Raw genomic sequence first — 48,963 nt, forward strand, 5'->3', positions numbered from 1 at the left:
CGCGGCGAACCCCGCCGCCAGCTCCGCGGGCGTGTACAGGTGCCCGGGCTGGCTCGGGTAGGGCGCGTCCGCACAGCCCGGGACCACGTGCCCGCCGCGGCGCACCAGGTCCGCGGGCACCGCCGGGTCGGCGAAGGCGCACGCCACGAACAGCGCGTCGGCGACGTCCACGCCGGCCAGGTCCGGTGCCGCCGGCCCGTCCAGCCGCAGGCCCTGCACGGTGAGGCCGGCGAGCGTGCCCTTGGCGACGTGGCCGGCCAGCTCGTCGAGGGTCTCGACCTCCCCCTCGGAGGTGTCGGGCAGGGCGGTGACATCCGCCGGTGGTGGAGTCGGCATGTCGGCATTGTGCCTGGTTCAATGGCCGTCATGCAGAACCTTCTCCCCCCGCCTCCCGAGACGCGGCTCGTCGGCGACCCCGAGGCCGCCGCCGCGCTGGCCGCCGCCGACACCGACGCCGCGTACGCGGCGGTGGCGGGCCGATTCCCCACCTACAGCGACGCCTGGGCGGCGCTGGCCGCGCGCGCGGCCGAGGCCGGCCAGCCGGTCGCGGCGTACGCCTACGCCCGCACCGGCTACCACCGCGGCCTCGACCAGCTCCGCCGCAGCGGCTGGAAGGGCCACGGCCCGGTGCCGTGGGCGCACGAGGCCAACCGCGGCTTCCTGCGCTGCCTGCACCACCTCGCCCGGGCGGCCGGCGAGATCGGCGAGGCCGACGAGGCCGCCCGCTGCGCCGACTTCCTGCGCGACTGCGACCCGGCCGCCGGGGACGCCCTCGCCTCCGCCTGAGTGACGCCCCTCTCCCGCCCGCGAGGAATCGAAGTCGGCCGTTGCGGGTAGGAGGTCGGTCCCGGAGCCGTTACGCGCTGCGGGACCAGTGACCATTGGGGAGAGTCATGAAGCACGTACAGCGTTCGTCCGCCGCGCGGATCGGCGCGGCGGCGGTGCTGCTGGCTGGCGTGGGCACAGCCGCGCCCGCGCACGCCGCCCCGGCCGCCGGCATCGCGCTCGACGCGACCGTCTTCGAAGGATCGGGCTGCCCCGAGAGCAGCGACGCCGAGGCCGACCTCGACGGCCACCGCCTGCGCCTGCGCTACGAGCGGCTGGCGGCCCGGGCCGGTGACGGCGGGGGCGCCAGCCAGCGCGCCAACTGCGTCGCCAACCTGAAGCTGACGGTCGCCGAGGGCTGGCAGTACCGCGTCGACCGGCTGTGGCTGCGCGGCTACGCCGCCCTCGACGAGGACGTCGAGGGCCAGGCCACCGCCACCTACTACTTCGCCGGCTCGCCCGCCACGGGCGAGACCACGGCCGAGCTGACCGGGCCGTACGACGACGAGTTCTCCCGGTCCGGCGGCGGCGACGGCGCCTGGTCGGAGTGCGGCGCCGACCGCGCGCTGAACATCAACGCCTCGGTGTTCGTCGAGACCGAGGGCACCGGCGGCGCCGGTGAACTGTCGCTGGGCAACCGGCGCGGCCTGACGGCCGACCTGAAGCTGCGGCGCTGCTGACGCCGGAGGGCGTCACCACGGATCCCTTGCGGGCCGCGCGGTTCCACTCGGCGCGGCCCGCAAGGCTGTCCGGGGGTGGCCGGGAGGCCGTCCCGCGATCGGCCGAAAGGCTATCCAGAACAGCCACACTGGACTAACTTCCCCTGTGGACGGTCGCGCCACCCGGCCGTACCGCGCGGCGGCGCCGCGGGTGCCGCGCCGCGCGGGCCACACCACATCCACGGGGGGACACACCATGACGCCTGGCTCCAGATTCGGACTGGTCGCGGCGGTCGCGCTGCTGCCGGCGACGCTGGCGGCGCCCGCCGCCGCGGCGCCCGGGCCGCCCGACGCCGAGATCGCCGACGCCGTCTTCGTCGGGGCCGGCTGCGACCGGGCGGCGGGCCGGGTGGAGCTGAAGGACGACGCGCTGCTGATCAGCCCCGGCCGCGCCCTCCAGGTCACCGCGGGCATCCGGGAGAACGGCAACCACGTCCCGCGCGCCACCACCAACTGCCAGGTCAACGTCAGGTTCGCCAACGCCGCCGGCTGGCAGTTCGCCGTCACGACGGTCGAGGGCGCCGGGCGCAGCGCGCTGGCCCCGGGCGGCTCCGGCCGGTTCATCCTCACCTCGTACCTGGCGGGCACCCCCGACACGCTGGAGTCCTCGATCCGCCTGACCGGGCCGACCTGGGGCGACTGGGGGTACAGCGGCGGCAGCTCGCCGAACTGGAGCGACTGCGGAGCCACCCGGGCGCTCAACGTCAACACGCGCCTCCAGGTCGAGGCCGGGACGGTCGACCCGGACACGCGCAGCACGATCGGCGTCAACAGCGAGTCCGGCGTCCGCCTGGTCCTGAGCTGGCGCGCGTGCTGAGCGGTCGGCGCCACCACCACGACGACACGGGGAGAAGCATGAGACTGCCGAGGAACCTGCTGGCCGTGGCGCTCGGTGCCGCGCTGCTGCCGGTCGCTGCCGCCGCGCCCGCGCACGCGGCGGCCGACCCGGCGTTCGAGATCACGGAGGTGCAGGCCACGGGCACCGGCTGCCCGAAGGACTCGCCGGCCCGGGCCGAGGTCCGGGACGGGCGGGTCGTGGTCAGCCCCGGCAAGGGGATGTCGGCGCTCGCCGGCACCCGGGAGAACGGCGTCTACGTGGCCCGGGCGGTGCGCGCCTGCCAGGTCGGCATGAAGCTCGTGCACGCCGCGGGCTGGCAGGTGTCCGTCCCGCGGCTCGACGCCGACGGGCGGGCGATGCTGGCCGGCGGCGCCGCCGGCCAGTTCGTGGCCCGCGCCCGGCCGGCCGGCGATGTCGGCGGCCCCGAGGTGGAGGCGCGGATGGCCGGGCCGACGTGGGGCGGCTGGGGCATCGGCGGCACCGCCCCGGGCCGGTGGAGCGAGTGCGGGGCGGCCCACCAGCTACTCGTCGACGCGCAGGTCGTCGCCGCGGTGGAGACTGCTGATCGGGAGACCCAGAACGTCGTCCGGGTCAACGGCGACGCGGGCCTCCGGCTGGACCTCGCCTGGCGGCAGTGCCCATCGGCGCCCCGCGGCTGACCGGCTGGCGCAGAGCGGCCCGGAGCGGGGGGTGGCCACCCCGTTCCGGGCGTCACAGGCCCTCGGCCACGGCGGCGGCGATGCGCAGCCACGCCTCCCTCGACGCGCCGCTGAGCTGGCCGTACCGCACCGGCTCGCCGGAGTCGACCAGCTTCTCGTACGGGGCCAGCAGCACCGCCCGGGTACGCGCCGCGAAGTGCTCCTGGATCGCCGGCAGGTCGATGTCCTTGCGGGTGGGTGGCATCGACACCACGGTGACGGCCTGCCGGACGAGCCGCCGGCGGCCGGTCTGTTCGAGGTGGTCGAGCATCCGGGCGGCCGGCTCGGCGGAGTCGTTGCGCGCCGACATGGTCACCACGAGCTGGTCGGTCGCGTCGATCGCGGCCTGCCAGTTCTCGGCGCGGACGTTGTTGCCGGTGTCCACGAAGATCAGCTTGTAGAACCGGGAGACGACCTCGCGCAGCTCGGCGAACGCCTGCGCGGTCAGCATCTCCCCGGCGGTCGCCGACTCGTCGGAGGCCAGGACGTCGAACATGCCCTCGCCCTGGGCGCGCACGTACTGCGACAGGTCGCCGACCCGCCCCTGCGCGCCCGCGAACTGGTCCAGGTCGCGCAGCAGGTCGCGGACGGTGCGGCTGTGGAAGTCCTGCTGCGCGCGCATCCCTAGGGTGCCCTGGGTCTCGTTGTTGTCCCACGCCAGGACGTAGCCGCCGCGGTGCTGGCCGAACGTCATCGCCGACAGCAGCACCGCCACGGTCTTGCCGGCGCCGCCCTTGGGGTTGACGACCGTGACCTGGCGCAGCCCGCCGAAGTTGCGCCGGACCGTCTCGACGTACCGGCGGTGCTCCAGCTCCCGCTCGCCGGGGCCGAGCCGGACCAGCCCCAGCGTGGCCTTGCGGACCGCCGCCCGCGCGCCGCTGGTGGCCAGCGGGTCCGCCGGCCGGGCCGCCCGCCGCCGGGCGAAGTCGTCGGCGGTGGGGACGGGCCGGGCGTCGACCTCCGGCGGCAGGTCCGCCTCGCGCGCCCAGGCCGGGCCGGCCTGCTGCCGGGGTACCCGCGCCGCCGCCCCCTCGGCCGCGGCGGCCGTCGGCACCGCCGGTGGCCCGCCCGCCGCGGGTGACCCGGCGGTGCGGTGGGACGGCGGGACGGCCTGGCGGTCGGGGGATCCCTCCGCCGCGGCGAGCGCGGCGTAGGGGTCGGTCCCGGCCGGCGCGGGCGCGTCGGTAGCGGCGTCGGTCAGGTCCGCCAGGGCCGCGTACGGGTCGTGCGGCGGCGGGTCGGAACGGCGGTCCGGCGCGTCCCAGGCCTGCGGACCGGCGGGGCGGTGGCGGGCGCCGCGGGTCCCGGCGGGGATCAGCAGCGGCGGGTCCGCGGCCGGGTCGTCGTAACTGATCGGCAGCAGGTCCTCGGTGGGGGGCTCGATGGCGGCGCGGCGGGCGGCGGCCCGGTCCGGCGGCGCGGCGGCCGTGGGGACCTCGGCGGTGCCGCGGGTCCGGGTCCGCCGCGGCAGCAGCGGAATGTACGGCCGGCGGGGGTTCGCGGCCGCGCGCTGCTGCGGTACGGCCGCGCGGTCCGGCGCGGTCGGACGAGGTCGGGGAGCGGCCGGGTGGGGTCCGGGAGCGGCCGGGTGAGGCTCGGCGGCGGCCGGGTGAGGTTCCGGGGCGGCCGGGTGAGGTTCGGGGGCAACTGGTTGGGGGCCGTGGACGGCCGGGTGGGGTCCGTAGGTGGTCGGGGGCGGTCCGGGGGCGTCCGGCGCGGCGGCGTCCGGCGGGCGCGGCGGGCTGCCCGGCGGCGTGGACCAGGGGGACGCCGTGCTCCAGGCCGGCGCGGCGGCGCGCCCCGGCGGCGGTGCCGGCGCGGCGCGCTCGGGGGGCGGCGCGGGTGCGCTTGGCGCCTCGTCGTCGGCGCGCGTGACGTCGGGCGGCCAGAAATCCTGTGTGGAGTGTGCGGTCGTGGTGTTCTCAGGCGTGTACGGCTGCTGCGGCACCGCGGTCCTCCCCCCTCCCGGAAATCCTCCCCGTTCTCCCGGATCCACGGCCAAGGGTGGCACAGACCGTCAGTGCGCGTACACCGCCCAGGCGCCCGGCTCCGTCCACCATGCTCGCTTGCGGGCGAGGTTTCCGCTCACCCCGTCGTCGTTGAACGGCAGCGCGGCGGTCGGCGTGACCGACACCGCCCGGCCGCGCGCGCGGCGGACCTCGACCCGCGGCCGCCGCCGTCCGAACGGCCCCCGGGCCACCACCGGGATGGCGACGGCGACGTCCACCACGCCGTCGGCGGGGTCGGGGTCGCGCACCATCGGCACGCCGCCGACGGTCGCGTAGCCGGCGGCGTTGGCGATGACGGTCGCCACCACCGGGTCGGCGCCGTCGGTCAGCAGGACGTCGTCCACCTCGACCCGGCCGCGCCACGGCAGCGCCCGCCCGTGGTCGTCGGCGCCGCCCAGCAGCGCCCCGTCGAGGGTCACCGAGCCGCTGTCGGTACGCAGCAGGTCCAGGCGGCGGGACCGGCCCCCGAGGACCGCGGCGGCCACGTCGGCCGGCTCCCGGGGCAGCCCGAGCTGCGCGGCGAGGTCGGTGTCCGAGGGGCCGAGGGGGAGGATCGCCAGCGGCGGCAGGTCCGGCACCGTCCGGGTGGCGGGCAGGTCGGCGGGGCGGCGGCTCGGCGGCGGTGCGTACCGGCGGACCAGCCGGCGCACGACCGCGCGGAGCTGGCCGTCCGCGGCGGTGGCGACCACCAGGCGCGGCCCGTCGGCCGCCGGCCAGGCGAGGCCGTCGGGCCGGCCGGGGCCGTCGCCCGCGGCCAGCACGTCGTCGATCTCCGCGTTCGAGGCGGCGGTCACCGTGCGCACCCGCGCGCCCGCCGCGGTCAGCGCCTGGGCACACGCCAGCACCGGTGTCCGCGGGCGCTCCGGGCCGCAGCCGCCGCCCTCGCCGCAGCAACCGCCCGCACAGCCGCCACCAGGGCTTTCGTCACCGAGTGAGAGAATGACGACGTCGGGCACGGCCGGTGCTCCTCCTACCTTCGAGGGATGTGCCACCCGCGGGTGACGCGGTTGTTAGCCTGGCACACCGGGCTCGCCGATCGGTCGCCACCTGGGCACCCGGCCCGCACGGAAGTGAGATGAGATGCCAGCGATCGTACTCATCGGTGTGCAGTGGGGCGATGAGGGCAAAGGGAAGGTCACGGACCTTCTCGGCGGCGAGGTCGACTATGTCGTGCGGTACTCCGGGGGTAACAACGCCGGGCACACGGTGGTCACGCCCGACGGCCAGAAATACGCCCTTCACCTGATGCCCTCGGGCGCCCTGTCGCCGACGGCCACCATCGTCATCGGCAACGGCGTCGTCATCGACCCCAAGGTCCTGCTGACCGAACTCGACGGGCTCGCCGCCCGCGGCGTCGACGTCTCGGGCCGGTTGGTGATCTCCGCGGACGCGCACCTGATCATGCCGCACCACCGGGCGCTCGACCGGGTCGTGGAGCGCTACCTGGGGTCGTCCCGGATCGGCACCACCGGCCGCGGGATCGGTCCGGCGTACGGGGACAAGGTCGCGCGGATGGGCATCCGCGTGCAGGACCTGCTCGACGTCGGCATCCTGCGCAAGAAGCTCGACCTGGTGCTGCGGGAGAAGAACCAGACCCTGCAGAAGATCTACAACCGCAAGGCCATCGAGGTCGAGGCGGTGGTGGAGGAGTACCTGGGGTACGCGCAGCGGCTGCGGCCGTTCATCACCGACACCCGCGCGCTGCTGTGGGGGGCCCTGGACCGCGGCGAGACCGTGTTCCTGGAGGGCGCCCAGGCCACGATGCTCGACATGGACCACGGCACGTACCCCTTCGTGACCTCGTCCAACCCGACCGCGGCCGGCGCCTGCGTCGGCTCCGGCATCCCGCCGACGGCGATCTCGCGGGTCGTCGGGGTGTCCAAGGCGTACACCACGCGCGTCGGCGCCGGGCCGTTCCCGACCGAGCTGCACGACGAGCTGGGCGAGCGGATCCGCAAGGTCGGCGGGGAGTACGGCACGACGACCGGGCGGGAGCGCCGGACCGGCTGGTTCGACGCCGTGGTGGCGCGGTACGCGGTGCGGGTCAACGGCATCACCGACCTGTGCATCACCAAGCTCGACGTGCTGTCCGGGCTGGACACGGTGCCGCTGTGCGTGGCGTACGAGATCGACGGCAGGCGGGTCGAGGAGATGCCGACCACGCAGACCGACTACCACCACGCCGTGCCGGTGTACGAGGAGCTGCCGGGCTGGTTCGAGGACCTGTCGCACGCCCGCACCGAGGCCGACCTGCCGGAGAACGCCCGGGCGTACATCGCCCGCGTCGAGCAGCTCTGCGGCACGCGGGTGTCCCTGGTCGGCGTCGGCCCGGCCCGCGACCAGAACGTCCTGCGCCACCCGCTCCTCTAGCGCCGCGGCCGGCTGCCTAGGCTCCGGTCGCGTTGCTGTCCACAGGCGGACCGTTGTCCACAGGCCGCGGCGGCCGGCCTGGCGCACGCCGCGCGGCCCCCGGCACCGTGGCGGTATGCAGGGACTCGCGGAGGCCGAGCGCACGGCCACGGGACAGGACGGCGTGCTGAGCCGTTGGCAGGCGCTGCGCGGCGGGCTCGCCGCGCGGGAGGTGGACGCGCTGCGGCGGTCGCGCCGGTGGTGGCCGATGGGGTGCGGCACCTACTTCGTCGCCTCCCCCGGGCACCCCCGGCCCGGCCGGCGCGCCGCGATCCGCGCGGTGCAGCTCTCGCTCGGCCCGGACGCCGTACTCGTACACGACACGGCGGCCGAGTGGTTCGGGCTCGTCGCGCGGCACGACGGCGCCCCGGTCCACGTCGCGGCGCCCGGCCGCCGCGGCCGCGCCGCCGGACCGCGCGGCGCGGCGGTGGTCCACCAGTGGGCCGTACCGGCGGCGGCGCGGACCACGGTCGCCGGCCTCCGGGTCACCACGGCGCGCCGCACCGTGGCCGACCTGCTGCGCGTGGCGGCCCGCGACGACGCCGTCGCGGTCCTGGACGCCGCGCTGCACCGCAGCCTCGTCGGCGCGGACGACCTGGCCGCGCTGCCGGCGCTGCTGCGGGGCCGGCGGGGCGCGGTCGCGGCCCGCGCGCGGCTGGCACTGGCCGACGGGCGGGCGGCGTGCGGCCTGGAGACGCTGGTCCGCCTCCGGTGCGTGGACGGCGGCGTACCGCCCGAGGAGCTTCAGGTGCCCGTCCGCGACCGGGCCGGCCGGATCGTCACCCGGGGCGCCCTGGGCTGGCCCTCGCGCGGGCTGATCGTCGAGGCCGACGGCGTCCCGGGCCACCGGGACGCGGCGGCGCTGGACGCCGCCCGGCAGCGGCACAACCGGATCGCCGACGCGGGCTGGCGGATGCTGCGGTTCGCGTGGCGGGACACCGCCAGGCCCGGGCTGATCCCGCGGCGCGTGCGCGCGGCGCTGGACGGGTGAGCGGTGCCCGGCGGGGTGCTGGCGTCCGCGGTCGGTAGAGTTTTCGGCGTGCGGGTACTGGTGATCGGTGGTGGGGGGCGCGAGCACGCGCTCGCGTTGGGGCTGGCGGCCGACGCCGGCGTGGAGCGGCTGGTCGTCGCGCCGGGCAACCCCGGCATCGAGGCGGTCGCGGACGTGCGCGACGTCGTCGTCACCGACCCGGACGCGGTCGCCGCCCTGGCGGTGGAGACCGGTGCCGACCTGGTGGTCGTCGGGCCGGAGGCGCCGCTGGTCGCGGGCGTGGCCGACGCCGTCCGCGCCAAGGGCATCGCCTGCTTCGGGCCGTCGGCGGCCGCCGCGCGCCTGGAGGGCAGCAAGACCTTCGCCAAGGAGGTCATGGTCGCCGCGGGCGTCCCGACCGCCACGGCGTACACGTGCGTGGACGCCGTCGGCGTCAACGAGGCGCTGGACGCCACCGGGGCGCCGTACGTCGTGAAGGACGACGGCCTGGCGGCCGGCAAGGGCGTCGTGGTCACCGACGACCGGGCGGCGGCGCTGCGGCACGCCGGGGAGTGCGGCCGGGTCGTGATCGAGGAGTACCTCGACGGCCCCGAGGTCTCGCTGTTCGTCGTCACCGACGGCGACACGGCCGTCCCGCTGCTGCCCGCGCAGGACTTCAAGCGGATCGGCGACGGCGACACCGGCCCCAACACCGGCGGCATGGGCGCGTACGCCCCGCTGCCGTGGGCGCCGGCCGACCTGGTGGACCGCGTGCTGGCCGCCGTCGTCACCCCGACGCTGGCGGAGATGCGCCGACGGGGCACGCCGTTCGCGGGCCTGCTGTACGTGGGGCTCGCGCTGACCGCGGACGGTCCGAAGGTGATCGAGTTCAACGCGCGGTTCGGCGACCCCGAGACCCAGGTCGTCCTGGCGCAGCTCGCGACGCCGCTGGGCGGCCTGCTGCACGCCGCCGCCACCGGCACCCTCGCGGCCCACCCCCCGCTGCGCTGGCGCGAGGGCGCCGCCGTCACCGTCGTCCTGGCCAGCCACGGGTACCCGGGCACCGCCCGCACCGGCGACCCGCTGGCCGGCGCCGAGCAGCCGGGCGTCGTCCACGCAGGGACCCGCCGCGCCGCAGACGGGACACTGCTGTCGGCCGGTGGCCGCGTCGTCTGCGCCACCGGGACCGGCGCCGACCTCGCGGCCGCCCGCGACGCCGCGTACGCGCTGCTCGGGACGGTCCGCCTCGCCGACGGCCAGTACCGCACCGACATCGCCGCCGCGGCGGTCGCCGGCACGGTCCGCGTACCGACGCGGTAGCGCCGGCCACCCGCCCGGGGGCGGCGGGAAATTTTCTCCCGGACCGCGTATCGCCCGGGTCGCCCCGCGCTCCTGTCCGTGTCTGCCGCGGCGAGACGGCCGCGGCGCGAGGGGGATGGGAGTACGACTGTGGCACGCTTCAAGAAGATTCTTCTGGCCGGTGCCGGCGCCACCGCGATGCTGGCTGTGGGTACGGCGGCGGGCGCGGCGATCACCGGTGCGTCGGGGACGTTCACCGAACGTCAGACGTTCGCCCGCAACGACGCGCCGATCAACGTGACGTCGGCCGGTTTCGTCGATGTCGCCTCGGTGGTCGTGGGGATCCCGAGCGGTACCCGCCGGATGCTCGACGCCCGGTTCACCGCTGAGACGCTCTGCTCCGGTTCGGGCGGCTGGTGCTCGGCCCGGATCGTCGCCACCAACGCCTCGACCGGCAGCACCGTCGAGCTGGCGCCGGTGTCCGGCACCGACTACGCCTTCGACTCGCCCGGCGACAACTGGGAGGGTCACGCGCTGGAGCGCAGCTCGCACTACCTGCCGGCCGGCACCTACCGGGTCCGGGCGCAGGCGGCCATCGTGGCCGGTGCCACCTCGCTGCGGCTCGACGACACCCACCTCGCCGTGGAGGTCATCCGCCCGTGACGGGGGCGTGTGGGGGCGGCGGCCGCGCGGCCGCCGCCCCCACACGGGCGGTCCGGTCGGCCGGGCTGGTCAGCGCGGCCGGCGCCGTGCCGGAGGTGCCGTCCCACCATCCCGTCGCACCGTCGACCGCGCTGTTCGGCGACGTGTGCGTCATGGTCCTGGCAGCCGGGTGGACCGGCGTGGCGTTTCTGGCGGCCGGTGCGGACTACGGCGCTGTGACCGGGCCGTCGACAGGCCGCAGCCCCCTGCGCAGCGACTCGGCGATCTCGTCGCGTCGGCACAGCGCCGCCCGCCACCCCACGACCTGCGCGGTGAACGTCTCGCCGCCACTCCTGGCCTCCACCGTCCACGGCCGGCGGAACAGCACCCGCCCCGCGAGCGCCAGCACGAGCAGGACGAGCACCACGACGAGATCGATGAGGAGCAGCAGCAGCGGCAGCAGCACCCACCAGAACAGCGCGGCGGCGGCGATGACCCCGATGAAGACGACCACCAGGACGAGGAGCGCGTCCCCGAGGTCGAACGAGCCCGCCGTACTCCCGCGCGAACCGGACAGCGCCACGTCACCCAACTGGCCGGTGCCGTCGACCACGTGACCGGCATCCTGGCGCCGGTTGCGGCGCCTGAGGCGCCAGCCGCCGAAGCGCCGGGCCAGCGCCCGCCAGCGTGGTTCCCACACCACGCGCACCGTCCACTGCGTGTCGTTCGGCGTCGTCACCAGCACATTCCGCACGCCGCCAAACTACCTGCCGCGGCCGCCACTCTCGCGCGATGCGACCGCTTCGGCACTCGTCGCGGAGTCCTGATCCGCGGCTCCCGGGTGACTAGGTGAGCGTGTTGGGAAGATGCGGGCCGATGTAGCCGACATAGACGACGCCCGCGCCGTGTGACGCGTCGTGGAAATGCATCCGGGGCGCGACGGTCGTGGAGTTCCCCAGTTTGATGTGCGCCCCCATGAAGACCCTGCCGCCCGGGTCGACCGTACGCGGCACCGCGAACACGCGGGCCTGGTGGAATTTGGGGTTGCGGCGCACCGTGAGCGACTCGTCCCTGGCTACCTTGCCCGCGGACAGCGCGTACCAGTCGCCGTCCGGCGGCTTCTCGCACCAACTCTTGAAGTCCCCGGCGAATACGCCTTGCCCGGAGGCCCGGGCGTAGTCGGCCAGGGCAAGCAGCCCCTGCCACGCGACCTGGGCCCAGGCCGAGCTGTGCGGCTGTTCGTCGAGATCCAGGCAGATGCTCTGGTCTCCGGCGAAGGTGACATGGGGGTCGAGCTGGCCCACCCGGTCGAGGAGTTCGGCGAACGAGGTCGCCAGCGGCGGCGGGCGCTCCGCGGGTGTGTAGGCGCTGTCGAAGAGCCTGGCCTCGGTCAGGCGCTGCTGCAGGGCACGTACCTGCGCGTAGCGCTGCTCCAGGCCCTCCCGCTCGCCCTCCAGGTCGGCGGCCAGGCCCAGCATCTCGTCCTGCTGGCGGGCGACCGTCGCCCGCAGGGCCCGCTCGGTTTCATCCGCCGCGACGAGCAACTCGGTGAGGAGGGCGACCTCGGCGCGGAGCGCTGCGGTGGGGTCGTCGGGTCGGCGTGGCGGCGGGCGGACGTCGTGGATCGACAGGTGGAGGCCGCGGGCCGCGGCGGGCGGTACCGCGGCGGCGGCGAGCTGCCTCGGCAGCACGGCCAGGACCCGCGCCGCCCGTGCCGGCTCCGCCTCGATCCGCCGCCGGCTGAGGACCCGGTGCCGCACGGCGTCCTCCGGCACCGCGGGGTCCGCGCCGGACAGGTAGGTCCGCACGGATCCGGGACCGATCCGGTGGGTCGATCCGATGCCCTCGTTGAACGCGCCCGCGGCGACCGGATCCAGGAGGTAGATGCTGGCCAGGCCCGGCAGGTGGCGCACGAGCCGGTCGACGACGGCGCCCCACCGAGGGAACGCCGCGTCGGCGGGAGCCGCCGCGACAACGGCCGGCAGCCTCCGGTCCTCGGCGCACACGATGTCGAGCAGGTCGTCCACCGCGGCCGCGCCGACGGTGACCGGCCGGTGGCGCAGCTCCGCCTCGCCGTCGTACGCGTCGAGTGCCTCCAGGAGGAGGCGGACGAGCCGGGGCGGCGCGGCCGGCGGCGCGAGAACGCTGTCGGACACCACGGGCTCGACGTTCAGCGAGACCCACGTCCGGTCCGGCTGCCGGCCCCGGGTCACCGCGACGGTGCTCACCCAGGTGACGCCGTCGCCGCCCGCCTCGCGCAGGTGCCAGCCGCTGACTCCGTCCGTGGCGGCGTACCGGATGACCACGCCGCGGGCCAGCACCGCGCCGCCGTCGTCGAACCTGCCGACGTCGTACCGCTTGCTGCGCAGCCAGCTTCGCAGTTGCTCGCGGGCCCGCGCGGCGGTGGCGGGGAAGTCGAGCGGCGTCTCGAATGCCGTGCGGTACGGCAGAGCCTGGCGGCCTTGCGCGGGGACCGCCGGGCGCACACCCGTCTCGGCGCGCAATGACTGCCGCTCCTCCCGGGGTTCGTCCGGTCCGCACGGGTCCGACGCGGGTCGCGAGCGGCGGGTCGACGCGGGCGGACCGGTCGGCAGCGGCAGGGCGCCCGTGTGTCGGGCAAACGGTACGCGTCCCTGTGTCGGTGACCGGGGGAGGACACACGGCGGCGGAGCACGGCCGCTCCTTTTCGTCCCTGCGGGTTCACCGGTGTCCCCTGATCGGGGGACGCGGGGTCGGCGTTCACTCCGATGGCCATGATCGGAGTGGACGGCCGGGGCGGTGGTCGGTGAGGGTGGGCCCCATGTCCTCTCCCGGGTGGCAGCCGCCCCGGCTGTCCGGCCGCCGGCTCGCGGCGGCCGTCGCGGCGGCCGCGCTGGGCGGCGCCGCTCTGGTGGCGCTGACGTGGTTCGGGTCGGCCGAGGGACTGGACCGGGCCGAGAAGTGGGTGTCGGTGTGCGCCACCCCTGTCTCCGTGGCGGGGACGGTGGCCGGTGTGCTCCTGGCGGTGTCGCAGTGGCGGCGGTCGCGGACTCCGACCCACGAGGAGGCCGTGCGGCCGCCGGACGGGCCGCCGATGCCCGCGCCCGTGCCGCGGGCGGACGCGGGAATGTCGGTCAGCGCGCAGCATTTCGGCAGCGGGGACCTGAACGTGGCCGAGGAGATCCGGCTGGAGCGGCGCGGGCGGGACCCCCGGTGACGGCGGGCCGGGACGACCCGTTGCCGCGCGCGGTGGCGCTCCATGGCGGCTCGGGAGACATCAATGTGGCCGGCCGCCTGGACATTCGTCGCGCCCCCCGGGTGCCGGTGACCCTGCCGCACCGGGTGGGTAACGCGCCCGCGCCGGTGGCGGCCCGGCAGGAGCGCGCCGCGGACGGCCGGCTCTGGGACGCGGTGGCCGCCGGTGGCGCGGCCGTGGTGGCCGGGCTGGGCGGTGTCGGCAAGACCCAGGTGGCCGCCGCGCTGGCGCACCGGCTGTGGGCCGGCGGTGCCCTGGACCTGCTGGTGTGGGTGTCGGCGACCTCGGCGCGGGCGGTCCGGGCGGGGTACGCGCTGGCCGCGGCGGACGTGACCGGGGTCGAGGACGAGGACGACCGCGACGGCGCCGACCGGTTCCTGAACTGGTTGCAGGCCCCGGGGCAGGCCGGCCTGCGCTGGCTGGTCGTGCTCGACGACGTCGGCGACCCGGCCGACCTGGCCGGGTGGTGGCCGCCGGTGCGCGCGGGCGGGGCGACGGTGGTGACCAGCCGCCGCCGCGACCACGACCTGACGGACGGCCGGGCGCTGGTCGACGTGGAGGCGTTCACCCCGGCGCAGGCGGTGGACTTCCTCACCGCGCGCCTGCGCGGGGACGCCCGGCGCCTGGTCGACGCCGGGCCGATGGCTGCCGATCTCGGTTTCCTGCCGCTGGCGCTGGACCAGGCGGCCGGCTACATCGGCAACAGGGGCATCGACTGCCGGGCGTACCGGCGCCGGTTCGCGCAGCGCGCGCTGGACGAGCTGGCGCCCACCGGGGTCGACCCGGCGGGCCGGCTGGCCAACGGGCAGCACCCGGTCGCGGTCACCTGGCGGCTGTCCGTCGAGGCCGCCGACGACCTCGACCCGGTCGGGCTGGCCCTTCCCCTGCTGCGCGTCGCGGCGCTGCTGGACGGCAGCGGCATCCCCCGGGCGGTCCTGACCAGCGCGCCGCTGCTGCGCTACCTCGCCGCCCAGGCCGGCCGGGAGGTCGACGGGGACGACCCGGCCGCGGCCGGTCGGTGGGCCGAGGACGCCGCCGACGCGGTGGAGAACCTGCGGCTGCTCAGCCTGCTCACGGTCGACGCCACCGGCCCCGCCGGCCGACGCCCCGACGGGGAGCGCCCCGGCGGACCCGACATCGCCGGTGACGTGGTGCGGGTGCACGCGCTCGTGCAGCGGGCGACCCGGGAGGCGGCCCGCAGGGACCTGCCCGGGGCGCAGACCTGGCGGCAGCTCGTCCACGCCGCGGCCGACGCGGTGCTCGCCGCCGCCGACCGCGCGGGCCGCGACCCGCGCGCCCAGGAGATCCTGCGCGGGAACGCCCGCACGCTGATCGCCCACGGCGGCGGGGACCTGTGGGTGCCTGACGGGCACCGGCTGCTGTACGGGCTGGGCGGGAGCCTGCGCGAATCGGGCCGCGTGGCGGCGGCCGCCGACTACTTCCGCGAGCTGGCCGACACCGCGGCCCGGTACCTCGGGCCGGACCACCCCGACACCCACCTGGCCCGCGGGAAGTACGCGCGCTGCCTGGACGCCGCGGGGCGGCACGCCCCCGCCGCGGCCGAGTACGACCGGCTCGCCCCGCACCGCCGCGGGGCGCCGGGCGACGACGACCAGAAGCTGGTCGCGCAGGCCAACCGCGCCACCGCGATCGGCAGCGCCGGCGACCCCAAGGCCGCCCTGCGCATCTTCACCGGCCTGGTCCGGTCCCGCACCAGGCTGCACGGGCCGCACGACCCCCGCACCCTCGTCACCCGGGCCAACCAGGCGCGCTGGCGCGGCGAGACCGGGGACCAGGTCGGGGCGCTACGGGCCTACGACGAGCTGGTCCCGCTGTTCGAGCGGACGTTCGGGCCGAGCGAGCAGACCCTGTGGGTGTACGGCCAGCAGGCGACCTGGCGCGGCGAGCTGGACCCCGCGGCGGGCGTCGCCGACCTGGCCCGGCTGCTGCCCGCCCAGTCCGCCCTGCTCGGCGCGCACGATCCGTCCACCTTGTTGACGCGCCACAACCTCGCCGGCCTGAAGGGTCGGGCGGGGAAGGTGGACGAGGCGGTCGGCGACCTCGCCGACCTGGTCGCCGACTGCGAACGGCACCTCGCCGAGCCCGACCACCCGGTCACCCTGATGGCGCGGAGCAGCCTGGCGCAGTACCTGCTCCTCGACCGCGGCGACGGTCCCGGCGCGTACCGTGTCCTGCGGGACCTGGTCAACGGCCAGACCCGGGCGCTGGGCGCCGACGCCCCCGCCACCGCGCGGACCGCGAAGGTCCTGACCCGCATCGAGGACGAGTACCGGCGCCGCCTCACCGCCTGGGTGGGCGCCAGGACCGGCCCCGGCCCGCACCACACGACGGTGGCCCGGCTGGCGTCGGACATCCGCGCCGACGCCGACCTGACCCGCCGCGCCCTGACGCGCCTCGTGGACACCGGGAAGCTCCGCCTGGCGCGCGGCGGCCAGGCCGGCGCGGTCGACCCGTCCGCCCTCACCGACCACGCGCGCTTCCAGGTCGTCGCGGCCTGACCGGCCGGGCGTCAGGGTCCGACGTGGCCGGTCAGGTGGACCCGCTCCCCGCCGCCCAGGCTGAACCGCCAGCGCCCGCCGGCGGCCTCCGCGGCTCCGAAGTCGACGCCGCCCGGCAGCAGGATCGGGGACCGGAACGCCACGTCCACCGCGTACGTCGCGGGCAGGCGCCCGTCGAGCGCGGCCAGGCAGCGCGCCTTGCTCCACATCCCGTGCGCGATCGGCCGCCGGAACCCGAACAGCCGCGCGCCCAGGGCGGAGGTGTGGATGGGGTTGCGGTCCCCGGAGACCGCCGCGTACGACCTGCCGACGCCGGTCCCCAGCTTCCAGCGGGCCACGGTCGGCGCGACCTCCCCGCCGCCCGCGGCCGACCCGGCCCCGGGGTCGCCGTGCCGCGCCCCGCCGCCGTGCGCCGCCGGATCCGCACCGGCCCCGGCGGCACCGGCGGCCGGCCCGTCGCCGTCCCCGCCGCCCGCGTCGGCGGCCCGCTCCCGCCGCAGGTACGTCGACACGCCGCGCCACGCCAGGCCGTCGGCGTCGGTCACCTCGACCGCCAGGTCGAACTGCCGGCCGCGCGGGTGCGGGCGCAGCTCCTCGGCGACGGCGGTGACCGTCAGCGTCGCGGACGCCGCCAGCTCCCGCAGCACCTCGATCCGGTTGGCCACGTGCACCAGCCCGACCATCGGGAACGGGAAGTCGTCCCGGGACATCAGCGCCATGGCCAGCGGGAACGCGAGCACGTGCGGGTACGTGGCCGGCAGCGCGTCGCGCAGCGGGAAGCCGCAGACCCGCGCGTAGGCCGCGAGGTGCGCCACGTCGACGGTGACCCCGTCCACCGCCAGCGCCGCCGCCGGCAGCGTCCGCGGCGCCTGCCGCCCGCCGCGCTGCCCGAGGGCGCGCGGCACGGGCAGCGCCCGGCCGACGGCCCGGCGGTAGAGCGGGCCGACCTCGGGCATCCGGTCCAGTTCGACGCGCATCACGCCCCCAGCAGGCTCTGGCCGCACACGCGGACGACGTTGCCGGTCACCCCGGCCGATCCGGGCGAGGCCAGCCAGGCGACCGTCTCGGCCACGTCCACCGGCAAACCGCCCTGGGCCAGGCTGTTCATCCGGCGGCCGGCCTCGCGCAGCAGGGTCGGCATCCGCGCCGTCATCTCCGTCTCGATGAAGCCCGGGGCCACCGCGTTGACGGTGACGCCGTCGGCGGCGAGCGCGGGCGCCAGCGCCCGGACCCAGCCGATGACGCCGGCCTTGCTGGCGGCGTAGTTGGTCTGCCCGCGGTTGCCGGCGATGCCCGCCATGGAGGCGACCCCGACGATCCGCCCCCCGGCCGGGATCAGGTGGGCGGCCCGCAGGCCGGCGGTGACCCGCTCGGGGGCCGTGAGGTTGACCGCCAAGACCGCGTCCCAGGCCTCCTCGGACATCCTGGCCAGCGTCTTGTCGCGGGTGATGCCCGCGTTGTGCACGAGGACGTCCACCCGGCCGTGCCGGGCGCCGAGGTAGTCGGCGAGCCGGGCGGGCGCGTCGGGCGCGGTGAGGTCGAGTTGCAGGGCGGTGCCGGCGACCGCGTTGGCGACACCGGCGAGGGCGTCGCCCGCGCCGGGCACGTCGAGCGCGACGACGTGCGCGCCGTCGCGGGCGAGGACCTCGGCGACGGCGGCGCCGATGCCGCGCGCGGCGCCGGTGACGACGGCGATCCGCCCGGCGAGCGGCCGGTCCCAGTCGGCGGGCGGCGGCGCGTCGGCGGTCACGGTGACGACCTGCCCGGAGACGTACGCCGAGCGGCCGGACAGCAGGAAGCGCAGCGTGGCCGCGATGCCCTCGCCGACCCCGGGCGCGACCTGGACGAGCTGGGCGGTGGTGCCCCGCCCGAACTCCTTGCCCACGCTGCGCACGAAGCCCTCCAGCGCCTGCTGCGCCGCGGCCCCGGCCGGCGTGCCGGCCGCACCGGGCGGCGTGCCGAGCACGACCACCCGGCCGCCGGGGGCGAGGCTGCGCGCCGCGGGGTGGAAGAAGTCGTACAGCCGCCGCAGGTCCACCACGTCGGTCAGCCCGGTGGCGTCGTAGACGAGCGCGCCGAGGCCCTCGCGTGGCCCGTCCACCACGTCGATCTTGGCCTCGGCCAGCACGGCGGCGACGGCGTCGGCCAACCGGCCGTCCCCGCCGCGGAGCACCGGCCCGGGCAGCGGGGGCGTCCCCTCCCGGTACCGGCGCAGCCGGGGTGGCCGCGGCAGCCCGAGTCGGGTGACCAGAGCCCGGCCGGGGCCGGAGTTCGCGAAGCTCGCGTACCGATCGGTCATGCCTTCAGCGTACTGATGGGTAGGGTGGGGACCATAGGGAAACGGCAACCACAAGGGGGCACCGTGCCTACAGACGCCGCCGCGCGGGCGGATTCCGCCGGCCCGGACACCACCGCCGTACCGCACCGGGCGACCCCCGGCCCGGGCGCCGTCCGCCGCGTCGCCGTCGTCGGCGGCAACCGGATCCCGTTCGCGCGCTCCCAGGGCCGGTACGCCGCCGCCTCGAACGCCGACATGCTCACCGCCGCCCTCGACGGGCTCGTGGCCCGCTACGGGCTGGCGGGCCAGCGCCTCGGCGAGGTCGTGGCCGGCGCCGTCCTCAAGCACAGCCGCGACTACAACCTGACCCGCGAGTGCGTCCTGGGCGCCAAGCTCGACCCGGCGACCCCGGCGTACGACCTCCAGCGCGCCTGCGGCACCGGGCTGGAGGCGGTGGTCACCGTCGCCAACAAGATCGCGCTCGGGCAGATCGACGTCGGCGTGGCCGGCGGCGTCGACACCACCTCGGACGCCCCGCTGGCGCTGAACGAGGACATGCGCCGCACGCTGCTGGACATCAACGCCGCGCGGTCGCTGGGCGGGCGCCTGCGGGCGGCCAGCCGGCTGCGCCCGCACCAGGCGTTCCAGCCGGAGACCCCGCGCAACGCCGAGCCGCGCACCGGGTACTCGATGGGCGAGCACGCCGCCATGACCGCGCGCCGCTGGGGCGTCCCGCGGGCGGAGCAGGACGCGCTGGCGCTCGCCTCGCACCAGCGGCTGGCCGCGGCGTACGACGAGGGGTTCTTCGACGACCTGGTCACGCCCTACCTCGGGCTCACCCGGGACCAGAACCTGCGCGCGGACACCACGGCCGAGAAGTTGGCGTCGCTGCGGCCGGTCTTCGGCACCCAGGGGCCGCACGCCGACGAGGCGACGATGACGGCCGGCAACTCGTCCCCGCTCACCGACGGCGCCGCCGTGGTGCTGCTGGCCACCGAGGAGTGGGCGCGGGAGCGGCAGTTGCCGGTACTGGCCTGGTTCGACGGCGCGCAGACGGCGGCGGTCGACTTCGTGCACGGCGACGAGGGTCTGCTGATGGCGCCGGTGTACGCGGTGCCGAAGCTGCTGGCCCGGCACGGGCTGGGCCTGGCCGACATGGACTACGTCGAGATCCACGAGGCGTTCGCCTCGCAGGTGCTGGCGACCCTGGCGGCGTGGGAGTCGCCGGAGTTCTGCCGCGAGCGGCTGGGGCTGCCCGGCCCGCTGGGCAAGATCGAACGGTCCCGGCTCAACGTGCACGGCTCGTCGCTGGCGGCGGGCCACCCGTTCGCGGCCACCGGCGGCCGGATCGTGGCGACGCTGGCCAAGCTCCTGTCGGCCCACCGGCTGCCGGCGCGCGGGCTGATCTCGATCTGCGCGGCCGGCGGCCAGGGCGTCACCGCCCTGCTCTCCGCTCCCGCCTAGCGGCCGCCCGGCCGGCGCCCGCCGGGCGAACCGGGACGAACGCCCGTCGGCCCGGCCCGATCCGCGGACCGCGCCCGGCGCGTCGGTGGCGGCTGGCCGGCGGACGGTAGCCTGGGCGGGTGACTGTGCCGAACGTGCTCGCCTCCCGTTACGCCTCCGCCGAGCTGGTGGAGCTGTGGTCGCCCGCCGAGAAGGTGCGGATGGAGCGCCGGCTGTGGCTCGCCGTGCTGCGGGCCCAGCGCGACCTCGGCGTCGCCGTGCCCGACGGGGTCGTGGAGGCGTACGAGGCGGCCGTCGACCTCGTCGACCTGGACGCCATCGCCGCCCGCGAGCGGGTCACCCGGCACGACGTGAAGGCCCGGATCGAGGAGTTCTGCGACCGCGCCGGCCACCAGCACATCCACAAGGGCATGACGTCGCGGGACCTCACCGAGAACGTCGAGCAGCTCCAGATCCGCGCGTCGATGCTGCTGGTCCGCGAGCGGATCGCGGCCGCGCTGGCCCGGCTGGGCGCGCGCGCCACGCAGTACGGCGACCTGGTGCTGACCGGCCGCTCGCACAATGTCGCCGCGCAGGCCACCACGCTGGGCAAGCGGTTCGCGTCCGCGGCCGAGGAGCTGCTGATCGCGTACGAGCGGCTGTCGGACCTGATCGCCCGGTACCCCCTGCGCGGCGTCAAGGGGCCGGTCGGCACCGCCGCCGACCAGCTCGACCTGTTCGACGGCGACGCCGCGAAGGTGGCCGCGCTGGAGGCGCGGGTCGCCGCGCACCTCGGGTTCGGCCGGGTGCTGGACAGCGTCGGCCAGGTGTACCCGCGCTCGCTGGACTTCGACGTCCTGTCGGCGTTGGCGCAGACCGCCGCGGCGCCGTCCTCGCTGGCCACGACGATCCGGCTGATGGTGGGCCAGGAGCTGGCGACCGAGGGCTTCCGGCCGGGCCAGGTCGGCTCGTCGGCGATGCCGCACAAGATGAACACCCGCTCCTCGGAGCGGATCAACGGGCTGGCGGTCGTGGTCCGCGGCTACCTGGCGATGATCGGCGAGCTGGCCGGCGACCAGTGGAACGAGGGGGACGTCTCCTGCTCGGTCGTCCGCCGGGTCGCGCTGCCGGACGCCTTCTTCGCGCTGGACGGCCTGTTCCAGACGTTCCTCACGGTGCTGGACGAGTTCGGCGCCTACCCGGCCGTGGTCGGCCGCGAGCTGGACCGCTTCCTGCCCTTCCTGGCCACCACCAAGGTCCTGGTCGCCGCCGTGCGGGCGGGCGTGGGCCGGGAGGTCGCCCACGAGGCGATCAAGGAGCACGCCGTCGCGGTGGCGCTGGCGATGCGGGAGAAGGGCACCGCCGACAACGACCTGCTGGACAGGCTGGCCGGCGACGAGCGGCTGCGGCTGTCCCGGCGGGACATCGACGCGCTGGTCGGGGACCGGGCCTCGTTCGTCGGGGCGGCGCCGGCCCAGGTCGCGGCGGTCACCGCGCGCATCGCCGCGATCCTGGCCGCCCACCCGGCCGCCGCCGCGTACACCCCGGCCGACATTCTCTGACCCGCTGCGCGAGTACCGCGCAAACGTATTTCACAGCGACTCGCTGGAATCTATTCACATCTATTCGGGTGTCCTATCTTCGAGCTTGTCGGCACATTCCCCGCCGGCACCGGGAGGGAGCTACCCATGACCCGTCTCCGCCGCTGGAGCGCCGTCGGCCTGGCCGGCGCCCTGCTCGCCGCCGCCGCCGGGGTCGCCCACGCCGACCCCGCGCCGCCCACCGCGCAGGTGGTCGGCGGCACGCCGGCCAGGCAGGGCGACTACCCGTGGATGACCCGGATGAAGACGGGGTGGGGCGGCTGCGGCGGGACGCTGGTGTCGCCGGACGTCGTCATCACGGCGGCGCACTGCTACAAGTTCGGCGGCGAGGGCATCACGGCCTGGATCGGCAACGTGAACTTCGCCGAGGGCGAGCAGCGCAAGGGCGTGTCCAAAGTCAACGGCAAGGGCGAGGGGGCCGGCGACTGGTCGGTGGTGAAGCTGGACAAGCCGTACGCCGCCGCGTCGTACCCCGTCTTCCCGGCCGACGGCGCCCACGACGCCGGGCCGACGTTCCGGGCGATGGGCTGGGGGGCGACCAAGGAGAACGGACAGACCAGCAAGGTACTGCTCCAGGTGGACCTGCCGAAGGTGGACGACGCGCTGTGCGCCGCGAACGGCAACATCCAGGCCGAGGTGTGCGCCGGGGACTACGAGAAGGGCGGGATCGACACCTGCCAGGGCGACTCCGGCGGACCCCTGGTGAAGCGCGACGGCGACCGGTGGGTGTTCGTCGGGATCGTCAGCCGCGGCGTGGGCTGTGCCCGGCCGAAGAACCCCGGCTACTACACCCGGGTCAGCGCCTTCCGCGACGACATCCGCAAGGCCATCCAGCAGCTCGGCGGGCAACTGCCCGCGGGCCTCTGAGCCGTCGTCGGGGCGGCCGGGGCAGGCCGGCCGCCCCGACGACGCCCGCCGCGCCGCGGGCCGCGCCCCCTCCCGGTACCGCCGCACCCGAAGGAGCGTCATGACCCGCATCCGCACCGCCCGCCGCCGCCGGCTGGCCGCGGCGCTCGCCGCCGGCCTGCTGGCCGCGAGCCTCCCCGCCGCGGCGTCGGCGTCGCCCGCGGCCGTACTGCCCGCCGCGCCGGACGCTGCCGCACCGCCGGCCGCCGGGCCGCCGCCGGGCGTCGAGGACTACGCGGGCATCGTCAACCTCTGGGGCTGCTCGGGCTCGCTGGTGCGGTTCCGGCAGTCGCTGGACACCGACCGCGCCCTGGTCCTCACCAACGGCCACTGCTGGGAGAAGGGCTTCCCGACGGCCGACCAGGTCATCTACCGGGAGCCCAGCACCCGCACGGCACTCGTCCTGCAGCCCGACGGCAAGGACCTGGGGACCGGTTTCAAGGCCGACCAGATCGCGTACGGCACCATGCTGGACACCGACGCGCTGGTCTACCGGCTCGCCGCCACCTACGCCGACGTCCGGGCGCGGACCGGGATCGCGCCGCTGACGCTGGCGGACCGGCCGCCGACGCCGCCGGTGAAGGTCGTCGTCAACTCCGGGGCCAAGAAGAAGATCTACCGCTGCACGTACGACAAGCAGATCCACCGGCTCAGGGAGGGCTCCTGGGTCTGGAAGGACGCCCTCCGGTACCCGGACTGCAAGGTCGTCCCCGGTACGTCCGGCTCGCCGGTCATCGACGTGGCCACCGGCCTGGTGGTGGGCGTGAACAACACGACCCCGATGGGCGGCGGCGACTGCCAGTTCAACAACCCGTGCGAGGTGGACGAGGCGGGGAAGGTCACGGTGACCAGGGACGCCGGCTACGGCACCCAGACGTACCTGTTCACGGAGTGCCTGAACGACCGCCGGGAGATCGACCTGGCCGTGCCGACGTGCCGGCTGCCCGGGCCGAAGCGCTGACCGGCGCGGCGGTGTCCAACGTGTCAGCTCGCCGCGGCGAGGTGGTTGCCCGGCCGGACGCCGTTCGCGCGCAGGGAGACGACCACGGCGGTGCCGTACGCGCAGATCTCGATCCAGGACGAGGTCAGGTTGCGGTGGTCGAACCGCATGGCCACGATGGCGTTCGCGCCGCGGGACAGCGCGTTCTGGGCCATCCGCTCCACCGCCTCCTCGCGCCAGCGGGTGAGCATTTCGAACATGCGGGGATTGGTGCCGCCGTGCAGCGACTTGATTCCTTCGTTGAAGGGATTGTTGGAGCGCGCGGTGATTCCGATTACCTCGCCGAGTACGTCGCGGATCTCGTATCCGGGAAGATTGTCCGTGGTCACGACCAACATGAGCGAAGTTTAGTCCGGTGTGCCCTGTCGGGGGCGGCGATTGCGGAAAGCCCGGGGATCTGATGTGGCCTGCGCCACAGCAGAAAAGTCCGTGCCGCGCGGGCCTTTGGCGCGTCTTTCACCCGCGCGACGCATCCGGCCCCGAAAGCGTCGTACCCGCTTGCTAACGCCGCCGCCGTCATTTCCGGCGGGCGGGACATCAGCACACGACGCCGTGCGGGAAATGTCACCTGGCTCGCCGGCCAGGGCGCCTCCTAGGATCGGCGGAGACCACCCCCTCCGAAAGGTCCCCCCGTGGAGTTCGCGCTCGTGGCGCTGACGGCCTTCCTCCTGATCGTCCCGGTGGAGCTGCCCGACAAGACGTTCATCGCCACGCTGGTTCTGGGCACCCGGTATCCGCCGCTGCCGGTCTGGCTGGGCGTGGTCGCGGCGTTCGGGGTCCAGTGCCTCGTCGCGGTCACCGCGGGGCACCTGGTCAGCGCGCTGCCCCAGCGTCCGGTCTCGTTCGCGGCCGCCGGGCTGTTCGCCGTCGGCGCGGGCCTGCTCGCCTGGCGCGGCCGCCGGGCCGACGCCGAGGGCGCGGCCCAGGAGCGGGAGTACGGCGACCGGCTCGCCGGCCGCGACGCCCGCCGCGGGTGGAAAGCGGCGGCGGCCAGCTTCGTCGTCCTGTTCACGGCGGAGTGGGGCGACCTGTCGCAACTGCTCGCCGTCGCGCTGGTGGCCAGGGGCCAGCCGCCCGTCGCGGTGTTCCTCGGATCCTGGGCGGCATTGACGCTGGTCTCCGGCGCCGCGGTGCTGTCGGGCCGGTGGCTGCTCACCCGGGTGAAGCTGTCGGTGATCACCTACATCGGGGCGGCCGTGTGCGCCGTGCTGGCTGTCGTGACAGTCGTCACGGCGTGGTGAGCGGGCGTCACCCGGCCGGTGGATCTCTCGCTCATCCGGGTACGCTGACCCCCAGTTCCATCCCCGCGCAACCCGCGTTTACGCAGGTCCGGTAGCACAGCAGGTCGGGCCGTGGCGTAGGCCGCGGCGACCTAGGCAGGAGACCTCCAGTGGCTCGCGTCGTCGTTGACGTCATGCTCAAGCCCGAAATTCTCGACCCGCAGGGTCAGGCAGTCGCGGACGCACTGCCCCGGCTCGGCATCTCCGAGGTCGCCTCGGTGCGGATCGGCCGGCGCGTCGAGATCGAGTTCACCGGCGAGGCCGACCTGGAGCGGGCCCGCGAGATCGCCGACAAGCTGCTCGCCAACCCCGTGATCGAGGACTTCGCCGTCTCCGCGCCGCAGGAGGGTCCGGCCGCATGAGCGCACGCGTGGGCGTCGTCACCTTCCCCGGCTCGCTCGACGACGGGGACGCCGCGCGCGCGGTCCGGCTGGCCGGCGGCGACGCGGTGCGCCTCTGGCACGCCGACGCCGACCTGCACGGCGTCGACGCGGTGGTCCTGCCGGGCGGCTTCTCGTACGGCGACTACCTGCGCGCCGGGGCCATCGCCCGGTTCGCGCCGGTCATGACCTCGATCGTCGCGGCGGCCGGGGCCGGCCTGCCCGTCCTGGGCATCTGCAACGGATTCCAGGTCCTGTGCGAGGCGCACCTGCTGCCCGGCGCGCTGACCCGCAACCAGCACCTGCACTTCCGCAACCGCGACCAGGTCCTGCGGATCGAGTCCACGCGCACGGCCTTCACGCGCGCGTACGCCGACGCGCAGGAGATCCTCGTCCCGGTCAAGAACGGCGAGGGCTGCTACGTCGCCGACGCCCGGACCCTCGACGCGCTGGAGGCCGAGGGACGCGTCGTCGCCCGCTACGTCGGGGAGAATCCCAACGGCTCCCTGCGGGACATCGCCGGCATCACCAACGAGGCGGGCAACGTGGTGGGCCTCATGCCGCACCCCGAGCACGCCGTCGAGGCGCTGACCGGCCCGTCGCAGGACGGGCTCGGCTTCTTCACCTCGATTTTCAGCCACCTCGGCCGCCCCACCGCGGCCAGCGACACTGCCGCCGCGAACGCCCCCGGAGCCTCCGTATGACCGCAGCGCCCGAACCCGCCACCGCCCCGGCCGCGCCCGCCGCCACCGCGCCGGCCCCCGCCGCCCCCGCGGTCGACACCGTCCCGGCCGCCGCGGACACCGCCGACCGCCCCCAGCCGTACGCCGAGCTGGGGCTGCGCGACGACGAGTACGACAAGATCCGCGAGATCCTCGGCCGCCGCCCGACCGAGTCCGAACTGGCCATGTACTCGATCATGTGGAGCGAGCACTGCTCGTACAAGTCGAGCAAGGTGCACCTGCGCCAGTTCAGCGAGAAGGCCCCGACCGACACCCGGATGCTGGCCGGCATCGGGGAGAACGCGGGCGTCGTCCAGATCTCCGACGAGCTGGCCGTCACGTTCAAGGTCGAGTCGCACAACCACCCCAGCTTCGTCGAGCCGCACCAGGGCGCGGCCACCGGCGTCGGCGGCATCGTGCGCGACATCCTCGCCATGGGCGCCCGGCCGATCGCCGTGATGGACCCGCTGCGCTTCGGCGCCGCCGACCACCCCGACACCGCCCGGGTGCTCCCCGGCGTCGTCGCCGGCATCGGCGGGTACGGCAACTGCCTCGGCCTGCCCAACATCGGCGGCGAGGTCGTCTTCGACCCCTGCTACCAGGGAAACCCGCTGGTCAACGCCCTGTGCGTCGGCGTCCTGCCGGTGTCCCGCCTCCAGAACAAGGCCGCGGCCGGCGCCGGCAACGTGGTCGTCCTGATGGGCGCCAAGACCGGCCGCGACGGCATCGGCGGGGTCTCCGTGCTCGCGTCGGCCACCTTCGACGACGAGTCGGCGCAGCGCCGCCCGTCGGTGCAGGTCGGCGACCCGTTCACCGAGAAGCTGCTGATCGAGTCCTGTCTGGAGATCTACGACGCCGGCCTTGTCGTCGGCATCCAGGACCTCGGCGGCGCCGGCCTGACCTGCGCGCTGTCCGAGACCGCCGCCGCGGCCGGCACGGGGATGCGGGTCGAGCTGGAGAAGGTGCCGCTGCGCGAGGCGTCGATGGCCCCGCACGAGGTACTGGCCAGCGAGTCGCAGGAGCGGATGCTGCTGATCGTCGCGCCGGAGCGGCTCGACGAGGTCCTCGACATCGCCGACCGGTGGGGCGTCATCGCCACCGCCATCGGCGAGGTCACCGACGCCGACGACGCCGACAAGGCCGGCCGCCTGGTCATCACCTGGCACGGCGAGACCGTGGTGGACGTACCGCCGGGCTCGCTCGCCGACGACGGGCCGGTGTACCAGCGCCCGATGCGCGAGCCGTCCGACCTGATCCTGCTCCAGGCCGACCGGGCCGAGACGCTGCCGCGCCCGCACACCGGGGACGCGCTGCGCGAGACGGTGCTCACGATGGCCGCCTCGCCGAACCTGTGCGACAAGAGCTGGGTCACCGAGCAGTACGACCGGTACGTGCTCGGCAACACCGTGCTGGCGCAGCCGTCGGACGCGGGCATGATCCGCATCGACGAGGCGACCGGGCTCGGCGTCGCGCTGTCGGTGGACGGCAACGGCCGGTACTCCCGCCTCGACCCGTACCGCGGCGCCCAGCTCGCCCTCGCCGAGGCGTACCGCAACGTCGCCGTCAGCGGCGCCACGCCGATCGCCGTCAGCGACTGCCTCAACTTCGGCTCGCCCGAGGACCCGGGCGTCATGTGGCAGTTCGCCGAGACCTGCCGCGGCCTGGCCGACGGCTGCCAGGAGCTGGGCATCCCGGTGACCGGCGGCAACGTCAGCTTCTACAACCAGACCGGCTCGATGGCGATCCACCCGACGCCGGTCGTCGGCGTCCTCGGCGTGATCGACGACGTGGCCGGCCGGGTGCCCACGGGCTTCCGCCCCGAGGCCGACGTCCTCATGCTGCTCGGCGAGACCCGCAACGAGCTGTCCGGCTCCGAGTGGGCCTGGGTCGCGCACCAGCACCTCGGCGGGGTACCCCCGAAGGTCGACCTGGCCGCCGAGCGCCGGCTCGGCCTCGCGGTCGCCGCGGGCGCGCGCGCCGGCCTGGTCAGCGCCGCGCACGACCTGTCCGACGGCGGCCTCGCCCAGGCGCTGGTCGAGTCGTGCCTGCGGCACGGGGTCGGGGCGCAGGTGGCGCTGCCCGACGGGCCGCTGGACGCGTTCACGATGCTGTTCGCCGAGTCGGCCGGCCGGGCGCTGGTCGCGGTACCGCGCGGGCACGAGAAGGCGTTCGCGGGGTTGTGCGACGAGCAGGGCGTGCCGTGGACGGCGCTGGGCGTCGTCGACCCGCACCAGCCGGCGCTGACCGTCCGGGACCAGTTCACGCTGCCGCTGGCCGAGCTGCGCGAGGCGGCGACCGCCACCCTGCCGGGCCTGTTCGACGGCCCGGCGGCGGCGGTCCGGGAGACGCCGGCCGAGGCCCGCGACGCCGTCGGTACCCCGACCGCGGACGCCACCGCCACGGCGTCGACCGGCAGCCCGTCCACGACGCCGCCGCCCACCCCGGCGGCGGCCAAGAGCCCGACGGCGACCGCCGGGAAGCCGACGCCCCCCACGGAGCCCCCGACCGAGGCCGAAGCCTCACCGGCCACGGAGTCCCCGTCCGGCACCAGTGCCACGGGTTCCCTCTCCGGCACCAAAGCCGAGGGGTCCCCTTCCAGCACCAAGGCCGAGGGGTCCCCTTCCAGCACCAAGGCCGAGGGGTCCCCCTCCGGCACCAAGGCCGAGGGCGCCGCACCCGCGGGGTCCGCCGACAGCGGCTCCGGCGCGTCGGACGTCGGGGACACGGCTCCGGGCGACGCGGGAGCCTCCGGGAGCGACGCCGCCCCCGACGCCGCCGCGGGCGGCCAGGACCGCGCCGCCCGGCCGGGTGGCGCCGGTAAGCGACCCAAGGGTCCCTCCGGCAAGCGGTGAGCGGCGTGGCGGGACCGGGCGGCCGCGCGGCGGAGCCGATCCACGGCCAGCCGGGTGCCGGCGTGCGTTTCGACTGGGGCAACGCCGGTGCGGCGTCCCTGGCCAAGGTGTGCGCCGCGCTGGTCGTCGTCGACGTGCTGACGTTCACCACCGCGGTGGACGTCGCTGTGCACCGCGGCATCCGTGTGCACCCCTTCCCGTGGGGCGCCCAGGCCGCCGCGTACGCCGACCGGATGGGCGCCGCCCTGGCGGTGGCGCGGACCGACGTCTCCCCGCAGCGCCCCTACTCGCTGTCGCCGCACGCGCTGCTCTCCGCGCCGTACGTCGCCGAGCTGGTCCTGCCGTCCCCGAACGGCGCGGCGATCTGCGCCGCCGCCGGGGTCAGCGGCATCCCCGTGCTCGCCGGCTGCCTGCGCAACGGCGGCGCCGTCGCCCGGTGGCTGCGCCGGCACGGCTACGGCGCCCCGGACCGCCCCGTGGGGGTGGTCGCCGCGGGCGAGAAGTGGCCCGACGGCACCCTCCGGCCGTGCGTCGCCGACCTGGTGGGCGCCGGCCTGGTCCTGGACGGGCTCGTCGAGGGCCCCGGCGGGCTGTCCGTGGAGGCCGCCGTGACCCTGGCCACCGTCGACGCGCTGCCGGACCTGCGGGCGGCGGTCGCCGGCAGCGTCTCGGGCCGCGAACTGGCGGCGTACGGGTTCGGCGCCGACGTCGAGGCCGCGCTCGCGGTCGATGTCTCGCCCGTGGTACCGGTGCTGCGCGACGGCGCCTTCGGCCCCGCTCTGGACTGATCCGCGGTCAGTCGTCCATCCACTCGACGGCGCGGCGGGCCGGGCGGTCGGCGGGCGGCGGCGGCGCGTCGCCGGGCTGCTGGCTGAGGCCGGACAGGTACGACTCCGGGGTGAGCGGAGCCGGGTAGCCGGCCGCCGGCCGGAAGTGCCCGGTGGGCTCGTCGTAGCGCGGGGTCTCGCCGGTCGGCGCGGGCGCCCCCGCGGGGAAGTACGGCGACGGCGCCGGCCCGGTGTACCCCTGCGGGGCCGGGTAGTTCCCCTGGCGGCTCTCGCCCGCCGGGTACCCGTCGTCGGCCGGGTCGTGCGGCGGCTGACCGGCCGCCTCGGGCGCACCGGAGTGCCCCGCGGGACCCGGGTACCCGCCGGTCGGCGCCAGGAAGGTGTCCGGGGGCGCCGGGTACCCGTTGTCCCGGCCCGGGTAGCCGCCGGCGGGGTACGCCGGCGTCCTGAGGTCGGCGTCGAGGTCGGTTCGGCGGCCGGGGAGCGCCGTCGGGGAACCGAAGGCGTCGGCCGCCCCGGGCTGGTGCGGCACCGGGCCGGGCCCGGCGTCGCCGCCGGCCGGCCCGCCGAACGCGCCGCCGAAGCCGCCGGTCGCCGGTGCGGGGCCGCCCGGGTAGTCGTGGGTGCTGCTGAGGAAGCCGCCCGCCGCGCCCGCGCCGACCCGCGCGCCGGGGTCGTCGGCCGGCACGTCGCCGACGGCGGTGCCGCCCACGGTGGTGTCGAGGCCGCCCGCGGTGCCCGGCACGGTCGCGCCCGGGTCGCCGAAGCCGTACCCGGTCGGGGCCGTCGGCGCCTGGTAGGCCGAGGCGCCCGCGCCGTGGTACGCGGGATTCGTCGGCAGCGTCCCCGGGCCCGCGTCGGTCGTGCCGGCCGGGAAGCCCTGCGCGAACGCGCCGTCGTCGACGGGCGCGAAGCCGCCGACCTGGGTGGCGTCGCCGTAGTTCGGGGGCGTGCCCCACGCCTGCGGACCGCCCGGGCCCGGCTGCTGGGGGAGGTACGGCGGCTGGCCGGGCGCCTGCGGCGGCAGCCCGTACGGGTCGGCGTACTCGTCCCGGACCGCCGGCTGCACGACGGTGGCCGCGTTCGCCAGGGCGTCCGCCCCGCCGGCCGGCCCGCGCGGCTGGTTCACGATCGCCGTGGCGTCGTCCAGGCGCGGGTACCGCGGGTGGCCGGGCGCGCCCGCGCCCTTGACGGGGGCGTCCTGCCGGCGGTGGCGGTTCAGGTACCAGGCGCCGGCCAGGCCGCCGGCCAGCAGCAGGACGCCGAGGCCGACACCGAGCCAGGTCAGCGGGCCGGTCGACTCCTCGTCCGAGGAGGCCGGCTCCGCCGCGCCGGAGCCGGCCGGCGGCGTCTCCTCGCCGGCCGGCGGCACCGCGTCGTCGGTGGGCGCCGGGGTCGCGGTCGGGCTGGGCGTCGGGGTCGGCCGGTTGGTGGAGCGCATCCGCAGCCGCAGGTTGAACGTTTCGTTGCTGCGGACCGTGATGGTGGTGACGGCCTGTTCGTACTCGCTCGCCTGGGCCACCACCCGGACGGGCCCGGGGGTGATGACGCTGCCCTCGCTGCCCTCGAAGCCGAACCGCCCGCCGCCGTCGGTGTTGGCCAGCCGGGTGTTGCCGCGCGAGTCCTGGATGCCCACCTGGGCGCCGCTGATGCCGGCGCCGGTGGCGACGTCGACGATGCGGCCGGTGATCCGCCGGGCGGTCTGCGGGCCCTCGGGTCCGCGCACGGTGATGATCCGCTCGTCGCGGTCGGACTCGCTGACGACGGAGACGGGCACCCGCCGCCGCTCGCCGTTGCCGAGGGTGCCGGCGGTGACCCGCGCGCTGAACACGCGGCCGATGCTGGAGGTGACCTCGCAGCCGGAGGTACAGGTCAGGCCGGGGCCGACCTCGACGGTGGCCGAGCCGGGGCCGCCGAGGATGCCGTGCGAGGCGGTGAAGGTGACGGTGGCGCTCTCGCCGGAGCGGAGCTGGTCCGGGCTCACGGCGAGGATGCGGACCTCGACCTCGGCGGCGGCCGGGGCGGGCGCGGCGGGCTGGCCGGGTGTCGCGGGCGCGGCAGTGGCGGCCGCGGCGCCGATCAGCGCCCCGCCCAGCATCGCCAGTTGCGCGACTCCGGCGCGAAGCATCCACGCTCGTCGCTGCGTCCTCACGGGCCACCCGCCTTTCATCGGCGCACGTCGGGTTGGTACCGACGGTCACTATGCCCTGTCCCCGCGGCCGTCCGCGACCCCGGGGTGGTCCGAATGCGGGCGATTTCAGCGTCGTATCGTTCCCGGGTGTCCTCCGCACCCGATCCGCTGCCGCCCACCCTGGCCGTACTCGCCGCGGTGGCCGAGGGAAAGTCTCCCGGTTCGGCCACCCTCCGGGAGGCCGTCCGGGCACTGCTGGCGGTCCTGGCGGCGGCGGCGCCCGGCCGTGCGGTGGAGGTCCGCGTACCCCCGTACGGCGCCGTGCAGTGCGGCGCCGGCCCGCGGCACACCCGGGGTACGCCGCCGAACGTCGTCGAGGTGGATCCCCTCACCTGGGTACTGCTCGCCACGGGCCACCTGAGCTGGTCGGACGCGACCGCCGCCGGCCGGGTCCGGGCGAGCGGCGTCCGCGCTGATTTGTCAGTTTTTCTCCCTTTGCTAACGCCGCCGACCGGGTCGGGGATCCGCCCCCGTCAGGCGTGATCGCGGACCAATCGGGCACATCCCCGGCCGTCGCCTCGCGCGCGGTCCCACGATCGTGGCCCGTATACACTGGCCGTACCCCCCGGACGAAGGAGTGGCAGGTGCCCCGAGGCGACGGCCGACTGAGCCACGACCTCGACCCGCAGCATCCCGGCCCGAAGGACGAGTGCGGCGTCTTCGCCGTCTGGGCACCGGGTGAGGAGGTCGCGAAGCTCACCTACTACGGCCTGTACGCGCTGCAGCACCGCGGCCAGGAGGCCGCCGGCATGGCCGTCAGCGACGGCACCCGCGTCGTCGTCTACAAAGAGGTCGGCCTGGTGTCGCAGGTCTTCGACGAGGCGACGCTGGCCAGCCTCCGCGGCCAGCAGGCCATCGGCCACACCCGCTACTCCACCACCGGCGGCTCCACCTGGGAGAACAGCCAGCCCACCATCCGCGGCACGACGTCCGGGACGACGCTGGCGCTGGCCCACAACGGCAATCTGGTGAACACCGCCGAGCTGGCCGCCGAGGCCCGCAAGCGCGGCCTCACCGTCGACGGCACCTCCGACACCCACATCGTCACCGCCCTGCTCACCAGCCGCCCCGACCTGCCCGTCGAGGCCGCCGCGCTGGAGCTGCTGCCGACGGTGAAGGGCGCCTTCAGCTTCGTCTTCATGGACGAGACCACCCTCTACGCCGCGCGTGACCCGCAGGGCGTGCGCCCGCTGGTGCTCGGCCGGCTGGAGCGCGGCTGGGTGGTGGCCAGCGAACAGTCCGCCCTGGACATCGTCGGCGCGAGCATGGTCCGCGAGGTCGAGCCGGGCGAGCTGCTCGCCATCGACGAGAACGGCCTGCGGTCCACCCGGTTCGCCGCGGCCGACCCCAAGGGCTGCATCTTCGAGTACGTCTACGTCGCCCGCCCCGACGCCACGATCGCCGGCCGCAACGTCTACGCCGCCCGCGTCGAGGTCGGCCGCCGGCTCGCCGTCGAGCACCCGGTCGAGGCCGACCTGGTGATGCCGGTGCCGGAGTCGGGCGTACCGGCCGCGATCGGCTACGCCGAGGCGTCGGGCATCCCCTTCGGCCACGGCCTGACCAAGAACGCCTACGTCGGCCGCACCTTCATCCAGCCGTCGCAGACCATCCGCCAACTCGGCATCCGGCTCAAGCTCAACCCGCTGCGCGACATCATCCGCGGCAAGCGCCTCGTCGTGGTCGACGACTCGATCGTCCGCGGCAACACCCAGCGCGCGCTGGTCCGCATGCTGCGCGAGGCCGGCGCGCTGGAGGTGCACATCCGCATCTCCGCGCCGCCGGTGCAGTGGCCGTGCTTCTACGGCATCGACTTCGCCACCCGGGCCGAGCTGATCGCCACCGGGCTGGACAACGAGGGCATCCGCCGCTCGATCGGCGCCGACTCCCTCGGCTACGTCTCGCTGGACGGCCTGATCGCCGCGACGGAGCAGCCGAGGACGCGGCTGTGCCGGGCCTGCTTCGACGGCGAGTACCCGATCGGCCTGCCCACGCCGGAGCTGATCGGCAAACACGTCCTGGAGGCCGTCGGCAAGCGGGTCACGGTCGGGGGAGCCCTGGCCAGCGAGAGCGCCGAGCGCGCCTGACCTCCGCCCGAGTCGACCTCCGCAGGATCCGCACAGAAAACGAGGTATCACCGTGGTGCACGCGCACGACCGGTCGGCGACGTACGCCGCGGCAGGCGTCTCGATCGAGGCCGGCGACCGCGCGGTCGACCTGCTCAGGAGCAAGGTCGCGCAGACGACCCGGCCGGAGGTCCTGGGCGGCCTGGGCGGTTTCGCCGGACTGTTCAAACTGGACATGACGAAGTACACCCACCCGGTGCTCGCCTCGTCCACCGACGGCGTCGGCACGAAGCTGGTCATCGCCCAGCAGCTCGACATCCACGACACCGTGGGCATCGACCTGGTCGCCATGTGCGTGGACGACCTGGTGGCCTGCGGCGCCGAGCCGCTGTTCCTGCTCGACTACATCGCGTGCGGCCAGGTGGTGCCCGACCGGATCGCCGAGATCGGCGCCGGCATCGCCGACGGCTGCCGGTACGCCGGCTGCGCGCTGCTGGGCGGGGAGACCGCCGAGCACCCCGGCGTGATGCGGCCGCACGAGTACGACATCTCGGCCAACGCCGTCGGCGTGGTCGAGGAGGCCGACATCCTCGGCCCGCACCGGGTCGAGGTCGGCGACGCGGTGATCGCGATGCAGTCCTCGGGCCTGCACTCCAACGGCTACTCGCTGGTCCGGCACGTCCTGCTGGGCGCCGGCCGGATGCGGCTGGACTCGGTCGTGGAGGACTTCGGCGACCAGCGGACCCTCGGCCAGGAGCTGCTGACCCCGACGCGGATCTACGCCCGGGACTGCCTGGCGCTCATGGTCGAGGCGCAGGTGCGGGCGTACTGCCACGTCACCGGCGGCGGCATTCCCGGCAACCTCAACCGCGTCCTGCCCCCGGGTGCCGACGCAATCGTGGACCGGTCGTCGTGGCGGCCGGGGCCGATCTTCGACCTGATCGAGGCCAAGGGCCGGATCGCGCAGGCGGAGATGGAGGCGACGTTCAACATGGGCGTCGGCATGTTCGCCGTCGTCGCGGCGGAGGACGCCGACCGCGCGCTGGCGTTCCTGACCAACCGCGGCGTCGCGGCCTGGCACGCGGGCGAGATCGTCGAGGGTACGGGCGAGGTCCGCATGACGCACTCCTACACCCGCGGCTGACCCGCACCACCCGCGCGCCCCGGCAGTCAACGGCCCGCGAGGCACTCTCCCGTACCGGGCACGGGTGCCGCGCGGCCTCCGACCCGCGGCGTGCTCCCGCCCTTCCCGGGGTACGGGCGTTGTCAAGGCAGCGGTCCGCGCCCTAGGGTGTCCACGATGTCCGGTGGTGAGCGGCGGGGCGACGGGGTGGGCGGAAGCCAGGGGCCGCCCACGGGGATGCGCGGCGTGGCTGAGCGGCCGGCGTACGTCGTGATGCAGCCGACCACCCTGTGCAACCTGGACTGCGCGTACTGCTACCTGCCGCTGCGGGCCGCGAACCGGCGGATGTCCGTGCCGGTCGCCGAGGCCGTCGCCGCGGCCGCGAACGGCTGGGCGGCCGAGGGCCGGTTCTCCGTGGTGTGGCACGGCGGCGAGCCGCTCGCTGCCGGGCGCGCGCACCTCGCCGCGCTGATGGCGCCGTTCGACCCGGCCGTCGAGCACCACGTCCAGACCAACGCCACGCTGGTCGACGACCGGTGGTGCGCGTTCTTCGCCGACCACGACATGCGGGTCAGCGTCAGCGTCGACGGCCCCCGCGCGCACAACGCCGCCCGGGTCGACCGCGGCGGCCGGCCGGCGTACGACCGGATCGCCGCGGGCGTCGCGGCGCTGCGCCGGCACGGCGTGGCCTTCTCCGCGCTGTGCGTCGTCAGCGACCCGGCGCCGGAGGCGGCCGCCGCGCTGTACGGATACTTCCTGGACCTGGGCTGCGACGTGCTGGGCATCAACATCGAGGAGCAGGAGGGCGTCAACGCGCGCGCGAACGCGCACGACCCCGCCCGGGTCCGCGCGTTCTGGGCCGCCCTCACCGCGGCCTGGCGCCGGGATCCCCGGGTGCACCTGCGCGAGGTGGAGTGGACGCTGCGGTACGCCGCCGCGGTCCTGGACGGCACCGAGGACGCGCTGCTGCCGCGCCAGTTCGACCCGGTGCCGACGGTCGCCCACGACGGCGGGGTGGTCCTGCTGTCACCGGAGCTGGCCGGCTTCACCGACCCGCGGTACGGCGACTTCAGCTCGGGCAACGTGCTGCGCACCCCGCTGCCGGCGATCCTGGCGGCGGCCACGGACACCGGCTGGGTCCGGGAGTTCCTGCGCGGCGTCGAGGGGTGCCGGGCCGGCTGCGACTACTTCGGCTTCTGCGGCGGTGCGCACGCGGCGAACCGCTACTTCGAGATCGGGCGATTTGACGGTACGGTGACGAACCACTGCCAGAACAGCAAAATTCGGCTACTGGAGGGAGTCCTCGACCATGTCGACGCCCACGAGCGCGACCGGTGACGACGGCTGCACGGCCGCCGGTCCGCCGGTCCCGGTCCGGGACCGGATGCGCGGTGCCCGGGGCGCCCTGGGCGCCCTGCTGGCCGAGGCCGGCGCCGCGCGGGTCCGGCGCGCGGAGGCGGCGGGCCCGGCCACCGCGGCGGTGTGCGCCTGGAACCACTTCGAGAACATCCCGACGTTCTTCAACTGGAACAACCGCCCCCGCTAGCGCCGCCACCGGAGTGAGGGTCACGGGCAGTGATCGTCGCGGGCCGCGCGGCGTACCGCGTCAACGTGCACCGGGTACGAGCGCCGGTGCACGGGAAGGCGGTGATGCTGCGCACGGCGCGGCCGGTCGGTCGGAGAGGCGGTACCTGGCACCGGCCGTGCGCCAGGAGAGACAGGCGGCGATCCCGGAGGGGATCAGCGGCGGGGCGACCAGCGGTCGCCGGGATCGTCGTCGAGGTCCTCGTCGTCGGCGTCGCGCTCGTCGCTGTCGCTCGACGTGCTGCCACTACCAAGCTCGCGCTGCAGTGCAGTGAGATCGGTGTTCGGGGAGTGGTACTTCAACTCCCGGGCGACCTTCGTCTGCTTCGCCTTAGCACGGCCGCGCCCCATGGCGACCCCCTCGCACACATGTCGGGGCCGCGCGATGGCAACCACCACCGCGGGGGAGCCCCGATGAAGTCCGGCATCTCTCGTGGCTCTTACGGTACATGGGTACGGCCGGCTTCGGCACCTCGGGTCGGGCCAGGCATAACCACCTACCCCGGGTCGGGTCCGCCCACACGGCCAGGTTTCCGCGACCGGGGTAGTTTCCCGACCTACCGGACACAACACCTCGTGCCGGTCCTTACCGGCAGCACCGGCCCGACCGGTGCTGGAACCGCCGGTCGGCACCGGCCGCGCGTCCGGACCGCGGCCCGGACGCGCGGCACCGTCAGACGCGGATCGTGCTCAGCCTGCCCACCTCGGTGATCCGGCGCTCGGCGAGCCGGTCGGCCGCCACCGCGGCCGGCACGCCCTCGGCGTCGGCCAGCTCCAGGATCTGCTTCGTGGTGTCGAAGATGCCGGTCGCGCGGGCCTTGGCACGGGCGAAGTTGAAGCCCTCGATCTCGTCCGCGACCTGGATGACGCCGCCGGAGTTCACCACGTAGTCCGGCGCGTACAGCACGCCGCGCTCGTCGAGCAGCTTCTCGACGCCCACGTGGGCGAGCTGGTTGTTCGCCGCGCCCGCGACGACCCGGGCGCGCAGGACCGGCACGGTGTCGTCGTTGAGCGCGCCGCCCATCGCGCACGGCGCGTACACGTCGATGTCCGAGGTGATCAGCGTCTCGGTGTCGGGTACGAGGTCGACCTCGGGGTGGGTCTGCCGCGCCCAGGCCAGCGCCTTCTCCGACACGTCGGTGGCGACGACCTCGGCGCCGTCCTCGCGCAGGTGGCCGACGAGGTACCGGCCGACCTTGCCCAGGCCGGCGACGCCGACCCGCCGGCCGCGCAGCGTCGCCGTACCCCAGGCGTGGGCGGCCGCCGCCCGCATCCCCTGGAACGTGCCCCACGCGGTCAGCACCGACGAGTCGCCGGAGCCGCCGTGGGCCTCGGAGCGGCCGACCACGTAGTCGGTCTCCCGGTGGATCATGTCCATGTCCTGGACGTACGTGCCGACGTCGCACGCGGTGTAGTACCGGCCGCCGAGCGTCTCGACGAACCGCCCGTACGCCCGCAGCAGCGCCTCGCTCTTGATCTGGTCGGGGTCGCCCCAGATGATCGCCTTGCCGCCGCCGAGGTCGAGGTTCGCCAGGGCGTTCTTGTACGCCATCCCGCGGGAGAGGTCCAGGACGTCGTGCAGGGCGTCGGCCTCGCTCGCGTACGGATAGAAGCGGGTGCCGCCCAGGGCGGGCCCCAGCGCGGTCGAGTAGATGCCGATGATGGCCTTGAGGCCGGACTTCCGGTCCTCACAGAAGACGACCTGTTCGTGGCCGGCCGTGCTCTCGGGCCCGGTGCTGAATACGCCCATTGCTGCTCCAGGTTCTGGTAGAGCGGCGATCCCGTGGCGCGACCGCCGCGAGGCCGGCGTACGGGAAGATGTCGTGTGGGTTGACGTCGGCCTACGCCCATCAGGGTAGACGCCGCCGGGTGCGGACCGCGCGCCGCGCCCGGTCCCGGACGGGCGGTGCGGCGCGCCGGGGTCCGACGCCTGGTCACCGGCCGTGGCAGGGGCGCGGGCGGCCATGGCAGGATCTCGAAGGTGCCCTCGCCGTCCGCGTCCTACCTCCGGGTGTACGAACCGATGACCGCGTTCAGCCGCGAACGCCGGTCGCACTGGCGCCGCTACATCGACGCCGGCCGCGCCGTCGACCTCGCGCAGGGGCCGACCGCCCAGCGCGCGGCCGTGCTCTCCGCGCTCGGCGCCGGCTGGACCCGCCTGCCCGACCTGGCCGACGACGCGTACGTCGTCACCGACCCCGCCTTCGCCGCGGACGACGGGCCGCTGGTCTGCCCGTGGGACCTGCGGGTCCGGGTGGCGCTCGCGGCGCTGACCGCCCGGGAGGGCGTGCCGGCGGTGCTCGCCGACGCCTTCGTGCCGGCGGTGCTCGCCGGCCAGGCCCGCGCGGTGATCGACGAGTGGCGGCTCGCGACCGAGGCCGCCGACGACGCGCAGCCGCAGCCGCACGAGCAGGAGGCGACCTGGGGGGTGCCGCTGCGGTGGTTCGTCTTCTTCGACGTGGCCGAGCGGGAACTCTCGGTCACCCCCGGCGCCCGGATGCTGCGCTACCGCACCCGGATGGCGCAGGCGCGGCGGCGGGCGCACCGCGCGGTGGCCGTCCTGCGCAAGGCGGTCGGCGACGCGCCGATCACCGAGGCCGTGGAGGAGGCGGCCCGGTGGCTGGAGAGCTTCCACCCGCGGGCGCTGGTGGAGCTGGACTACGGCGGCATCGTCGACCTGCTGACCGACGAGGAGCTGACAGCCGACGACTCGCCGGCCCTGGCCGCGACCGGGCTCACCGGCCTCGGGCGGGCCGACGCGGACGCGGCGACCCAGTCGTACGAGGCCCTGGTGACCCGGTGGCGGGCCGTGCAGCTCCGCGAGCGGATCAACTGACGACATAGTCTGTCCGTAGTGGACTGCTTGCGCTACGTATATATTTTTTGATGTTGACCATGGTCAATTGCAGTAGTCGACTGAATGCGGAGCGTAAAATTGCGCCGTATTAAGGCGGATTCACAGCCAAAAAAGCGGGCAAAAACGGTCAATCATCATCCATCCATCTAGAGACGTTAAACCGTTCGGCCCATGTCGGACATCGCGGACTAGCCGGACCATGTAAGAGCGCCGATCGGCGGGACCCCGGTCGTCGTCTCAAGTCCCCTTTGGAGGAACCCCGATGGCATCGCGTACGCACGAACCCGAGCCGCTGCTGACCCCGGCCGAGGTTGCGTCGATGTTCCGTGTCGACCCGAAGACCGTCACCCGGTGGGCCAAGGCCGGGAAGCTCAGCGCCATCAGGACGCTCGGCGGCCACCGCCGCTACCGGGAGTCCGAAGTGCGCGCACTGCTGCAGGGTCAGATTCCCATGCAGCGCCAGGGCGACTGACGCCCTCCGCTCCACCCGCATCGCCGACGGCGCGTTGTACCTGTCGACGTCGACAGGTACAACGCCGTCCGTCGTCCACGGTTACGCCGTTGGACACATTCATTTACCCCTAAGGGCACAGCGCTGCCGCCGGGGTACGCCACCGGCAGGGGTCGAGCAACTCCTCCGGTACCGCCGGAACGGCGTCCCGCACCCAGTCCCGTTCCGCCGCGCTCAGCGGCGCACCCCGGACCAGGGCCGCGTGCTGCCGGAGCTGGTCCGCGCTCTCCGCGCCGATCACCGCGGACGTCACCCACGGCAGCGACCGCACGTACGCCAGGCACAGCTCGTCGCGCCCGGGCCGGCCCAGCGTGACGGCCAGCCGGTCCAGCGTCGTGATCAGCTCGTCCCGGTCCGCGTCCGGCAGGCCCGGCCAGCGGACGGCCCGCCCGGCGGCCAGCAGGCCCTGGAGGAACACGCTGCGCACGGACACCACCAGGTCAGGCCGCGCCAGCAGCGCCTCGCTGACCGCGGGCGCCAGCCACCGCCGGTCCAGGATGTTGCAGGGGAGCTGGAGGTAGTCCAGCTCCGGCAGCGCGAGGACGGCCGGCAGCTCGTCGGGCCGCTGGATCGCCACCCCGATCCGGGTGGCCACGCCGCGGGCGCGCAGCCGCCGGAGCTGCTCCCAGGCCGCGCCCCCGGCCAGCCACGCGTCCGCCGTCCGGTGCAGCAGGACCGCCAGCCGCTCCACGCCGAGCGTCTCCCGGCTGCGCGCCACGCTCTCCTCCACCGCCACGGCGACGTGCCCGGCGTCGGCGCGCGCACCGCCGTCCGGGGTCGCCAGCGGCGCCACCTTCGTCACCAGCGCGAAGGTGTCCGCCGGCAGCGCCGGCAGCGCCGCCCCGAGCCGCTGCTCGCTGGCGCCGTACGCGCGGGCGGTGTCGATGTGCGTGACGCCCAGTTCGGCGGCCGTCCGCAGCAGCGCCACCGTCGGCCCGACCGGCGTGGCCGCGGCCGGCCCGTACCCGCCGAGCTGCGCGCCGCCGAGGATCAGCGCCGACTGGCGGTACCCCCCGCACCACCGGTCGGGCACGCGCGGCGGCGCGGGGACGGGCTGCACCTCGGTACCGGACTGCGGCATGGTGTCCTCCCTATCGTTTTGTGGCCTAATGACCGTATCAAGATCCAATTTCGGATAGTCATGCCCCGTTACGGATTGGTGTCATAGTGTCGTGATGTCGCGACCTGCCGGCACCGCCGCGCCGGTATCCCGTGCGTCGCGGCGGCGCACGCGGCACGCGGGTCGAACGGGAGCCGGAATGGCATGGTGGCGCAATCTCGCCGGCAGCCTGGCCCTCGCCCTCGTCGCCGCCGCGGTCGCACTCGGACTGCCCGCCCTCGACCGCCGCCTCCCCGAAGCCCGCCCGCTGACCCCCGGCCTGCTGTACCACGTCGGCGGCGGCGTCCGCCTCGTCCCGCCCGCCGGCGCCCTGCTGGACATCGCCCGCGCCCGCCCCGGCCGGCGGACCGGCGCTGCCCTGTTCCTGCTCGGCCCGGTCCGCCTCGCCGTCGTCGCCACCCCCTTCGCCCGGGACCTCGCCGCCGCCGCCACCCGCCTCCGCGACAAGATCACCGCCCGCCGGGGCAGCCAGGTCACCGGCCCCGAACAGCCGTACGTCACCGCCGCCGGGCTCACCGGCCTCGCCGGCGGCTACGCCGGACCCGACCGGATCGGCCGGTACGTCGTCTTCGTCGTCAGCGGCGTCGCCGTCGAGGTCACCGTCAGCGGCCACGACGCCGAACTGCGGGCCACCCTCGACCACGTCGACGCCAGCGTGCGGTCGCTGACCGTCCGGCCCCCGCGGTGACCGCGCCCGCCCGGCGCACCCCCGCCCGCAGCTGGCGCACCGCTCCCGTGCGGCCGGCCGACCTGGCCGCCGCCCGGGTCAACCCCTTCACCCTGCCCGCGTACTGGCTCGTCGTCGGCCTGCTGCTGGCCGGCGCCGCGCGGATGGTCGGCGTCTGGCACGCCGGGTTCCAGCGGTTCCCGGTCGCCGCCACCGCCGCGGTCCTCCTGTTCGCCCTGTACGCCGTCCCGTTCTGGTCACTGCTCGGCTCGCTGGACTACCTGGAGCGCGAGCCGGTCATCCTGCTCGCCACCGCCTTCGCGTGGGGGGCGCTGGTCGCCACCACCCTCGCGGTGGCCGGCACCCCCGCCGCGAACAACCTGCTGGCCAAGGTCGCCAGCCCCGACTTCGCCGCCGCCTGGGGACCCGCCGTCGCGGGCGCCACGGTGGAGGAGGTGGTCAAGACCCTCGGGGTCTGGGCGATCGTGCTGCTGGCCGCCGGGTACGTCAACAGCGTGCTGGACGGCTTCGTCTACGGCGCGCTCGTCGGCCTCGGCTTCCAGGTCGCCGAGAACGTCGTGTACGCGATCAGCGCGGTCGCCCTGGCCGGCCTCGGCGACCGGCCCGACGCGGTCGTGACCACGTTCCTGCTGCGCGGGGTACTCGGCGGGCTGTGGAGCCACACCCTGTTCAGCGGCCTGGCCGGCGCCGGGATCGGGTACCTCGTCGTCCGCCACCAGCGCTCGTGGACCGTCCGGGTGCTGACCGCGGCGCTCGCCTGTACCGGCGCCTGGCTCGCCCACTTCATCTGGAACAGCCCGGTGTGGGCCGACGGCCTCGGCCAGGGCGGGTGGGGCGTGCTCGCGGCGCTGGTCCTCAAGGGGGCGCCCGCGCTCGTGGCCATCGTGTGGGTGGTCCGCGTGGCGCACGGCCGGCAGGCCGACTACTACGTCGCCCAGCTCTCCGGCCTCGGCGACCGGCGGGTGGTCACGCCGGGCGAACTGCGCGTGCTGGCCAGCGGCCCGCTGCGCGCCGAGGCGCGGCGCCAGGCCGGCCGGCGGGCCGGCGGCCGGGCGGCGCGCGCGGTCCGCCGCCTCCAGACGGCGCAGGCCCGGCTGGCCGTGGCGCTCAGCCGCGCCGACGTGGCCGGGCCGCAGAGCGCCGCCGCCGACGCCGAGGTCAGCCACTGGCACCGCGAGGTCCTGGTGCAGCGCGACCGCCTGGAGTCCTACGGGCACCCCGAGGCGGTGGCCGTCGACGTCGCCCGCGCCCGGCTCGTGCGGTGGGCGGGCAGCGCGCTCGGGCTGGTCGCGCTGGGCGCCCTCTGGCTGGCGATCCGCGCGCTGAACCCGTCCTAGTGCCGCGGCGGCCGGTGGCGGCGGTCAGTGGATGATCGGCAGCCCGGCCGTCGCCATCGCCTTGATCACCGCGGCGGACTCCACCAGCCCCACCACCAGCACCGCGTCCGCCCGGAACTCCCGGATCTCGGCGGCGCCGCCGGTGAAGTCGACCGGCTTGTCGCCGGCCGGCCGGTACGTCAGGGCCTTCACGTGGTCCTCCGTGCGGCCGGCGTTCAGCAGCGCCTGGCGCACGTTGTTCTGGAGCCCCGTGCCGTACGCGTCGTCGCGGGCGACGATCACGACCCGCTGCGCCCCGTCCCGCATGATCACGTCCGCCAGCGCCCGACCCTGGAGCACGTCGGAGGGGGCCGTGCGGAAGTACAGCCCCGCGTCCTCGACGTTGGTCAGGTCGGCGGCCGTGTTCGACGGCGAGAACAGCACCACGCCCGCCCGGACCACGTCCGGCAGGATCTCCCGGGCCACGCCGGAGGTACCCGGTCCGATCACGACACTGACCTGGGCGGCGACGAGATCCGCCAGCGACCGGCGGGCCGTCTCCGGATCGGTGCCGTCGTCCCGGTCGAGCCACTGCACGGGCGCGCCGAGCGACCCGCCCGCGGCGTTGATCTCCCGGAGGGCCAACTGGGCGCCGGCCCGGGCCCGCGGGTACAGCAGCGCGGCCGCGCCGGTCTTGGGCAGCAGACCGCCGATGCGCAGCGGCCCCGCGGCCGGAGCGCCGCCCGTGGCCGGTGCCTCGTCCTGCGAGACGGTCGTCTCGTCACCGGCGCCCACGAACTCGGTCTTGGCGTCGTCGATGCGGTCGCGCTCGCCGAAGTGCAGGGTCGCGTACGAGGCGGAGGACGGCTCGCCGGCCTGGGTGAAGCCGGAGCGGCGCAGGGAGATCCCGCGGTACCGCAGGTCCTTCTTCGCCCGGGCCAGCTTCAGACACGCCGCCACCGTGTCGCACAGCTCCCCGCCCGCGGTCACGCCCGTGATCTGCGCGGCCACCCGGCGCGGGTTGGCGCTGCCAGCGATCTCGGCGGCCACGGCGCTTATCACGACGGCGTCGTACGCCTCCGCCGCGTAGCTGAAGTCGGTCAGCCGGCCGTCGATCCCGGTGAGCCGGGTGCGGAAGCTCTCCGACAGGGGCGTGAGCGGGATGGTGCCCTTCATCCCCGCCAGCAGGCCCGGCTGCTCCCTGAACTGCTCGCCGAACGAGTTGCTCATGTTGCCGTCGGCGCCGTAGATGCGCATCGACGAGGCGGCCGGCTGGTCGGCGGCGTCACCGCCGCAGGCGGTGAGCGCGGCCAGCAGGACGGCGGTGCCGGTCAGGAGAGCGGCGTGCGACGTGCGCATGGACGGGTGTCTCCCTCCCGGAATGGTCACCCCGGCAGACTAACGCGCGATGCGCGGCGTCGCACCGGGTGTAGCGCCGCTGCGGGAGGTCGAAATCCTTCCGTTACCGTGGGATTCCGCAGGAAAAATCTACAATGTACGGTGTAACTGTGATCAAAACCGCAGTTCAGACCGGGTGCTTACGGTCAGGAGAATCTGTCCTATCCGGGCGGTGAGCCTCGGGGACCGGCGGTCCGGTGGCGGCGGGGGCGTCGTGCCTCCAGGCGGGCGAGGTGACCGCCGGCCCCTGGCGGGCGTCGCGGTGCTGCCGAGCGTCACATATGCCGTGCCGGACGGCCAGACGGACGATCGAGTACAGCAGGACGGATCCCAGGGCGAGCGCCAACCACCACGGCATCCGCTCAGCGTAGGTGGTCCGGCGCGGAAATCTCGTCGCCGCTGCCGGGTGGTCCGCGGTCGTGGGGGCAAAGCAAAGCGCCTACCGGCGTTTCCGCAGGTAGGCGCCTACTCAGCCCGGCGAAGGTGCTGGTGGCCAGAGGCGGGGTCGAACCGCCGACCTTCCGATTTTCAGTCGGACGCTCGTACCAACTGAGCTATCTGGCCGTGGCGCCGTCAGGCGCCCGAAAAGAGTAGCAGGATCGGCACGCGCGCACCGTGTCGGGTCCCTCCAGTCGCCGTGCAGTGAATCGCCCCATTTGGCCACGTCGGCAACGACGTACAGTGACCGGGAACGCCGGTTCGCCCACCTTAAGTGACTAGTGTCTTGCGTGGCGGTGTGCTTGTCCGGCTGTTGCGGCCGGGTGTTGCGGGTCCGCGGTGCAGAAGGTGCGGCGGTCGTCTGCCCTTGGCCGTCGTTGTGACGTCCGTGCGTGTCAGTGCGGGTGCGTACGGGTGGGTGCGGGTGAGTGCTTCGACATCCGAGCGATCCGGGAGCGAATACCGGGCACGACCCGCCCCCTATTTTCGTCACTGGGTGTGATCCTCGCTGTTTGAGGCGGCTGTCGCCGGTTGGATGGCGCGGTACCGACGCTGCGCTGCTCGAGCCCGGTCGCGGGGCTGGTTCGTCACGGTGGCCGGCCAGTGTGGGGCTATCCGATGCCGCCATCTCGGGCGGTCCGGGGTGGGGTGCGGTAGTCGGGAGTTGCGGGCGCTGCGGGCGGCGGGGGTGGCCCTGGGGATGTGCGGGCGCCGGTTGGGGGCCGCGGCGTGTGCCGATGCCGGCACGGAGCGGAGTAGTGCCGTGTGCGCCGGGCGGTCGCGGCCGCTGCGGTGATCGCTGGGCTGGGGTCGCGTGCCGCGACTCGGCCGGCGAGGAGGGCCGGCAGCAGTCGGCGCGAGCAGCCGAATGGACTCGTCGCGCTGCCAGGTCGGGGCGGGCACGCCGTCGACGGCGGGCAGCCGCCCGTATCGCTTGGACCGGTTTCGGTGCGCAGGGCCGCAAGCATCGGTAGGGGCCTTCCAGAAGTGTGGGCAGCAGGTCATGACCTGCTGCCCACACTCCCGGCGCAGCTGAGCTGACGGTCGTCCCTGCCACCGCTTTGAGGACGGAAGTTCGGCGGCCTTGCCGAGGACGTCCGGGGGTCAGCGGCGCAAGCCGCTGCCGATCCCGGCCATTGAGAGGGCGACGCACAGGAGGCCGGCGAGCATCAACGCGGTCGGGGTCAGCGGGCCCAGGGCCGCCCCGATGAGCTGGAGCAGAAGCGCCAGACCGAAGAGAACGGCGGCGATGACGGCGAACATGGTGACCTCCAGCAGGGGGAACAGTGACATCGCCCGATGCCCGATCTTGACCGCCGGAAAACCTGGACGATCCCGCCGCTGGGGCCACCACGCCTCGGGCCGTGGGTTCAGGTTGTCAAGCGCCGGGTTTGTTGGAGGGTGTGATCACGTTCGCCGGTGTCGTGACCTGCACGGTCGCGGGTCCACAGCCCCATCTTTAGGGCACGCAGGGCCAGGTCGGTGCGCAGATTGGTGGATATACCCTGAGTCCTTTTCATCCCGGTGTATTGGCAGGTCAGACGAGGTGCGGGACGGCCTCGACCCCAGACGGTAGGCCTGGTCCACCGCAGGTCAGGCCGCCGGGCTAACAGCAGGAGCCGACTGGTCGAGGTCGCGGTGAGGTCTCTGCGGTCAGGATGAAAAAGGCTCCCTGGATATCCCCACTGTCATCGTTGCGATGTTGACGAGCGCGACGTCGCGGACCGCCGAGGACCACCGCGCCTCCCGGCCGGCGTGCGCCTGAAACGCGCGCGGGTCGATGGAACGCCTCGGCGAACCGGCGCGCCCACCACAAACCAACCCACCCCGAGCATCACCCCACGACTTTGCCGGAGCCCTGTGTGGTCGCCGGCCGAAGAAAGGTGGATCAGCCCACCCGTCCGGCTCTGTGCCGCCACCGAGCCAGAGCACCAGCATTGAATTTCGAGTTCATGTTGATAGAAGGCCATCCTTGATGTGTGAGGTCTCAAGACATTCTTGACTGATCGTCGTCATTAGATCCTTGACGCCGGTCCATGTTCGATGATCTCCTCTGACGCGTTCCCGGCGCTGGAGATGATGTGCGCGACGATCGTGGTTGGCTGGTCGAGCACCGGTACAAGGCGGTGTGCGAAGTCCGGCAGGGACATCCGGTCGCCGAGGTGGCCGCCCGGTTCGGAACGTCGCGGCAGAGCGTGTACTCCTGGCTGCGCCGCTACGACGAGGAGGGCCTGGACGGGCTCAGGGAACGATCCCGGCGTCCCCATTCCAGCCCTCGCAGCTGGCTGCCGAGGTAGAGGCGCTGATCTGCGAAATGCGTCGGGCACATCAACGCTGGGGCGCGCGGCGGATCAGCTTCGAGCTGTCCCGGACCGGTCTTGACCCAGGGCCCTCGCGGGCGACCGTGCATCGGGTGCTGGTCCGCAACGGCTTGGTCGACCCCCACGCCCAGCAGCGCAAACGTGCCTGGAATCGCTGGGAACGCGACGCGCCGATGCAGCTGTGGCAGCTCGACATCGTCGACGGCATGCGCCTTCCGAACGGCCGCCAGTGCAAGATCGTGACCGGCTTGGACGACCACTCCCGGTTCGCCGTGGTCGCCGCGGTCGTGGCCCGACCCACGGGCAAAGCGATCTGCGCGGCGTTCACCGCGGCGATGGACCGCTACGGCGAGCCCGAGGAAGTGCTGACCGACAACGGCAAGCAGTTCACCGGCCGGCACACCAAACCCATGCCGGTGGAAGTGCTGTTCGAGCGCATCTGCCGGCAGCGCGGCATCGTGCAGCGGCTGACCAAGATCCGGTCGCCCACCACGACCGGGAAGGTGGAACGCTTCCACCACAGCCTGCAGCAGGAGTTCCTCAACCACTGCGCCCCGTTCCCGGACCTGCCCAGCGCTCAAGCGGCCCTCGACGGATGGGTCGATGCCTACAACACCCGCCGGCCCCACCAGTCGCTGGACATGGCCACCCCCGCCACCCGGTTCCACCGGCCTGTGATCGCGGCCGCTGCGACGCTGCGCCAGCCGAGCCGCCCCCAGCGACCCGCTGCCGCTTCGGTGCCAGCTCTCGCTGAGCTGCGGGCCGTCGAGCTTCACCTGAGCGTGCCGCCCAGCGGCGCCCTCAGCCTGGCCGGACGCCAGCTGGTCTGGGTCGGGAAAGCGTTCGCCGGCCGCACCGTGCATCTGTGGGCCGACCAGCGCTCCATCCACCTGGCTGTCGCCGGGGAACACCTCAAGACCGTCCCGTCCCGACTCAGCATCGATGACCTGCACCAACTCACCGCCCGCGGCGGCCGAGCCGCCGGCCCGACACCCGCAGCGTCCGCCCTCCACCCCGACGATGCCCTCGGCGCCACCGCGGTGCAGGTCCACCGAACCGCTAACCGCGACGGCAACGTCCAGCTCGCCGGCCAGCGCATCCAGCTCGGCGCCGACTACGCCGGCCAGCGCATCACCCTGCGCATGGACGGCCACCTGCTCCACGTGATCGCCGACGACCATCTCGCCCGCACCCTGCCCTCACCAGTGCCTGCTGACCAACGCGGCCGGCTCGTCGGCGCACAACGCGTCGACACACCCCTGCCCCCACCACGGGGCGGCGCCCCCGCCGTCCGGCGGCGCGTGCCCGCCGACGGCGTCACGATGGTCGCCGGACAACGCCTACGCATCGGACGGGTCCATGCCGGCAAAACCGTCACCATCGCCGTCGAAGACACCCACTACCGCGCCTACTACGACGGAGAAGAGCTGGGCGCCTACCCACAAACCGGCAAACCAGCTGTCCGCGTCACGAGAACGGCGCATCGCGCCGGACAAACGCCAGTGCGTCCAGCATGTCCTGACAACGAACCGTCAACGATCTCTTGAGACCTCACATACACCCATTCTCAATTCGCCTTCTTGAGGAACGGCAGTCCAGTGCGTTCATTCTCAGTCACAAAATACCCGGCAGGCGGCGAGTCCAGAGAGTCGCTACGGATGTCTCGGCTGAAGTAGTAAATCGTCTGAACTTTGCCGCCCCTAAGGCGCACTTGATTCGCATTCAGGTAATAAGGGTCGCCCGCCGAATTAACGTATCTCCAGGCGCGCCTGCCCGACAGGAGGTCGTTAAGTTTCGCCGTCGCCTGCAAATCGCCGGCATCGATGGCGCGGCGATACAGTTGCTCCGCTTCCTCGACCCGGCCCTGCTCTGACAGCAATGAAGCCAAGCCGCCCAAAGCATCCTGCCTGCCGGCATCGATGGCGCGGCGATACAGTTGC

General features: G+C 74.8%; 42 protein-coding genes, 1 tRNA gene and 2 pseudogenes (1 of these 45 cut by a window edge). 29 read left to right on the top strand and 16 right to left on the bottom strand.

Annotated features, from left to right (window positions below; translation table 11 throughout):
• On the bottom strand, positions 1-336 hold the beginning of the coding sequence (locus IEY75_RS15030) for an LOG family protein (protein WP_189114973.1). It extends 876 nt beyond the left edge of the window; only the first 336 of its 1,212 coding nucleotides appear in the window; its start codon is at positions 334-336; its stop codon lies beyond the left edge, outside the window.
• Positions 337-366: 30 nt separating this feature from the next.
• On the opposite strand from IEY75_RS15030, the gene IEY75_RS15035 reads away from it, so the two are divergent.
• The 4 genes from IEY75_RS15035 to IEY75_RS15050 all read left to right on the top strand — a co-directional run bounded on the left by IEY75_RS15035 (position 367) and on the right by IEY75_RS15050 (position 3,041).
• A complete protein-coding gene (locus tag IEY75_RS15035; protein ID WP_189114974.1) occupies positions 367-786 on the top strand; it encodes a DUF3151 domain-containing protein in 420 nt (139 codons plus the stop codon).
• Positions 787-893: 107 nt separating this feature from the next.
• Positions 894-1,505 carry a DUF4360 domain-containing protein gene (locus IEY75_RS15040; protein ID WP_189114975.1) on the top strand — a complete coding sequence of 204 codons (612 nt, stop codon included), beginning with the start codon at positions 894-896 and terminating at the stop codon, positions 1,503-1,505.
• A 235-nt stretch (positions 1,506-1,740) separates the two neighbouring features.
• On the top strand, positions 1,741-2,361 hold the full coding sequence (locus IEY75_RS15045) for a DUF4360 domain-containing protein (protein ID WP_189114976.1): 621 nt from the start codon (positions 1,741-1,743) through the stop codon (positions 2,359-2,361).
• A gap of 38 nt (positions 2,362-2,399) precedes the next feature.
• Positions 2,400-3,041: a DUF4360 domain-containing protein gene (locus IEY75_RS15050; protein ID WP_189114977.1), complete on the top strand. Its 642-nt coding sequence runs from the start codon at positions 2,400-2,402 to the stop codon at positions 3,039-3,041.
• A gap of 52 nt (positions 3,042-3,093) precedes the next feature.
• On the opposite strand, the gene IEY75_RS20935 is transcribed toward IEY75_RS15050, so the two are convergent.
• Both IEY75_RS20935 and IEY75_RS15060 read right to left on the bottom strand, forming a co-directional pair.
• Positions 3,094-5,028 carry a MinD/ParA family ATP-binding protein gene (locus IEY75_RS20935; protein ID WP_229789729.1) on the bottom strand — a complete coding sequence of 645 codons (1,935 nt, stop codon included), beginning with the start codon at positions 5,026-5,028 and terminating at the stop codon, positions 3,094-3,096.
• A 69-nt stretch (positions 5,029-5,097) separates the two neighbouring features.
• Positions 5,098-6,045 carry a diacylglycerol kinase family protein gene (locus tag IEY75_RS15060; protein WP_189114978.1) on the bottom strand — a complete coding sequence of 316 codons (948 nt, stop codon included), beginning with the start codon at positions 6,043-6,045 and terminating at the stop codon, positions 5,098-5,100.
• A gap of 124 nt (positions 6,046-6,169) precedes the next feature.
• Here IEY75_RS15060 and IEY75_RS15065 point away from each other — a divergent pair, with 124 nt between their 5' ends.
• The 4 genes from IEY75_RS15065 (at position 6,170) to IEY75_RS15080 (ending at position 10,430) form a co-directional block, all read left to right on the top strand.
• A complete protein-coding gene (locus tag IEY75_RS15065; RefSeq protein WP_189114979.1) occupies positions 6,170-7,459 on the top strand; it encodes an adenylosuccinate synthase in 1,290 nt (429 codons plus the stop codon).
• A gap of 115 nt (positions 7,460-7,574) precedes the next feature.
• Positions 7,575-8,489: a type IV toxin-antitoxin system AbiEi family antitoxin gene (locus IEY75_RS15070; protein ID WP_189114980.1), complete on the top strand. Its 915-nt coding sequence runs from the start codon at positions 7,575-7,577 to the stop codon at positions 8,487-8,489.
• A 48-nt stretch (positions 8,490-8,537) separates the two neighbouring features.
• Positions 8,538-9,788: a phosphoribosylamine--glycine ligase gene (gene purD, locus IEY75_RS15075; protein WP_189114981.1), complete on the top strand. Its 1,251-nt coding sequence runs from the start codon at positions 8,538-8,540 to the stop codon at positions 9,786-9,788.
• Positions 9,789-9,917: 129 nt separating this feature from the next.
• Positions 9,918-10,430, top strand: coding sequence for a hypothetical protein (locus IEY75_RS15080; RefSeq protein WP_189114982.1), 513 nt, complete (start codon positions 9,918-9,920; stop codon positions 10,428-10,430).
• 205 nt (positions 10,431-10,635) lie between these two features.
• On the opposite strand, the gene IEY75_RS15085 is transcribed toward IEY75_RS15080, so the two are convergent.
• Positions 10,636-11,163 carry a hypothetical protein gene (locus IEY75_RS15085; RefSeq protein WP_189114983.1) on the bottom strand — a complete coding sequence of 176 codons (528 nt, stop codon included), beginning with the start codon at positions 11,161-11,163 and terminating at the stop codon, positions 10,636-10,638.
• Between the two features lie 91 nt (positions 11,164-11,254).
• The gene (locus tag IEY75_RS15090) at positions 11,255-12,913 is read right to left on the bottom strand and encodes a hypothetical protein (protein ID WP_189114984.1); all 1,659 of its coding nucleotides are present in this window, start codon (positions 12,911-12,913) and stop codon (positions 11,255-11,257) included.
• Between the two features lie 296 nt (positions 12,914-13,209).
• Here IEY75_RS15090 and IEY75_RS15095 point away from each other — a divergent pair, with 296 nt between their 5' ends.
• Both IEY75_RS15095 and IEY75_RS15100 read left to right on the top strand, forming a co-directional pair.
• Positions 13,210-13,605: a hypothetical protein gene (locus IEY75_RS15095; RefSeq protein WP_189114985.1), complete on the top strand. Its 396-nt coding sequence runs from the start codon at positions 13,210-13,212 to the stop codon at positions 13,603-13,605.
• A 125-nt stretch (positions 13,606-13,730) separates the two neighbouring features.
• Positions 13,731-16,163: a tetratricopeptide repeat protein gene (locus tag IEY75_RS15100; protein ID WP_189114986.1), complete on the top strand. Its 2,433-nt coding sequence runs from the start codon at positions 13,731-13,733 to the stop codon at positions 16,161-16,163.
• 11 nt (positions 16,164-16,174) lie between these two features.
• Here IEY75_RS15100 and IEY75_RS15105 read toward each other — a convergent pair whose 3' ends face one another.
• Complete coding sequence (locus tag IEY75_RS15105; RefSeq protein WP_189114987.1) at positions 16,175-17,140, bottom strand: MaoC/PaaZ C-terminal domain-containing protein; 966 nt, start codon at positions 17,138-17,140, stop codon at positions 16,175-16,177.
• Positions 17,140-18,462 (bottom strand): 3-oxoacyl-ACP reductase, encoded by a 1,323-nt coding sequence (locus tag IEY75_RS15110; protein WP_189114988.1) that lies wholly within the window; start codon positions 18,460-18,462, stop codon positions 17,140-17,142. The genes IEY75_RS15105 and IEY75_RS15110 overlap by 1 nt, the downstream gene beginning before the upstream one ends.
• Before the next feature lie 63 nt (positions 18,463-18,525).
• Here IEY75_RS15110 and IEY75_RS15115 point away from each other — a divergent pair, with 63 nt between their 5' ends.
• From IEY75_RS15115 to IEY75_RS15130, 4 genes are all read left to right on the top strand, one after another.
• Positions 18,526-19,905, top strand: a complete 1,380-nt coding sequence (locus tag IEY75_RS15115) for an acetyl-CoA C-acetyltransferase (protein WP_268244357.1) — start codon at positions 18,526-18,528, stop codon at positions 19,903-19,905.
• A gap of 119 nt (positions 19,906-20,024) precedes the next feature.
• Positions 20,025-21,446: an adenylosuccinate lyase gene (purB, locus tag IEY75_RS15120; protein ID WP_189114990.1), complete on the top strand. Its 1,422-nt coding sequence runs from the start codon at positions 20,025-20,027 to the stop codon at positions 21,444-21,446.
• Positions 21,447-21,572: 126 nt separating this feature from the next.
• Positions 21,573-22,352, top strand: a complete 780-nt coding sequence (locus tag IEY75_RS15125) for a S1 family peptidase (RefSeq protein ID WP_189114991.1) — start codon at positions 21,573-21,575, stop codon at positions 22,350-22,352.
• A gap of 100 nt (positions 22,353-22,452) precedes the next feature.
• On the top strand, positions 22,453-23,352 hold the full coding sequence (locus IEY75_RS15130) for a trypsin-like peptidase domain-containing protein (protein ID WP_189114992.1): 900 nt from the start codon (positions 22,453-22,455) through the stop codon (positions 23,350-23,352).
• A 23-nt stretch (positions 23,353-23,375) separates the two neighbouring features.
• On the opposite strand, the gene IEY75_RS15135 is transcribed toward IEY75_RS15130, so the two are convergent.
• Positions 23,376-23,729, bottom strand: a complete 354-nt coding sequence (locus tag IEY75_RS15135; protein ID WP_189114993.1) for a YbjQ family protein — start codon at positions 23,727-23,729, stop codon at positions 23,376-23,378.
• A gap of 294 nt (positions 23,730-24,023) precedes the next feature.
• On the opposite strand from IEY75_RS15135, the gene IEY75_RS15140 reads away from it, so the two are divergent.
• From IEY75_RS15140 to IEY75_RS15160, 5 genes and pseudogenes are all read left to right on the top strand, one after another.
• Positions 24,024-24,632: a TMEM165/GDT1 family protein gene (locus IEY75_RS15140; protein ID WP_189114994.1), complete on the top strand. Its 609-nt coding sequence runs from the start codon at positions 24,024-24,026 to the stop codon at positions 24,630-24,632.
• A 149-nt stretch (positions 24,633-24,781) separates the two neighbouring features.
• The gene (gene purS, locus IEY75_RS15145; protein WP_189114995.1) at positions 24,782-25,033 is read left to right on the top strand and encodes a phosphoribosylformylglycinamidine synthase subunit PurS; all 252 of its coding nucleotides are present in this window, start codon (positions 24,782-24,784) and stop codon (positions 25,031-25,033) included.
• Complete coding sequence (gene purQ / locus IEY75_RS15150) at positions 25,030-25,755, top strand: phosphoribosylformylglycinamidine synthase subunit PurQ (protein ID WP_189114996.1); 726 nt, start codon at positions 25,030-25,032, stop codon at positions 25,753-25,755. The genes purS and purQ overlap by 4 nt, the downstream gene beginning before the upstream one ends.
• A pseudogene (purL, locus tag IEY75_RS15155) lies at positions 25,752-28,295 on the top strand (phosphoribosylformylglycinamidine synthase subunit PurL); the annotation flags it as partial. The gene purQ and the pseudogene purL, both read left to right, overlap by 4 nt.
• A 335-nt stretch (positions 28,296-28,630) precedes the next feature.
• Entirely contained in the window at positions 28,631-29,413 is a 783-nt protein-coding gene (locus IEY75_RS15160) for a 2-phosphosulfolactate phosphatase (RefSeq protein WP_229789730.1), read from the top strand.
• Positions 29,414-29,420: 7 nt separating this feature from the next.
• Here the strand turns inward: IEY75_RS15160 and IEY75_RS15165 are convergent, their stop codons facing one another.
• On the bottom strand, positions 29,421-31,541 hold the full coding sequence (locus IEY75_RS15165) for a peptidase associated/transthyretin-like domain-containing protein (protein WP_189114997.1): 2,121 nt from the start codon (positions 31,539-31,541) through the stop codon (positions 29,421-29,423).
• 150 nt (positions 31,542-31,691) lie between these two features.
• Here IEY75_RS15165 and IEY75_RS15170 point away from each other — a divergent pair, with 150 nt between their 5' ends.
• The 5 genes from IEY75_RS15170 to amcA all read left to right on the top strand — a co-directional run bounded on the left by IEY75_RS15170 (position 31,692) and on the right by amcA (position 36,336).
• Positions 31,692-32,087, top strand: a complete 396-nt coding sequence (locus tag IEY75_RS15170; protein ID WP_229789731.1) for a sterol carrier family protein — start codon at positions 31,692-31,694, stop codon at positions 32,085-32,087.
• Between the two features lie 101 nt (positions 32,088-32,188).
• Positions 32,189-33,688 carry an amidophosphoribosyltransferase gene (gene purF, locus IEY75_RS15175; protein WP_189114999.1) on the top strand — a complete coding sequence of 500 codons (1,500 nt, stop codon included), beginning with the start codon at positions 32,189-32,191 and terminating at the stop codon, positions 33,686-33,688.
• A 52-nt stretch (positions 33,689-33,740) separates the two neighbouring features.
• Positions 33,741-34,811, top strand: a complete 1,071-nt coding sequence (purM, locus tag IEY75_RS15180) for a phosphoribosylformylglycinamidine cyclo-ligase (RefSeq protein WP_308425708.1) — start codon at positions 33,741-33,743, stop codon at positions 34,809-34,811.
• Between the two features lie 216 nt (positions 34,812-35,027).
• Positions 35,028-36,128: a cyclophane-forming radical SAM peptide maturase AmcB gene (gene amcB, locus IEY75_RS15185; RefSeq protein ID WP_189115020.1), complete on the top strand. Its 1,101-nt coding sequence runs from the start codon at positions 35,028-35,030 to the stop codon at positions 36,126-36,128.
• A gap of 46 nt (positions 36,129-36,174) precedes the next feature.
• Positions 36,175-36,336 carry a multiple cyclophane-containing RiPP AmcA gene (amcA, locus tag IEY75_RS15190; RefSeq protein WP_308425709.1) on the top strand — a complete coding sequence of 54 codons (162 nt, stop codon included), beginning with the start codon at positions 36,175-36,177 and terminating at the stop codon, positions 36,334-36,336.
• Between the two features lie 194 nt (positions 36,337-36,530).
• On the opposite strand, the gene IEY75_RS15195 is transcribed toward amcA, so the two are convergent.
• Together IEY75_RS15195 and IEY75_RS15200 are read right to left on the bottom strand one after the other, a co-directional pair.
• Positions 36,531-36,725 (bottom strand): DUF3073 domain-containing protein, encoded by a 195-nt coding sequence (locus tag IEY75_RS15195; protein WP_189115000.1) that lies wholly within the window; start codon positions 36,723-36,725, stop codon positions 36,531-36,533.
• 322 nt (positions 36,726-37,047) lie between these two features.
• Positions 37,048-38,124 (bottom strand): Leu/Phe/Val dehydrogenase, encoded by a 1,077-nt coding sequence (locus tag IEY75_RS15200; protein WP_189115001.1) that lies wholly within the window; start codon positions 38,122-38,124, stop codon positions 37,048-37,050.
• Between the two features lie 231 nt (positions 38,125-38,355).
• On the opposite strand from IEY75_RS15200, the gene IEY75_RS15205 reads away from it, so the two are divergent.
• Complete coding sequence (locus IEY75_RS15205) at positions 38,356-39,210, top strand: DUF8083 family protein (RefSeq protein ID WP_189115002.1); 855 nt, start codon at positions 38,356-38,358, stop codon at positions 39,208-39,210.
• 283 nt (positions 39,211-39,493) lie between these two features.
• Positions 39,494-39,703: a BldC family transcriptional regulator gene (locus tag IEY75_RS15210; protein WP_189115003.1), complete on the top strand. Its 210-nt coding sequence runs from the start codon at positions 39,494-39,496 to the stop codon at positions 39,701-39,703.
• Between the two features lie 109 nt (positions 39,704-39,812).
• Here IEY75_RS15210 and IEY75_RS15215 read toward each other — a convergent pair whose 3' ends face one another.
• On the bottom strand, positions 39,813-40,823 hold the full coding sequence (locus IEY75_RS15215) for an aldo/keto reductase (protein WP_189115004.1): 1,011 nt from the start codon (positions 40,821-40,823) through the stop codon (positions 39,813-39,815).
• 178 nt (positions 40,824-41,001) lie between these two features.
• Here IEY75_RS15215 and IEY75_RS15220 point away from each other — a divergent pair, with 178 nt between their 5' ends.
• Together IEY75_RS15220 and IEY75_RS15225 are read left to right on the top strand one after the other, a co-directional pair.
• Positions 41,002-41,550 (top strand): hypothetical protein, encoded by a 549-nt coding sequence (locus IEY75_RS15220; protein ID WP_189115005.1) that lies wholly within the window; start codon positions 41,002-41,004, stop codon positions 41,548-41,550.
• Entirely contained in the window at positions 41,547-42,887 is a 1,341-nt protein-coding gene (locus tag IEY75_RS15225; RefSeq protein WP_229789732.1) for a PrsW family intramembrane metalloprotease, read from the top strand. The genes IEY75_RS15220 and IEY75_RS15225 overlap by 4 nt, the downstream gene beginning before the upstream one ends.
• Before the next feature lie 24 nt (positions 42,888-42,911).
• Here the strand turns inward: IEY75_RS15225 and IEY75_RS15230 are convergent, their stop codons facing one another.
• From IEY75_RS15230 to IEY75_RS15240, 3 genes are all read right to left on the bottom strand, one after another.
• Complete coding sequence (locus tag IEY75_RS15230) at positions 42,912-44,225, bottom strand: ABC transporter substrate-binding protein (RefSeq protein WP_189115006.1); 1,314 nt, start codon at positions 44,223-44,225, stop codon at positions 42,912-42,914.
• Between the two features lie 526 nt (positions 44,226-44,751).
• A tRNA-Phe gene (locus tag IEY75_RS15235) sits at positions 44,752-44,828 on the bottom strand.
• A gap of 978 nt (positions 44,829-45,806) precedes the next feature.
• The gene (locus tag IEY75_RS15240; RefSeq protein ID WP_189115024.1) at positions 45,807-45,995 is read right to left on the bottom strand and encodes a hypothetical protein; all 189 of its coding nucleotides are present in this window, start codon (positions 45,993-45,995) and stop codon (positions 45,807-45,809) included.
• 788 nt (positions 45,996-46,783) lie between these two features.
• Here IEY75_RS15240 and IEY75_RS15245 point away from each other — a divergent pair.
• Positions 46,784-48,570: pseudogene (locus IEY75_RS15245) on the top strand (IS481 family transposase).
• Between the two features lie 20 nt (positions 48,571-48,590).
• On the opposite strand, the gene IEY75_RS15250 reads toward IEY75_RS15245, so the two are convergent.
• Positions 48,591-48,963, bottom strand: a 373-nt coding sequence (locus tag IEY75_RS15250) for a hypothetical protein (protein WP_189115025.1), incomplete at its 5' end; no start/stop codon positions are given.

It is taken from the genome of Pilimelia terevasa (assembly GCF_014647915.1).
GTDB classification, from domain to species: Bacteria; Actinomycetota; Actinomycetes; order Mycobacteriales; family Micromonosporaceae; genus Pilimelia; species Pilimelia terevasa.

Excerpts from the sequence above, each read along its gene's own strand:
- IEY75_RS15035 (WP_189114974.1), top strand. The coding sequence starts at position 367 with ATGCAGAACCTTCTCCCCCCGCCTCCCGAGACGCGGCTCGTCGGCGAC.
- IEY75_RS15040 (WP_189114975.1), top strand. The coding sequence starts at position 894 with ATGAAGCACGTACAGCGTTCGTCCGCCGCGCGGATCGGCGCGGCGGCG.
- IEY75_RS15045 (WP_189114976.1), top strand. The coding sequence starts at position 1,741 with ATGACGCCTGGCTCCAGATTCGGACTGGTCGCGGCGGTCGCGCTGCTG.
- IEY75_RS15050 (WP_189114977.1), top strand. The coding sequence starts at position 2,400 with ATGAGACTGCCGAGGAACCTGCTGGCCGTGGCGCTCGGTGCCGCGCTG.
- IEY75_RS15065 (WP_189114979.1), top strand. The coding sequence starts at position 6,170 with ATGCCAGCGATCGTACTCATCGGTGTGCAGTGGGGCGATGAGGGCAAA.
- IEY75_RS15070 (WP_189114980.1), top strand. The coding sequence starts at position 7,575 with ATGCAGGGACTCGCGGAGGCCGAGCGCACGGCCACGGGACAGGACGGC.
- IEY75_RS15095 (WP_189114985.1), top strand. The coding sequence starts at position 13,210 with ATGTCCTCTCCCGGGTGGCAGCCGCCCCGGCTGTCCGGCCGCCGGCTC.
- IEY75_RS15105 (WP_189114987.1), bottom strand. The coding sequence starts at position 17,140 with ATGCGCGTCGAACTGGACCGGATGCCCGAGGTCGGCCCGCTCTACCGC.
- IEY75_RS15110 (WP_189114988.1), bottom strand. The coding sequence starts at position 18,462 with ATGACCGATCGGTACGCGAGCTTCGCGAACTCCGGCCCCGGCCGGGCT.
- IEY75_RS15125 (WP_189114991.1), top strand. The coding sequence starts at position 21,573 with ATGACCCGTCTCCGCCGCTGGAGCGCCGTCGGCCTGGCCGGCGCCCTG.
- IEY75_RS15130 (WP_189114992.1), top strand. The coding sequence starts at position 22,453 with ATGACCCGCATCCGCACCGCCCGCCGCCGCCGGCTGGCCGCGGCGCTC.
- IEY75_RS15135 (WP_189114993.1), bottom strand. The coding sequence starts at position 23,729 with ATGTTGGTCGTGACCACGGACAATCTTCCCGGATACGAGATCCGCGAC.
- purQ (WP_189114996.1), top strand. The coding sequence starts at position 25,030 with ATGAGCGCACGCGTGGGCGTCGTCACCTTCCCCGGCTCGCTCGACGAC.
- IEY75_RS15165 (WP_189114997.1), bottom strand. The coding sequence starts at position 31,541 with ATGCTTCGCGCCGGAGTCGCGCAACTGGCGATGCTGGGCGGGGCGCTG.
- amcB (WP_189115020.1), top strand. The coding sequence starts at position 35,028 with ATGCGCGGCGTGGCTGAGCGGCCGGCGTACGTCGTGATGCAGCCGACC.
- amcA (WP_308425709.1), top strand. The coding sequence starts at position 36,175 with ATGCGCGGTGCCCGGGGCGCCCTGGGCGCCCTGCTGGCCGAGGCCGGC.
- IEY75_RS15195 (WP_189115000.1), bottom strand. The coding sequence starts at position 36,725 with ATGGGGCGCGGCCGTGCTAAGGCGAAGCAGACGAAGGTCGCCCGGGAG.
- IEY75_RS15200 (WP_189115001.1), bottom strand. The coding sequence starts at position 38,124 with ATGGGCGTATTCAGCACCGGGCCCGAGAGCACGGCCGGCCACGAACAG.
- IEY75_RS15210 (WP_189115003.1), top strand. The coding sequence starts at position 39,494 with ATGGCATCGCGTACGCACGAACCCGAGCCGCTGCTGACCCCGGCCGAG.
- IEY75_RS15215 (WP_189115004.1), bottom strand. The coding sequence starts at position 40,823 with ATGCCGCAGTCCGGTACCGAGGTGCAGCCCGTCCCCGCGCCGCCGCGC.
- IEY75_RS15220 (WP_189115005.1), top strand. The coding sequence starts at position 41,002 with ATGGCATGGTGGCGCAATCTCGCCGGCAGCCTGGCCCTCGCCCTCGTC.
- IEY75_RS15230 (WP_189115006.1), bottom strand. The coding sequence starts at position 44,225 with ATGCGCACGTCGCACGCCGCTCTCCTGACCGGCACCGCCGTCCTGCTG.
- IEY75_RS15240 (WP_189115024.1), bottom strand. The coding sequence starts at position 45,995 with ATGTCACTGTTCCCCCTGCTGGAGGTCACCATGTTCGCCGTCATCGCC.